The 55,525-nt window shown below is 66.3% G+C and carries 60 protein-coding genes (2 of these 60 only partly in view); 34 read left to right on the top strand and 26 right to left on the bottom strand.

Annotation, left to right across the window (positions count from 1 at the left end):
- Positions 1-1,044: the 5' portion of an ABC transporter permease subunit gene (locus ACOOF5_RS10980; RefSeq protein WP_420439061.1), read on the bottom strand. Its footprint begins 501 nt before the window's first position; the window shows 1,044 of its 1,545 coding nt (coding positions 1-1,044); it begins with the start codon at positions 1,042-1,044; its stop codon lies off the left edge, out of view.
- Between the two features lie 197 nt (positions 1,045-1,241).
- Positions 1,242-2,399: an amino acid ABC transporter substrate-binding protein gene (locus tag ACOOF5_RS10975; RefSeq protein ID WP_420439059.1), complete on the bottom strand. Its 1,158-nt coding sequence runs from the start codon at positions 2,397-2,399 to the stop codon at positions 1,242-1,244.
- Positions 2,400-2,640: 241 nt separating this feature from the next.
- Between ACOOF5_RS10975 and ACOOF5_RS10970 the strand changes: the two genes are divergently transcribed.
- Positions 2,641-3,408, top strand: a complete 768-nt coding sequence (locus ACOOF5_RS10970) for a 3'(2'),5'-bisphosphate nucleotidase CysQ (protein ID WP_420439057.1) — start codon at positions 2,641-2,643, stop codon at positions 3,406-3,408.
- Between the two features lie 72 nt (positions 3,409-3,480).
- Positions 3,481-4,302, top strand: a complete 822-nt coding sequence (locus ACOOF5_RS10965) for an enoyl-CoA hydratase-related protein (RefSeq protein WP_420439055.1) — start codon at positions 3,481-3,483, stop codon at positions 4,300-4,302.
- A 104-nt stretch (positions 4,303-4,406) separates the two neighbouring features.
- Here the strand turns inward: ACOOF5_RS10965 and ACOOF5_RS10960 are convergent, their stop codons facing one another.
- A complete protein-coding gene (locus tag ACOOF5_RS10960; RefSeq protein ID WP_420439053.1) occupies positions 4,407-6,206 on the bottom strand; it encodes a PEP-utilizing enzyme in 1,800 nt (599 codons plus the stop codon).
- A 136-nt stretch (positions 6,207-6,342) separates the two neighbouring features.
- On the opposite strand from ACOOF5_RS10960, the gene ACOOF5_RS10955 reads away from it, so the two are divergent.
- A complete protein-coding gene (locus ACOOF5_RS10955; RefSeq protein WP_420439051.1) occupies positions 6,343-7,350 on the top strand; it encodes an MBL fold metallo-hydrolase in 1,008 nt (335 codons plus the stop codon).
- A gap of 133 nt (positions 7,351-7,483) precedes the next feature.
- A complete protein-coding gene (nucS, locus tag ACOOF5_RS10950) occupies positions 7,484-8,143 on the top strand; it encodes an endonuclease NucS (RefSeq protein ID WP_420439049.1) in 660 nt (219 codons plus the stop codon).
- 117 nt (positions 8,144-8,260) lie between these two features.
- Here nucS and ACOOF5_RS10945 read toward each other — a convergent pair whose 3' ends face one another.
- Together ACOOF5_RS10945 and ACOOF5_RS10940 are read right to left on the bottom strand one after the other, a co-directional pair.
- Positions 8,261-9,142, bottom strand: coding sequence for a MaoC/PaaZ C-terminal domain-containing protein (locus tag ACOOF5_RS10945; RefSeq protein ID WP_420439047.1), 882 nt, complete (start codon positions 9,140-9,142; stop codon positions 8,261-8,263).
- Between the two features lie 185 nt (positions 9,143-9,327).
- Positions 9,328-10,245, bottom strand: a complete 918-nt coding sequence (locus ACOOF5_RS10940; protein WP_420439045.1) for an SDR family oxidoreductase — start codon at positions 10,243-10,245, stop codon at positions 9,328-9,330.
- 225 nt (positions 10,246-10,470) lie between these two features.
- Here ACOOF5_RS10940 and ACOOF5_RS10935 point away from each other — a divergent pair, with 225 nt between their 5' ends.
- From ACOOF5_RS10935 to ACOOF5_RS10890, 10 genes are all read left to right on the top strand, one after another.
- A complete protein-coding gene (locus ACOOF5_RS10935; RefSeq protein ID WP_420439043.1) occupies positions 10,471-12,738 on the top strand; it encodes a VanW family protein in 2,268 nt (755 codons plus the stop codon).
- 4 nt (positions 12,739-12,742) lie between these two features.
- Positions 12,743-14,020, top strand: coding sequence for a geranylgeranyl reductase family protein (locus ACOOF5_RS10930; protein WP_420439041.1), 1,278 nt, complete (start codon positions 12,743-12,745; stop codon positions 14,018-14,020).
- Positions 14,021-14,036: 16 nt separating this feature from the next.
- The gene (gene coaA / locus ACOOF5_RS10925; RefSeq protein ID WP_420439039.1) at positions 14,037-14,984 is read left to right on the top strand and encodes a type I pantothenate kinase; all 948 of its coding nucleotides are present in this window, start codon (positions 14,037-14,039) and stop codon (positions 14,982-14,984) included.
- A 144-nt stretch (positions 14,985-15,128) separates the two neighbouring features.
- Entirely contained in the window at positions 15,129-15,614 is a 486-nt protein-coding gene (locus ACOOF5_RS10920; RefSeq protein WP_420439037.1) for an HIT family protein, read from the top strand.
- Between the two features lie 85 nt (positions 15,615-15,699).
- A complete protein-coding gene (locus ACOOF5_RS10915; RefSeq protein ID WP_420439035.1) occupies positions 15,700-16,497 on the top strand; it encodes an enoyl-CoA hydratase/isomerase family protein in 798 nt (265 codons plus the stop codon).
- Positions 16,498-16,526: 29 nt separating this feature from the next.
- A complete protein-coding gene (locus ACOOF5_RS10910) occupies positions 16,527-17,765 on the top strand; it encodes a CaiB/BaiF CoA transferase family protein (protein ID WP_420439033.1) in 1,239 nt (412 codons plus the stop codon).
- A 121-nt stretch (positions 17,766-17,886) separates the two neighbouring features.
- Positions 17,887-18,855: a type I methionyl aminopeptidase gene (map, locus tag ACOOF5_RS10905; RefSeq protein WP_420439031.1), complete on the top strand. Its 969-nt coding sequence runs from the start codon at positions 17,887-17,889 to the stop codon at positions 18,853-18,855.
- A 144-nt stretch (positions 18,856-18,999) separates the two neighbouring features.
- The gene (locus ACOOF5_RS10900) at positions 19,000-19,248 is read left to right on the top strand and encodes a LysM peptidoglycan-binding domain-containing protein (protein WP_420439029.1); all 249 of its coding nucleotides are present in this window, start codon (positions 19,000-19,002) and stop codon (positions 19,246-19,248) included.
- Positions 19,249-19,289: 41 nt separating this feature from the next.
- On the top strand, positions 19,290-19,694 hold the full coding sequence (locus ACOOF5_RS10895; protein WP_420439027.1) for a LysM peptidoglycan-binding domain-containing protein: 405 nt from the start codon (positions 19,290-19,292) through the stop codon (positions 19,692-19,694).
- Positions 19,694-20,278 carry a phosphatase PAP2 family protein gene (locus tag ACOOF5_RS10890; protein WP_420439025.1) on the top strand — a complete coding sequence of 195 codons (585 nt, stop codon included), beginning with the start codon at positions 19,694-19,696 and terminating at the stop codon, positions 20,276-20,278. The genes ACOOF5_RS10895 and ACOOF5_RS10890 overlap by 1 nt, the downstream gene beginning before the upstream one ends.
- Positions 20,279-20,310: 32 nt before the next feature.
- Here the strand turns inward: ACOOF5_RS10890 and ACOOF5_RS10885 are convergent, their stop codons facing one another.
- Positions 20,311-20,595, bottom strand: a complete 285-nt coding sequence (locus tag ACOOF5_RS10885; RefSeq protein WP_420439023.1) for a hypothetical protein — start codon at positions 20,593-20,595, stop codon at positions 20,311-20,313.
- Positions 20,596-20,710: 115 nt separating this feature from the next.
- Here ACOOF5_RS10885 and ACOOF5_RS10880 point away from each other — a divergent pair, with 115 nt between their 5' ends.
- Entirely contained in the window at positions 20,711-21,730 is a 1,020-nt protein-coding gene (locus ACOOF5_RS10880; RefSeq protein ID WP_420439021.1) for an LLM class F420-dependent oxidoreductase, read from the top strand.
- On the opposite strand, the gene msrA is transcribed toward ACOOF5_RS10880, so the two are convergent.
- Positions 21,731-22,384, bottom strand: a complete 654-nt coding sequence (msrA, locus tag ACOOF5_RS10875; RefSeq protein WP_420439019.1) for a peptide-methionine (S)-S-oxide reductase MsrA — start codon at positions 22,382-22,384, stop codon at positions 21,731-21,733. It abuts the gene before it with no gap.
- 92 nt (positions 22,385-22,476) lie between these two features.
- Between msrA and ACOOF5_RS10870 the strand changes: the two genes are divergently transcribed.
- The 5 genes from ACOOF5_RS10870 (at position 22,477) to ACOOF5_RS10850 (ending at position 25,782) form a co-directional block, all read left to right on the top strand.
- Positions 22,477-22,968, top strand: a complete 492-nt coding sequence (locus ACOOF5_RS10870; RefSeq protein WP_420439017.1) for an FAS1-like dehydratase domain-containing protein — start codon at positions 22,477-22,479, stop codon at positions 22,966-22,968.
- Positions 22,965-23,414, top strand: a complete 450-nt coding sequence (locus ACOOF5_RS10865) for a MaoC/PaaZ C-terminal domain-containing protein (RefSeq protein ID WP_420439015.1) — start codon at positions 22,965-22,967, stop codon at positions 23,412-23,414. Before ACOOF5_RS10870 ends, ACOOF5_RS10865 begins: the two co-directional genes overlap by 4 nt.
- A gap of 31 nt (positions 23,415-23,445) precedes the next feature.
- Positions 23,446-24,357 carry an LLM class F420-dependent oxidoreductase gene (locus ACOOF5_RS10860; RefSeq protein WP_420439013.1) on the top strand — a complete coding sequence of 304 codons (912 nt, stop codon included), beginning with the start codon at positions 23,446-23,448 and terminating at the stop codon, positions 24,355-24,357.
- Positions 24,358-24,445: 88 nt separating this feature from the next.
- The gene (locus tag ACOOF5_RS10855; RefSeq protein WP_420439011.1) at positions 24,446-25,234 is read left to right on the top strand and encodes a maleylpyruvate isomerase family mycothiol-dependent enzyme; all 789 of its coding nucleotides are present in this window, start codon (positions 24,446-24,448) and stop codon (positions 25,232-25,234) included.
- A 125-nt stretch (positions 25,235-25,359) separates the two neighbouring features.
- On the top strand, positions 25,360-25,782 hold the full coding sequence (locus tag ACOOF5_RS10850) for a DUF3237 domain-containing protein (protein WP_420439009.1): 423 nt from the start codon (positions 25,360-25,362) through the stop codon (positions 25,780-25,782).
- A gap of 30 nt (positions 25,783-25,812) precedes the next feature.
- Here the strand turns inward: ACOOF5_RS10850 and ACOOF5_RS10845 are convergent, their stop codons facing one another.
- On the bottom strand, positions 25,813-27,159 hold the full coding sequence (locus tag ACOOF5_RS10845; protein WP_420439007.1) for an MFS transporter: 1,347 nt from the start codon (positions 27,157-27,159) through the stop codon (positions 25,813-25,815).
- Between the two features lie 386 nt (positions 27,160-27,545).
- Here ACOOF5_RS10845 and ACOOF5_RS10840 point away from each other — a divergent pair, with 386 nt between their 5' ends.
- The 3 genes from ACOOF5_RS10840 to ACOOF5_RS10830 all read left to right on the top strand — a co-directional run bounded on the left by ACOOF5_RS10840 (position 27,546) and on the right by ACOOF5_RS10830 (position 29,250).
- Complete coding sequence (locus ACOOF5_RS10840; protein ID WP_420439005.1) at positions 27,546-28,469, top strand: TauD/TfdA dioxygenase family protein; 924 nt, start codon at positions 27,546-27,548, stop codon at positions 28,467-28,469.
- Positions 28,469-28,756, top strand: a complete 288-nt coding sequence (locus ACOOF5_RS10835) for a DUF1330 domain-containing protein (RefSeq protein ID WP_420439003.1) — start codon at positions 28,469-28,471, stop codon at positions 28,754-28,756. The genes ACOOF5_RS10840 and ACOOF5_RS10835 overlap by 1 nt, the downstream gene beginning before the upstream one ends.
- 107 nt (positions 28,757-28,863) lie before the next feature.
- A complete protein-coding gene (locus ACOOF5_RS10830; RefSeq protein ID WP_420439001.1) occupies positions 28,864-29,250 on the top strand; it encodes a RidA family protein in 387 nt (128 codons plus the stop codon).
- A 137-nt stretch (positions 29,251-29,387) separates the two neighbouring features.
- Here the strand turns inward: ACOOF5_RS10830 and ACOOF5_RS10825 are convergent, their stop codons facing one another.
- The gene (locus tag ACOOF5_RS10825; RefSeq protein WP_420438999.1) at positions 29,388-30,194 is read right to left on the bottom strand and encodes a 2-keto-4-pentenoate hydratase; all 807 of its coding nucleotides are present in this window, start codon (positions 30,192-30,194) and stop codon (positions 29,388-29,390) included.
- Between the two features lie 272 nt (positions 30,195-30,466).
- Here ACOOF5_RS10825 and ACOOF5_RS10820 point away from each other — a divergent pair, with 272 nt between their 5' ends.
- Positions 30,467-30,901 (top strand): hypothetical protein, encoded by a 435-nt coding sequence (locus tag ACOOF5_RS10820; protein ID WP_420438997.1) that lies wholly within the window; start codon positions 30,467-30,469, stop codon positions 30,899-30,901.
- Here ACOOF5_RS10820 and ACOOF5_RS10815 read toward each other — a convergent pair.
- Both ACOOF5_RS10815 and ACOOF5_RS10810 read right to left on the bottom strand, forming a co-directional pair.
- Entirely contained in the window at positions 30,895-31,536 is a 642-nt protein-coding gene (locus ACOOF5_RS10815) for a nitroreductase family protein (RefSeq protein ID WP_420440957.1), read from the bottom strand. The two genes, ACOOF5_RS10820 and ACOOF5_RS10815, sit on opposite strands and share 7 nt — an antisense overlap.
- A gap of 172 nt (positions 31,537-31,708) precedes the next feature.
- The gene (locus tag ACOOF5_RS10810; protein ID WP_420438995.1) at positions 31,709-32,068 is read right to left on the bottom strand and encodes an aspartyl protease family protein; all 360 of its coding nucleotides are present in this window, start codon (positions 32,066-32,068) and stop codon (positions 31,709-31,711) included.
- 215 nt (positions 32,069-32,283) lie between these two features.
- Here ACOOF5_RS10810 and ACOOF5_RS10805 point away from each other — a divergent pair, with 215 nt between their 5' ends.
- On the top strand, positions 32,284-32,757 hold the full coding sequence (locus ACOOF5_RS10805; protein WP_420438993.1) for an ion transporter: 474 nt from the start codon (positions 32,284-32,286) through the stop codon (positions 32,755-32,757).
- A gap of 17 nt (positions 32,758-32,774) precedes the next feature.
- Entirely contained in the window at positions 32,775-33,935 is a 1,161-nt protein-coding gene (locus ACOOF5_RS10800) for an exonuclease domain-containing protein (protein WP_420438991.1), read from the top strand.
- 152 nt (positions 33,936-34,087) lie between these two features.
- Here the strand turns inward: ACOOF5_RS10800 and ACOOF5_RS10795 are convergent, their stop codons facing one another.
- Complete coding sequence (locus ACOOF5_RS10795) at positions 34,088-35,227, bottom strand: HNH endonuclease domain-containing protein (protein WP_420438989.1); 1,140 nt, start codon at positions 35,225-35,227, stop codon at positions 34,088-34,090.
- A gap of 209 nt (positions 35,228-35,436) precedes the next feature.
- On the opposite strand from ACOOF5_RS10795, the gene ACOOF5_RS10790 reads away from it, so the two are divergent.
- From ACOOF5_RS10790 to ACOOF5_RS10780, 3 genes are all read left to right on the top strand, one after another.
- Entirely contained in the window at positions 35,437-36,015 is a 579-nt protein-coding gene (locus ACOOF5_RS10790; protein ID WP_420438987.1) for a carboxymuconolactone decarboxylase family protein, read from the top strand.
- A 378-nt stretch (positions 36,016-36,393) separates the two neighbouring features.
- Entirely contained in the window at positions 36,394-36,864 is a 471-nt protein-coding gene (locus ACOOF5_RS10785; RefSeq protein WP_420440955.1) for a phosphoribosyltransferase, read from the top strand.
- A gap of 132 nt (positions 36,865-36,996) precedes the next feature.
- Positions 36,997-37,917: an SPFH domain-containing protein gene (locus tag ACOOF5_RS10780; RefSeq protein ID WP_420438985.1), complete on the top strand. Its 921-nt coding sequence runs from the start codon at positions 36,997-36,999 to the stop codon at positions 37,915-37,917.
- 4 nt (positions 37,918-37,921) lie between these two features.
- On the opposite strand, the gene ACOOF5_RS10775 is transcribed toward ACOOF5_RS10780, so the two are convergent.
- From ACOOF5_RS10775 to ACOOF5_RS10765, 3 genes are all read right to left on the bottom strand, one after another.
- On the bottom strand, positions 37,922-38,131 hold the full coding sequence (locus ACOOF5_RS10775) for a hypothetical protein (RefSeq protein ID WP_420438983.1): 210 nt from the start codon (positions 38,129-38,131) through the stop codon (positions 37,922-37,924).
- Between the two features lie 124 nt (positions 38,132-38,255).
- Complete coding sequence (locus ACOOF5_RS10770; RefSeq protein ID WP_420438981.1) at positions 38,256-38,780, bottom strand: Fur family transcriptional regulator; 525 nt, start codon at positions 38,778-38,780, stop codon at positions 38,256-38,258.
- The gene (locus tag ACOOF5_RS10765) at positions 38,777-39,607 is read right to left on the bottom strand and encodes a metal ABC transporter ATP-binding protein (protein WP_420438979.1); all 831 of its coding nucleotides are present in this window, start codon (positions 39,605-39,607) and stop codon (positions 38,777-38,779) included. Before ACOOF5_RS10765 ends, ACOOF5_RS10770 begins: the two co-directional genes overlap by 4 nt.
- A 73-nt stretch (positions 39,608-39,680) precedes the next feature.
- Here ACOOF5_RS10765 and ACOOF5_RS10760 point away from each other — a divergent pair, with 73 nt between their 5' ends.
- Both ACOOF5_RS10760 and ACOOF5_RS10755 read left to right on the top strand, forming a co-directional pair.
- Positions 39,681-40,967 (top strand): metal ABC transporter substrate-binding protein, encoded by a 1,287-nt coding sequence (locus ACOOF5_RS10760; protein WP_420438977.1) that lies wholly within the window; start codon positions 39,681-39,683, stop codon positions 40,965-40,967.
- A 114-nt stretch (positions 40,968-41,081) separates the two neighbouring features.
- Positions 41,082-41,990, top strand: coding sequence for a metal ABC transporter permease (locus ACOOF5_RS10755; RefSeq protein WP_420438975.1), 909 nt, complete (start codon positions 41,082-41,084; stop codon positions 41,988-41,990).
- Positions 41,991-42,009: 19 nt separating this feature from the next.
- On the opposite strand, the gene ACOOF5_RS10750 is transcribed toward ACOOF5_RS10755, so the two are convergent.
- From ACOOF5_RS10750 to ACOOF5_RS10735, 4 genes are all read right to left on the bottom strand, one after another.
- A complete protein-coding gene (locus ACOOF5_RS10750; protein WP_420438973.1) occupies positions 42,010-42,894 on the bottom strand; it encodes an SDR family NAD(P)-dependent oxidoreductase in 885 nt (294 codons plus the stop codon).
- Between the two features lie 153 nt (positions 42,895-43,047).
- On the bottom strand, positions 43,048-44,184 hold the full coding sequence (locus ACOOF5_RS10745; protein ID WP_420438971.1) for a nitronate monooxygenase: 1,137 nt from the start codon (positions 44,182-44,184) through the stop codon (positions 43,048-43,050).
- 251 nt (positions 44,185-44,435) lie between these two features.
- The gene (locus ACOOF5_RS10740; protein ID WP_420438969.1) at positions 44,436-44,648 is read right to left on the bottom strand and encodes a type II toxin-antitoxin system HicB family antitoxin; all 213 of its coding nucleotides are present in this window, start codon (positions 44,646-44,648) and stop codon (positions 44,436-44,438) included.
- 110 nt (positions 44,649-44,758) lie between these two features.
- Positions 44,759-44,899, bottom strand: a complete 141-nt coding sequence (locus ACOOF5_RS10735) for a hypothetical protein (RefSeq protein WP_420438967.1) — start codon at positions 44,897-44,899, stop codon at positions 44,759-44,761.
- Positions 44,900-44,982: 83 nt separating this feature from the next.
- Here ACOOF5_RS10735 and ACOOF5_RS10730 point away from each other — a divergent pair, with 83 nt between their 5' ends.
- From ACOOF5_RS10730 to ACOOF5_RS10720, 3 genes are all read left to right on the top strand, one after another.
- Positions 44,983-45,888, top strand: a complete 906-nt coding sequence (locus ACOOF5_RS10730; protein ID WP_420438965.1) for a DapH/DapD/GlmU-related protein — start codon at positions 44,983-44,985, stop codon at positions 45,886-45,888.
- 137 nt (positions 45,889-46,025) lie between these two features.
- Positions 46,026-47,204: an amidohydrolase family protein gene (locus ACOOF5_RS10725; RefSeq protein WP_420438963.1), complete on the top strand. Its 1,179-nt coding sequence runs from the start codon at positions 46,026-46,028 to the stop codon at positions 47,202-47,204.
- A gap of 36 nt (positions 47,205-47,240) precedes the next feature.
- On the top strand, positions 47,241-47,576 hold the full coding sequence (locus ACOOF5_RS10720; protein WP_420438961.1) for a DUF7508 domain-containing protein: 336 nt from the start codon (positions 47,241-47,243) through the stop codon (positions 47,574-47,576).
- A gap of 16 nt (positions 47,577-47,592) precedes the next feature.
- Here the strand turns inward: ACOOF5_RS10720 and ACOOF5_RS10715 are convergent, their stop codons facing one another.
- The 7 genes from ACOOF5_RS10715 to ACOOF5_RS10685 all read right to left on the bottom strand — a co-directional run.
- Positions 47,593-48,801, bottom strand: coding sequence for a CaiB/BaiF CoA transferase family protein (locus tag ACOOF5_RS10715; RefSeq protein ID WP_420438959.1), 1,209 nt, complete (start codon positions 48,799-48,801; stop codon positions 47,593-47,595).
- Positions 48,798-49,952 carry an acyl-CoA dehydrogenase family protein gene (locus ACOOF5_RS10710; protein ID WP_420438957.1) on the bottom strand — a complete coding sequence of 385 codons (1,155 nt, stop codon included), beginning with the start codon at positions 49,950-49,952 and terminating at the stop codon, positions 48,798-48,800. Before ACOOF5_RS10710 ends, ACOOF5_RS10715 begins: the two co-directional genes overlap by 4 nt.
- A 119-nt stretch (positions 49,953-50,071) precedes the next feature.
- Positions 50,072-51,814, bottom strand: coding sequence for an RNA-binding domain-containing protein (locus tag ACOOF5_RS10705; RefSeq protein ID WP_420438954.1), 1,743 nt, complete (start codon positions 51,812-51,814; stop codon positions 50,072-50,074).
- An 83-nt stretch (positions 51,815-51,897) separates the two neighbouring features.
- Positions 51,898-52,905, bottom strand: coding sequence for a MaoC/PaaZ C-terminal domain-containing protein (locus tag ACOOF5_RS10700; RefSeq protein ID WP_420438952.1), 1,008 nt, complete (start codon positions 52,903-52,905; stop codon positions 51,898-51,900).
- Positions 52,906-52,925: 20 nt separating this feature from the next.
- Positions 52,926-54,050, bottom strand: coding sequence for a Rid family hydrolase (locus tag ACOOF5_RS10695; protein WP_420438950.1), 1,125 nt, complete (start codon positions 54,048-54,050; stop codon positions 52,926-52,928).
- A 159-nt stretch (positions 54,051-54,209) separates the two neighbouring features.
- A complete protein-coding gene (locus tag ACOOF5_RS10690) occupies positions 54,210-54,998 on the bottom strand; it encodes an enoyl-CoA hydratase/isomerase family protein (RefSeq protein ID WP_420438948.1) in 789 nt (262 codons plus the stop codon).
- A 176-nt stretch (positions 54,999-55,174) separates the two neighbouring features.
- A protein-coding gene (locus ACOOF5_RS10685) for an LLM class F420-dependent oxidoreductase (protein WP_420438946.1) crosses the window boundary here: on the bottom strand, positions 55,175-55,525 show its end. Its footprint extends 639 nt past the window's final position; 351 of the gene's 990 nt are visible here — the last part of the coding sequence; its start codon lies off the right edge, out of view; the stop codon is at positions 55,175-55,177.

Genomic DNA, 55,525 nt, shown 5'->3' with positions numbered 1-55,525 from the left:
GCCGTACTTGTCGGCGATCACCCCGAACAGGTCGCGACCTGAGTTGATGACCCAGCTCGCCAACCCGGGCCACACGATCGTCACGAACACGATGACGAGCACTGCGCCTACGCCGGCGAAGATGATGCGGAACCAGTCGTCGTCGGTGAGCCTGGTCAGCCCCGCCGGCGTGCGACGGCCCGCCAGGAATCGCCTGATCCACTGCACTGCCGCGGCAACGGCCAGCAGCGAGATGGCCGCTTGCACGATGCCTGGGGTCAACGCGTCGATGCCCGAGGCAATCGCGTCGAAGATGGCGCCCACCCACCCCAATGCCGGATGCGCGAACCAGCCAACCGCAGCGAACGCTGCCACCACGGCGGTGAAGCTCAGCCACGGGTAGGTCTGCTGGCCCGTCAGGTCGTGGCGGCGTTCTTGGCGGCGCAGCACCGACCAGCCCAGCGCCGCGCCGACGATCACGAAGATGATCCACTGGTAGAAGCCGTCGCCGATCGTCACCCGCGGAATCGACACGCCCTTGTTGGAGACGTGGAGCCAGCCGTGAATCGGTCCTTGGTCGATCGTGACCCGAGGCAAGCTCGCTATCACGACGAAGATCAGGATGATCTGCACGAGCAGCGGGATGTTGCGCAGCGTCTCCACGAAGATGCTGCTGGTGCGGTTCACGATCCAGTTGCGAGACAGCCGCCCGACGCCGACGAGCACCCCCAGGATCGTCGCCAGCACGATGCCGGCGATCGCCAGGCGGATGGTGTTGACCATGCCTGCCCACAGCGCTCGGCCGCTGGTGGCCGGGTTGGTGTCGATGCCCGAGCCGAGGTCGCTGCCGAGCGCAGTGCCCAAGAAGTCGTAGCCGGTGGCGATGTCCCGCTCGGCGAGGTTGTTCTGCGCCTGGGAGGACAGGAAGAACAGGCCCAGCAGCACCAGGACGAGACCCACCACCTGCGAGAGCCACTTGACCACCGTGGCGTCGCGGTAGAAGGGCGGGCGCGCGCCCAGATTGCTCAGCGGCGCGTTGTCCCCCGTCGCTAGCTCATCGCTCACTGCTCGCCACCGTATGCCATGCGCACCACTGCGTCGCGGCTCACTGACTGCTGTGACCCCTCGCAGTCTCGCCGCGGCACGTCACGCAGCCCGGCGTCTGAGGCGGGCCAGGCGCGCAACGGCCCCCGATCCGGCTGGATCGGGGGCCGTGCGTTCAGCTGTGGCTGCGGGGGCGATACCCCCTCAGGTGTTCTGGCTCAGCGAGCCGGCGGCGCGTAGATCAGACCTCCGTCGAGCCAGCCCGCGTTGGCGGACCCAGCGCGGGTCAGGCCGACCGGGTTCAGGTGACGGGAGTAGATCTCGTCGTAATTCCCGACCTGGCTGATGACGCTGTAGAAGGCGTCGGCCGACAGTCCCATGGCCGTCTGCAGCTCGCCTTCGCCGCCCAGCAGGCGGACCGCCTCAGCATCGAGCGAGCCGTCACCCATCCTCGAGTCGACGTTCTGGGAGGTGATGCCCTTCTCGTCAGCGATGATCGTGGCGTAGACGGCCCAGTTGACCACGTCCGCGAAGCGCGACTGGTTCTGACCGTAGGTCGGGCCGAGCGGCTCCTTGGAGATCGGCGTGGGCGGGAAGATCACCCATTCCTGGTCGTCAGGCTGCTGGTTGGCTTTGCGGCCGACGAGGGCCGATCCGTCGGTCGTCACGATGTCGCATGCTTCTTGGACGAAGTTGGTGGTGACGATGTCGAAGTCCTCGAAGGTGTCCAGCCGGATCTCCACACCCGCAGCGTCGGCTGCGTCGGCGATGTTCTGCTCGGTCGTGGTGCCGGCGTTCGTGCACACCACCGCGCCGCCGATGTCGGCGACCGTCGAACTGCCGCTGAAGCCGTCGCTCGCGCGAGCCATCAGCTGCTGTCCGTCGTAGTAGGTGGTGGGCCCGAAGTCCATGCCGACCTCGGTGTCACGGCCCTGGGTCCAGGTGGTGTTGCGCATCAGCACGTCGATAGCCCCGGTCTGCACGGCAGTGAACCGCTCTGCAGCGGTCAGCGGCGTGAATTCCACAGCGTTGGCATCGCCGAAGATGGCGGCTGCGACGACACGGCAGAAGTCGGCGTCGAAGCCGGTCTGCGATCCGTCGGGCTGCGTCTCGGAGAACGCCACCGCTGCGCCGGACACGCCGCACTTCAGCTCGCCGCGGGCGATGACTGTGTCGAGCAGATCGTCCTCGCTCTGCACCAGTTCGACTTTTGTGGCATCGGTGGCTGTTGCCGCTTCGGTCGTGGCAGCGGGTTCGTCTGTGGCCTCGTCGTCAGAGTCGCTGCCGCAGGCGGCGCCCAGCAGCGCCAAAGCCGCCAGCACGCCCCCGAGGCGCAGCGCAGATCGTCGCGACAACAGCGCAGTTGGTTTCTTCATGGAGAACGTTCCTCCGATCGAATGTTTGATACATCGACGCGAGAGGCGAATTGAATCCCACGCCCCATCACGTCTGACACTTCGAAGATTAGCTGTCCCCTCCTGCCCCGTTGACCTCATGCGGGTTGGAACCAGAGATCGTCACACGGTTGTCACCCAGGCATCGGGCGGGCGCACCGCGGGGATCGATGCGGCCAGTGCCCGCTGTGGCGACGGTGCATCGACGCGGCACACTTGACCGATGGCCCAGCCCGACGACCACGCGCTCGCCGCGAGCGTCGCCACCGAGACCGGGGCTCTGCTGGTGGAAGTCCGTGACCGGCTCTTCAGTTCAGGGGCCGGGACCTGGGAGGTCCGAGACACCGGCGACTCCGAAGCCCACCAGCACATCGTGAAGCGGTTGGCCAAGGCGCGGCCCGACGACGCCATTCTTTCCGAGGAAGGGCGGGACGATCTCGCCCGACTGTCGGCGGACCGGGTCTGGATCGTGGACCCCTTGGACGGAACACGCGAGTATTCCGAACCTGGCCGCTCGGACTGGGCGGTGCATATCGCCCTCGTCGAGGACGGCGTGCCGACCGCGGGTGCTGTGGCGCTGCCAGCGGTCGGCCAAACGCTGTGCACCGACCCCGAACCCACGCTGCCCGAGCCGCACAGCGGCCAGCCCCGCCTCGTCGTGAGCAGATCGCGCCCGCCTGCGGCAGCGATCATCATCGCGCAGGCCCTCGATGCAGAGCTGATGTCGCTCGGCTCTGCTGGCGCCAAGGCCATGGCCGTGGTGATGGGCATGGCTGATATCTACGCCCACTCGGGAGGCCAATTCGAATGGGACAACTGTGCGCCTGTCGCCGTGGCTCGGGCAGCGGGTCTGCACGCCAGTCGATGCGACGGCTCAGAGCTGGAATACAACTTTGCCGACCCGTGGCTTCCCGACGTGCTGATCTGCCGGCCCGAATTCGCCGAAGATGCCCTGGAAGCACTGCGAAAGGTGATCGAGGGCGAAGCCTGAGATCACGCAAGAGACACAGCGGCGAAGGCGAAGCCTGAGAGCGTCGGCCGGCACCCGAACGGGGAGCATCCCATGGAACTGAAGGCAACAAAGTACTCCGTCGAGGGCCCGGTGGCGACGTTGACGCTGTCACGCCCGCATCGCCGTAACGCTTGGACGGGTCGGATGCACACCGAGATGCGCTGGGTGCTCGACCAGGCGGAACGAGACCCGCAGGTCCGGGTGGTCGTGATCACCGGCGAGGGGCGGGACTTCTGCGTCGGTGCCGACACCCAGGCGCTGGAAGGCCACGAGGTCAAAGGCGGTTACGACCCCGGCACGGCCCATGATCTCGCAATGCCGGGCTATGGCGTCGCCCCTGAGTTCGATCAGAACTTCGCGTTCATGATGGCCATGGAGACCGTGACCGTCGCCGCTGTCAATGGTGCTGCGGCAGGTGCGGGACTGGTGCTCGCCTGCTACTGCGACCTGCGTTTCGCTGCGGCTGACGCCAAGCTCACGACCGCGCACGGGCCACTGGGTCTGCCCGCCGAGTTCGGCCTGTCGTGGGTGCTGCCCCGCCTCGTCGGCATTACACGATCGAATGATCTGCTGCTGTCGAGCCGCAAGATCCTGGCTTCGGAAACCGAGGGCTGGGGCTTGTTCAACGAGATCGTTGAAGCGTCCGAGCTCATGGACCACGTATATGAGTACGCGTACGACATGGCGGCGCGGGTCGCGCCCAGTTCTCTCACCACGACGAAACGGCAGATCTACTTGGACCAGCATCGAGACGTGGGAACTGCCGTGGCAGAGTCGGACCGACTGCTCGACGAGATGATCCCCAGCCCAGACTATCGCGAGGGAGTCCGGGCACTGACCGAGCGGCGGCTGCCCGACTGGCCCGACCGCTGAGCAAGCATCGCTGCGGCACCGTGACGCCGGGCGTCACACCCTGAGCACCGCGACGCCCTGCGTCATGCACTGAGCGTCATCCACTGAGCACGGTGACGCCCGCGTCACACCTCCAGCACAGTGATCATGCCGGTGTCGCCGTTCACTTCGACGAGCGCACCATCGGGGATGCGTCCTGTGGCACCGGTTGCCGAGATGACGCAGGGCAGACCGAGTTCGCGGCTCACGATCACCGAATGACTGAGCGCCGCGCCGACGTCCACGACGACGGCGCTCGCGCTGACGAACAGCGGCGTCCATGAAGGATCGGTGAGCGGCGCCACGAGCACGTCACCGGGCGCGAGAGCGGTCGGATCGCTGCTGTCGAGCACCACGCGGGCGCGCCCGCGTGCAATGCCGGGGCAGCCCGGAAGCCCGGCCAGCACCTCCCCCACCCCGAGGCTCGGCAGCTCGATGGCGCCACGACGCGCCCATTGCGCCATCGGCGGCGGATCGCCGACGATGACGAACGGTTCCTGACGCGAGTTGGCGTCGTCCCAGATCGCTTGACGCTCGGCGATGATCTCTGCCCAGCCGCTTGGGTCGTCGAGCATCTCGTGGAGCTCAGACAGCCGCAGCATGCCGAATTCGGTCTCTGCGTTGAACAGCCCTCGCTCCACCAGCCGTCGTCCCAACACCCGCGACGCGATGCGGCACTCGTTCACGTAGCGCACGCAATTGGTCTTGGTGCGCTCGCGCCCGGGCAGGTACACCGCAGCAGCACCGAGCGCCAAGTTGAATTGCATCTGCGTGTCGGGGTCGGCCTCGAGCGCGGCGGCGATCTCTGCGGTCAGCGATTCGCGTTGCGCGGCCAATTCCGCTCGCCGCAACGCGGGCTCGGCTTCGGCGGGCGCCAAGCGCATGCGGTCGACAGCAGCCAGCGCAATGTCGGGGTCGGTCTCCCACGTCGGGCAAGTCATCTCCCATTCGTTCGGCCCCCGCGAGCCGAATTCATAGAGGAACGAACCGAAAGCCTCGTTGAACGCTGCGATGGCGCCCGACGAGTCCTCAGCGCCCGCCGCAGCCAAGCGGTCGGCCAAGCCCGCCGGTCCGGCGTCGAAGAGCGCCCCCAGCGCCGTCGATGCAGCAACTTGACGGCCGAGCTGCCACATCGCGTCCGACGGTGCGGCCGATGCCACGTCTCCGAAGCCGGCGACCAGCTTCAGCGTGTCCTGCGGACGACCCAGCGCCGTACACACTTGCTCCAGCACGCCCAGCGGCACGGCCGCCAAGAACGACACCTTCAGGTGACGGGCGAACAGCAGCCGAAAGCCAGTGCCGTCTGTGTAGCCCGAATCCAAGAAGTCGCTGATCCACTGGACGATCTCGTGATCGCCAATCTGGGTGAAGTCGGGCCGCTGCGCACGCAGTGCGGCGATGTTGGCCTCATCGTCGTGGACCTCGGGCAGTTCCGGCGCTGCGAACAGCATCAGCAGGGTCTCGCCGATGCGCTGTTCGGCCTCGGGGCAGGCGTCGTCTGGATGGGGCTCATATGGCGGGATGCCCGGCTGCTCGCCGAAGAAGGACCGATCGACGGTGTCGACATCTATTCCGGGGGCGCGTGCGCCGAACACGCGCCCGATCGCGGCGTTCAGGTAGGTGTAGCCGCCGAAGACACCGAGAAAGACGCAGTCGTCCGGATCGAACTCGTCGTAGCTGAACGCACCCATCTCCACGTAGGCGTCGCGGAACGCCAGCTCCGACATGCGGATGCCGTCCGCGTCCTGGAAGGCGAAGTCGAAGGTGCCCATCCTCACCGGATCGGGGAAGACTTCGCCCACGTTCGCGCGCGTCCAGATGGGGTAACGCTCTGAGGGCTTTGTGCCCACGAAGTAGCCGCCGCTTCGATCTGTCAGATCCGCCATGTTCCCTCCTGACGGTGCCGAACCCCTAAGCACAGCGGGTCGGGCAGCCGCCTCCCCCTCATGGCGGCTGCCCGACCAGGCCGTGATGTGATGCTAGACCGTCACGCACGCGTTGCGACCGACGGGGAGGCGGCTGATGCCGGTGACCATTGAGCACTACCGAGATCTGGGTGAGTTCGACTATGGCGTCGCTGACCAGGTGTCACCGATGATCCGCCGGGTCATCTGCAAGAACCCGACTCCGTTCACCTATCGAGGCACCGGTACCTACATCGTCGGGCGAGGCGAGGTAGCGGTGATCGACGCCGGCCCGCCGCTCGCGAGCCACCTTGACGACGTCCTCGCAGCGCTCGAACCGGGCGAAACGGTGAGCGCCGCTCTGGTGACCCACACCCACAGCGATCACTCGCCCCTGACGGGCGATCTTGTCGCAGCCACTGGCGCACTGAGCTACGGCTACGGGCCCCATGCCAGCGTCTGGAAGCTCGATCCCGACGATCGCGTCGACTTCTCCGACTACATCAGCATCGAAGAACAAGAGAAGTATCAGGCCGAATTCGACGAGCTGCCCGAGGAGCTGAAACGGGAAGGCGCCGACACCGAATTCGTCCCCGATGTCGCGCTGGTCGACGGCGACATCGTCGCCGGTGACGGCTGGACGCTGCGCGCGGTGCACACGCCCGGCCACTGCTCGAACCACCTCTGCTACGAACTGGCAGAGGAGAATGCGCTGTTCTCGGGCGACCACGTGATGGGCTGGGCAACGAGCGTCGTCGGGCCGCCCGACGGCTCGATGCAGGACTATCTCGATTCGCTGGCGAAGCTGCTGGAGTTCGACCACGAGCGCTACTGGCCAACTCATGGCCCGCCCATCACTGAGCCGACGGCATACGTGCGCTCGTTCATCGCCCACCGCAGCGAACGCGAGCGCCAGATCATCGAGCACCTCCGGGCGGGGCCGTGCCGCATCGCGGACTTCGTGCCGAAGATGTACGAGGCCTACGACAAGCGGTTGTGGTATCCCGCTGCAAGCTCGGTCTACGCGCACATGCTCCATCTCACCGAGAGCGGTCGGGCGCGCGTGCTCGACGACGGCGGCGAGCCCAAGCTCACGTCGGTCTACGAGCTGACCGCGGCCGCATAGAAAGTGCGCCGGCTGCGGAACCTCCTCGTTGTGACGCTTCTCGCTGCCCGCTCTTGTTCCCAGCCTCTATTGGATACGGGCTCACGGACCGCTCGGGCCACGGCTTCGCCTGCCGGCTCAGCCTCCTAGTTCATTGCGGCTGGTCATCGCTCGCTGCACGGTCGACTACTCGGGTCGGCTCGACGCGCACCTGCCTGAAGCAGTTCGGTTGATCATGGTGAAAGCCGACGGTTGCGTGGCGATCCATGCCGACGGCGGCGCGTACAAGCCGCTGAACTGGATGAACGCGCCCAACCGCCTCGTGTGCGAGCCGGACCTGTGGCGCGTCACCAACGACAAGGGCGAGCGTCTCGAGATTCGCCTTGCCGAGGTGCTCAGCGACACTTCCCATGACATGGGCATCGATCCCGGCCTCGAGCGCGACGGGGTGGAAGCCCACCTGCAGGAGCTGGTGGCTGCCCATCCCGAGACGCTGGCCGAGGGCGCGATACTGGTGCGGCGCGAGTACCCGACCGACATCGGTCCGGTAGACCTGCTGTGCCGGGGCAGAGACGGTGCGACGCTGGCAGTGGAGATCAAGCGGCGGGGCGAGATCGACGGGGTCGAGCAGCTGTGCCGCTATCTCGAATACCTGAACCGGGACGCTCGCTTGGCGCCTGTCAACGGCGTCTTCGCCGCGCAGGAGATCAAACCCCAAGCGCGGGTGCTTGCGGCCGATCGGGGCATCCGCTGCGTCGTGCTCGACTACGACGAGCTACGCGGCATCACCAGCGACGCTCTGAAGCTGTTCTGAGCGGTCACGCCGATGCGGGCGCCCGCTGTGGAGGCGGCGAAACCCTTTGCTCCCGCGATCCGGTCGGTCGCAACGTCGCAGAGTCTCCCGCCGCCTCGACAGCTTGGGCATCTGTTCTCAGGCGTAGGTGCACAGACCGTTGTCAATGACGACGCGCTGTTCGTCGGTGCCTTTCTGTGCAACCGTGCGGTAGATCGCGCGACCCTCGCCGTCGTCCCACACCTGGATCGTCAGCTCGTCGCCAGGGAACACCGGAGCGGAAAACCGCGAATCCATCGACCGGAAACGGGCTGGATCGCCCTCGCACAGGGTGTGCAGCAGCGCCCGGCCGGTGAAGCCATAGGTGCACAGACCGTGCAGGATCGGCTTGGGAAAGCCTGCGAGCTCGGTGGCGAACCACGGATCGCTGTGCAGCGGGTTGTAGTCGCCACTGAGCCGGTACGTGAGTGCCTGATCGGGACGGGTCTGGTACGAGATCTCGTAGTCAGGGTCGCGGTCGGGCGCGCTCACCAGCGGGGTCGTGCTGCCCGCCTCGCCGCCGAATCCGCCTGAACCGCGGATCACCACTGAGCTGCGCAGCTCAAAGATGACGTCGCCGCTGTCTGCATCAACCGCGGAGGCTTCGGTGTCGATGATGGCGTTGCGGCCTTCGCCCTTGTCCCACATTCCGGCGATGCGGTCGGTGATTTCGACGGAACCCTCGGTGGGAATCGGCTGATGCACGGTGATCCCTTGACTGCCGTGGAGCAGCTTGCCCCAGTCCAGATCGCCGGCGTTGGCCATGGCGCCGCCCGCGCCGAATCCAATGACGACGCCCTGGGTCGGGAACGCCTGGTGGGTGATGTCCTTGGAGTTATGGGTGGTGAACTCCAGCTCGGATCCGAAGGGATCCTCCGCGCCTGCACCGATGCCGACTGCATATAGCAGCGAGTCGCGGAATGTCCACGTCCGCGTGGTCGGCGTTCCCGTGGCACCTACGGCCTGTGGATTGAGTCCCATGTTCGTTGTCCTTTCCTGCAGATATTGATGTCAGTTTCTCAGAGGCAGCGCTGACAGGCGAAGCCGTGGCCCGAGCGGCTCGTGAGCGACAGCGAACAAGAGCGGAGAACAGACTGGTGCGACAACCGGAAGATTCACCTTTCTGCGCGTCCTCTCAGGCCGTTGCACCAGCCGCAGCAGGTGGCTCAGTCCGCCACGCCGCCGTCGGCGGGTGCACCGTTCATGCCGCTGTTGAGCCGAGCGTCGCGCACCAGCTGCCGGGCCGCGTCGCCGATCTTGGTCGGGTCGTCGATGGCGTCGATGGTCGGTCCCCGCTCCCATCCTTCGGCGATCGCCAGCATCCGGCCGGAGGCCTCGAAGACTCGACCCGAGACGCCAGCCGCCTCCGCTGAGCACAGCCACGTCACGATCGGTGCGATGTACCGCGGGTGCATCATGGCTTGGTCTTCCTCGGAGGCTTCGCCCATGCCCAAGTCTTCGGTCATGCGCGTGAGTGCACCAGGTGCAACTGCGTTCACCCGAACGCCATAGCGCGCCAATTCACGCGCCGCGATGATCGTGAAGGCCGCAATGCCCATCTTGGCGGCGCCGTAATTTGTCTGTCCTGGATTGCCGTAGATGCCCGAGACCGAGGTCGTGTTCACGATCGACGCGTTGACCTGCTCGCCCGCCTTCGCCTTCTCCCGCCAGTAGGAACCTGCCCATCGAGCGGGCGCGAAGGTGCCCTTGAGGTGAACCTTGATCACCGCATCCCACTCGGCCTCGGTCATGTTCACGAGCATCCGGTCGCGCAGGATGCCGGCGTTGTTCACAACACCGTGCAGGTCTCCGAAGGTCTCGATGGCCTGATTCACGAGCCGCTGGGCGCCCTCCCAGTCCGAGACGTCGTCGCCGTTGGCAACCGCTTCGCCGCCCAGCGCCTGGATCTCGCTGACGACCTCATCGGCGGGGCCCAGGTCGGCACCGGTGCCGTCGCGGGCGCCGCCCAAGTCGTTGCAGACCACCTTCGCCCCGTGCTCGGCGAGCATCAGGCAGTGCTCACGCCCGATGCCCCGGGCACCTCCGGTCACGATGACAATCCGACCTTCGCACAGCTTGCTCATGGTGTCGTGAGTCCCTTCTGTCACAGGAGGCGGAGAGATGCGCCTCCGCCTGACGAACCTATTGCTTCCCGCTCTTGTTCGCTCCGCTCCAGGGCCGCTCCGGCCACGGCTTCGCCGAGCGGCTCAGCCTCCGAGCGCGGCCTGCAGGGCGGTGCCGACGGCCCGGAGTATCGCACGCATGCCGCGCCGTCCGCAGGCCGCGAGCGACCCGTACGATCAACCCTCGTGCACTGGCCGACGTGGGCCCCTCGCTGGTCGATCATCGCTGCGGCCGCAGTCTTGGTTGCGTCGATCCTCGGAACGGCCGTGCTGGCCCTGCGGGACCCCGCAGATGCTCCTCCAGAGGCGGCGCCCCCTACATCTGCCGCACCCGCAACGACGAGCGCCGCTGCCGTCATTCCCACGGCGCCTCCCGGAACGCCAACCGAGGTCAGCCCCGACACGGTCCATCTGCGAATTGCCGCACTCGCAACCGAACTGGCGAGCACGCCTGTGGTGGTGCGCACCGATACCGGCGAGGTGCAGATCACCGTTGCCGACCTTGGCATTGCGCTGGAAAGCGACGCCACTTACAACGCAGTACGGGAATTGCGGACAGGCGGCACCGAGGTTGCTGATAGAGCAGAGGAGTCGTGGGTCGCGTGGTCCACTGACCCTCAATTCACCGAACGCCGCTACCGCGTCGACCGGTCGAGGGCCCACGCCATATTGGCCAACGCCACCGACCTCGGCGTGACTGCGACTCCCCCATCCGTTGTCGTCGTCAATGGCACGCTCGCCGTCGATCTCGGCCGTCCCGGTCAAGTCGTCGACGCAGATGCCATCGTGGACCAGGTGCTTGCTGGCATCGCGCGCTCGTTCACGCGTATCGAGATCGCCGCGGAGCTGACCGAGAGCGAGCCGCTGGCCTACACGCCGGAAATGCAGGAGGCCGTCAATACGGCGCACCAGAACTATGGGCGCAGCCTCATCGTCGCGTACGGGGATGCGACCCACGAACTCACCATCGAGACAATCGCCGGCTGGCTCCGACTCGACCCGAATGCGACACCTCCGGAGATCACGTTCGACGACTCGCAGGTCGGGCCGTACCTCGAAGAGGTGTTTGCCGCGGACTCGGCGCCGCTCACCACCGCCGCCATGGCCGTCTTCAACGGTGTGCCGACGGTGGTGGCGAGCGACCGCAGCGTCGCATGCTGCTCCGACGATGTGGGCTCGTTGGTCTCCGAAGCGTTACTGGCGCGCGTCGAGGGCCCGCTCGCGCTGCCATCGCGCCCAGCAGTGAGCCGGGAGGAGCAGGCGCATCTGGAGTCTCTGGGCATCGTCGAGCTCGTCGCCACGTTCACCACGAAGCACGCGTGCTGCCAAGGACGAGTCGAGAACATCCAGCGCTTCGCCGACCTCATGCGCGGCGCAATCGTCGAATCCGGCCAGACCCTCTCGCTGAACGCTCACGTCGGCAGGAGAACCGAGGAAAAGGGTTTCGTCGAAGGCGGTTTCATCGAAAAAGGCGTGCTCGTCGACGACATCGGCGGCGGGGTGTCGCAATTCGCCACCACGATCTTCAACTCCCTGATCAGGGCAGGAATGACCATCGACGAGTACCAGACACACTCGCTGTATCTCAGCCGGTACCCGTTCGGGCTCGACCCCACCATCTCGTATCCCGCGCCCGATCTCAGGTTCACCAATCCCACGCCGTACGGCGTGCTGATCTGGCCGACGTACACCGACACTTCCATCACCGTCGAGCTGTACTCCACCCGCAACGTCGGGGTCACCATCGGTGAGCCCGAAGAGGAGCTGCGGGAGTTCTGTCGACGGGTCCGCACGAATCGAACGCGAGTGTTCTCCGACGGCACCGTGGACACAGACACCTTCCATGCTCGGTACCGCCCCGAGGAGGGACGTGACTGCGACGGCACGCGTTCGGTGCCCAGACAGTGCGTCGATCCGCTGGGCGTGACCCCGGATCCGTCGGCCGCCGGGGGCGAGGCCGCAGATGCCGAACCCGAATTGGTCGACGACGGCAGCGAGCGCGCCGACGGATCGATCGTGAAATGCCCGCCGCTCGAATGTGTAGAACGGCCCGGCGAACGCGACTCCGAACTGCCGCGCTATCCCGATGATCCCTGCATCGGCGTGGACCTGAGCACCGTGGTCGTCGACGACGAGACCGACGACGACGGCGACGACGGCGACGGCGGCGACGAGGGCAGCGAAGGCGAAAACGGCGAGGGCGACGAGGGCGACGAGGGCGACGAGGGCGACGAGGGCGACGAGGGCAGCGAAGGCGAAAACGGCGACGACGAAAACGGCGACGAGGGCAGCGAAGGCGAAAACGGCGACGAGGGCAGCGAAGGCGAAAACGGCGACGACGGCGAAAACAGCGACGACGAAAACGGCGATCCGTCAGAATCCGAGAGCGAGCAGCCCCGACGGCCCGACGATGGCAACGAAGTCACCGAGTCCGTCGAGCCTGCCGCGTCCTGAATCGATGGCCGACGTTGATGTCCTGATCGTGGGCGCCGGACCCGCAGGCGCATCCACCGCCATGTGGGCCCGGCGTGCAGGGCTCGAGGTGATGCTCGTGGACCGCGCTGCGTCGGGGCGTGACAAGTGCTGCGGCGACGGCCTCACTGCGCTCGCGTTGCGCGAGCTGGAGTCGCTGGGCGTGCAGCCCGAACGGATGAGCTCATGGACCGACGTGACCGCTGCGTCCGTCCAGACGCCTCGCGGGCGTGTCATGCGCCTGCCGCTGCCGGTGGGGTGCGGGCAGTTCGCAAGCGTCTGCCGGCGAGCCGAACTCGATGCCGCGCTCGTCGACCTCGCAGCGGCAGCGCAGGCCGACGTTCGCCTCGGCGTCGCCTTCGAAGGCTTCGATGATCCGGGAGCGACAGCGAGCACGGCCGGGGTCCGGCTCAGCGACGGCAGCGTGGTGCGGGCCAGATTCGTCGTGGCCGCCGACGGGGTCTATTCCGCTGTTCGCAAGGCGCTCGGCATCGGTCCCCATCGCTACCGAGGCGACTGGCATGCATTCCGCGGCTACCTCCGCGCAGACGGCGCTGCAGCTCGCGACTTGTGGGTGTGGTTCGAGCCTGACCTGCTGCCGGGATACGCCTGGTCGTTCCCGCTGGGCGACGGGCGCGTGAATCTCGGCTTCGGCGTGCCCCGACGCTCCAGCGACGGCGGTTCTGACGACACGGGCACGCTGTCGGGCAGCGAGATCGCAGCTGTCTGGGCGAGCCTGACCGAGCGGCCGCACATCGCCAGCGTGCTCGGGCGCCACGAACCCGACGGTTCAACTCGCGCGTGGCCGATACCGGCTCGGTTGGAGGAATTGGAGCTCGCGCGCGGGCGCACGCTGCTGTGCGGCGATGCTGCGGCGGCCGCCGACCCGCTGACCGGCGAGGGAATCGGCCAGGCCCTGCAGATGGGACGGATGGCAGCGACCGCGATCGCGCGTGGCGGCCCGCCTCACAGTGTGACTGCTCGCTATGTACGCGAGGCCCGAGCCGAGTTCACTCTGGACCACCGGCTGGCGCGAGGCCTCAGCCGCGTCCTGGCCCACGAACGCTTGGCCGAGCTCTCGCTCGCAGCGGTCGACTGGTCCGGTTGGACACGCCGGCAGTTTGCACGCTGGATGTTCGAGGACTACCCGCGAGCGGCCCTCGCGACGCCCCGTCGTTGGCACCGGGGCATCGCCACAGCACGGGGTGCATACGACCCAAGGTCCGGACCAGTTGCGGTCGAGGCCTTGAGTTCGCCAAGCTAGGCGGGTGACGGACCCCATGACGCTCGACCGAACGCTCGAGCCGGGCATCGATGACCGGCATTGCAGGTTCAACCGCGAGCAGTGGGCGAAGCTGCGAGACGCCACGCCGCTGTCATTGACAGAGGCCGAGCTGGAGGCGTTGGCGGGCCTCGTCGAACCGGTCACGCTCGACATGGTGCGGGACATCTACCTGCCGCTCTCGCGCCTGCTGAACCTGCGGGTTGCTGCCAAACGCCAGTTGCGCGCAACCACCGAGGGCTTCTTCGGCAGGGTGCTGCCGCCGCGGCCCTATTTGATCGGCATCGGTGGGAGCGTCTCCGCGGGCAAGAGCACCACGGCGCGCATCCTGCAGGCCGTGTTGGCCTCATGGCCCGATCATCCCGAAGTGGACCTGGTGACGACAGACGGGTTCCTGTTGCCCAATGCCGAGCTCACCGTACGCGGGATCCTCGGGCGCAAGGGCTTTCCCGAGTCGTACCGGCGCGGCGACCTGCGCGATTTCCTCCAGCGGATCTCGAGCGGTGAGCCCGACGTCGCAGCGCCGATCTACTCGCACAGCCTGTACGACGTGACCGACGAGGTGCAGCTCATCAACCAGCCGGACATTCTCATCGTCGAGGGTCTGAACGTGCTGCAGACCGGGCCTCCGTCGAGCACACCGTTTGTGTCAGATTTCTTCGACTTCACCATCTATGTCGACGCCGAGTCCACCGACCTCGAGGAGTGGTACGTCGAGCGCTTCCAGCAGCTGCGCAAGACGGTGTTCCGCGAGCAGTCCGCCTATTTCGCGCAGTTCGCCGATCTTCCCGCGTCCGCTGCGGACGCCGTCGCGCGCACGATCTGGCGCTCGATCAACCTCGTGAACCTGCAGGAGAACATCCTTCCGACGCGAGCTCGGGCCGACCTAGTGCTCGCGAAAGGCCACGATCACGTCGTCGACCACGTTGAGCTCCGGTACCACTAGGCCGTGGCAATGATCGAACCCTCGATAGACCAACCGCTTGTCTCCCGCGCTTGTTCCCAATTTCCGTTGACTCGGCGCTCACGGGCCGCTCGGGCCACGGCTTCGCCTATCGGCTCAGCCTCCTAGATCGCGGTTTGTGGACTCGTGCTGAACCCCTCTGACGATGACGCGCCGGCTGCAGACCGGATGCCGGGCTGCACGTTCTGTTCGATCGTCGCCGGCGATATTCCGGCGTTGCGCTTTTACTCCGACGAGCACGCTGTGGCGTTCATGGACCGCTTGCCGATGACTGTTGGTCACAGCCTCGTCATTCCTCGCCGGCATGTGACCGACGTCTGGGATCTCACCGATGACGATGCGGCACACGTGATGCAAGCGGCGCGGCGGGTGGCTGGCTTGGTGCGCGATCGGCTGCAGCCCGCAGGAGTGAACCTGCTCAACAACAATGGTGCGGCAGCGGACCAGACGCAGTTTCACTTCCATATCCACGTGATTCCGCGCTACGGACGGGACCGGCTGCTGCACCCGTGGGAACGGATCTTTGCGCCCGCCGGCGAGATCGAATCGGCGTACCGGCTGCTCAGTGCAGCGGACCCGCAGGCCCGAGCGGCTGACGCCCCATGCAACTAACGCAGCGCATCACTGCTGCGGGGCCGCCTCACAACTGGCCGCAGGCCCGGGCGGCTGACGCCCCAAAGAACTAGCTTCAAGCGCCATGAACGATCGCTACGCCCCATTCTCCGCGCTTCAGATCACGGGTCCTGACGACGACGGCGTGCTCGAGATCGTGATCGACACGCCGGGCCGGCTGAACTCGGTCGACGCGCCGAAGCACTTAGCGCTCGCTGATGTGTGGCGGGCGGTCGACGATGATCCTGACACCCGGGTAGCAGTGATCCGGGGGGCCAATGGCACGTTTTCCGCCGGCGGCGACCTGGACATGATTCAGGAGATCATGGACGACTTCGAGACGCGCCAGCGGGCCCTTCGCGAGGCCCGCGACATCGTCTACAACATGATCAACTGCTCCAAGATCATCGTGTCGGCTATCGAAGGTGTGGCGGTCGGGGCCGGATTGGCGGCCGCACTCATGGCGGACATCTCCATCGCTGGACGAAACGCACGCATCGTGGACGGGCACACCAAGCTCGGCGTCGCCGCCGGCGACCATGCCGCGATCGTGTGGCCGATCCTCTGCGGCATGGCGAAATCGAAGTACTACCTGCTCACCTGCGACACGATCACCGGTACCGAGGCCGACGACATGGGTCTGGTCAGCAAGGTGGTCGATGATGACGCCGTGATCGATGAGGCGTTCACCGTCGCTCGCAAGCTCGCAAAGGGCAGCCAGAGTGCCATCCGCTGGACGAAGTACAGCCTCAACAACTGGATGCGGATGGCAGGGCCCATCTTCGACACCTCTGCCGCCTTGGAGATGCTGGGCTTCACCGGCGCTGATGTGCGGGAGGGACACGCCGCCATCGTCAACAAGCGCCGTCCGAACTTCGCCTGAGCTCAGCACCGAATCAGAGAGACGACGACATGGCAATGCTGGATCCGCCCGATGAGGCGCACCTGACCGCACACGAGCGTGTAGCCCCGATGGCCGCCCAGAACTCGGGGCCGCTTCGAGGCGTTCGCATCATCGACTGCACCCATGCGTTGGCTGGGCCGTGGTCGACGATGATGCTGGCCGACTTGGGCGCTGATGTCATCAAGGTTGAGCCGCCGCGGGGCGAGCTGGCCCGCAAGATGGCCCCGTTCACCCGGGAGGACACCGAGCGCAATTTCGGCGCCGGGTTCGCCAACTACAACCGCAACAAGCGGGGCATAGCGCTTGATCTCACCGACGACGACCAGCGGGAGCAATTCCTGCAACTCGTCGAGACTGCGGACGCACTCGTCGAGAACATGCGCGCAGGGGTCATGGACGCGCTCGGAGTGGGCTGGGAGGTGCTCCATGAGCGCAACCCGAGGCTCGTCTATGGCGCCATCCGCGGCTTCGGAGACCCGCGTTCGGGTGAGAGCCCGTACGTGGACTGGCCCGCCTACGACGTGGTCGCCCAGGCCATGTCGGGCATGGTCTCGGCCACCGGGAGCGGCCCCGCCGACCGTCACGTCGTCGGCCCCTATATCGGGGACACCTATCCGGGCACGATCGGCGCCATGGGTGTGCTAGCGGCACTCTTTCATGCGCAGCGGACGGGCGAGGGCCAGTTCGTCGACGTGTCGATGGTCGACGCCGTGATGGCCTTGAGCGAAGTCGGGGTCACCCGCTACAGCGTGATGGGCCAGCCCGACACCCCGCCCAGCGGCAACAAGAACCAGTACATCGTGCCGTTCGACATCTTTGATACCTCCGATGGGGCGGTTGCCATCGGCGCGCCCACCGACAACCACTGGCGAGAGCTGGCGGTTGCCATCGGTCGGCCGGAGTGGGCCACCGCAGACGAGACCCGCACGCTTCGCGCGAGGTTCCATCACCGTGACATGATCATCAGCGCCATCACCGAATGGGCTGCATCGCACACCAACGCCGAGGTGCTCAAGGCGGTCGGCGGCAAGGTGCCCTGCGGACCTGTGAATCACCCCGTAGACCTGTTCGCCGACCCCCATGTCGCGGCCCGCGACATGCTGGTGGCGGTGGAGCAGCCGGTGGGCCGGCCGATTGTGCAGATCGCTCCGCCCCTCCGCATGAGTGCCACACCGCCGGGCATCTACCGCCGTGCTCCCAAGCTCGGCGAGCACAATGACGAGGTGCTCGGCGAACTCGGCGACTGATCGCGCCCGCCGGACTGATGCCAGCATCCGCGGCTCTCAACGCTCGACGACGGAGCGCCTGTGACCCACGGGTAGCGTGACCACAATGGGCAGGCGCAAGCGTCGGGTGCCAGCAGCGCGCATGAGGCCTTCTGGTGGCTTCGAGCCGGTGGTCGCTGGCATGATCTCGCCCCGCCGAGCTGTGCCGCCCCATATTGAGTTGCCGCCATACGCCATCAGCGGCAAGTCCGGCACAGCCCCGAGCGGCGTGGCGCCGTCGGACGGCACCACCATCGAGGCGATGCGGTTGGCGGGTTCAGCCGCGCGACGCGTGCTCAGTGCCGTGGCAGCGGAAATCGCCCCTGGGGTGACCAGCGATCATCTCGACGAGGTCTGCCATGAGACATGCATCGCCGAAGGCGGCTACCCGAGCCCGCTCAACTACAACGGATTCCCGAAATCGCTGTGCACCTCGGCCAACGAGATCATCTGCCACGGCATCCCCGACGACCGGGCGCTGCGCGACGGCGACATCGTGAACTGCGATGTGACGATCTACGTCGGCGGCGTGCACGGTGACCACTCCGAGACGTTCCTGGTGGGCGATGTGGACGAGGCCTCTCGGCGGCTCGTCGCAGTCACCCGCGAGTCGATGTATCACGGCATCGCGGCGGTCCGACCGGGAGCTCAGGTGTGCGACATCGGCCGTGCCATCCAGGTTCGGGCAGAAGCGGAGGGTTACGGCGTCGTGCGCGAGTTCGTCGGCCATGGCATCGGGCAGATCTTCCACCGGCTGCCCAACATCCCGCATTACTTCGATCCCTCCGCGCGTACCGAGCTGGTGAAGGGCATGACCTTCACGGTGGAGCCGATGATCACCGCAGGCACACCTCGTGCTCAGCTCTGGCCTGACGGCTGGACCGCAATGACCGCCGACCGCGGTCGAACCGCGCAGTTCGAGCACACCGTGGTGGTCACCGACGACGGCGCCGAACTGCTCACCGTGACCCCCGACGAGCCGCAGCCGTTCCTCCTGGCCGATGCCGCAAGCAGGCTCAGTCCCGACAATTGGCCTCAGCAGCTGAACACTGCGGCCGTTCAGGCCAGTTGAGCCATGCTTCGCGCGCGTACGGCGACACGCGCTGCGTGCGCCCCCAAGCCGTACGCCGCCACGTTTGCCTGCAGGATCGCAGCGTTGCTGATGGCAGCAGCCGCGCTCGCGGGGGCCTGCGGCTCAGAGCCAGAGGTTGAACCAGTGCCGACGACGCTCCCCGTACTGACAACGCTGCGCCCCCAGCTCACGACGACGACTCTTGCTGCGCCGCCCCCTCAGCGTCGGATCTACGTGGTTCAACCGGGCGACACGCTCAGCAGGATCGCCAATGGGTTCGGCGTTTCCGTGCAGGCGCTCATGGAAGAGAACGGCAAAGAAGACACGCTGCTCCGCATTGGCGAGCAGCTCGTCATCCCGCCGACTGTGGTCGGCGCCAACAGCTCACAGTGAAGACGGGCAGTGATTTCTCCTGTACACAGCGCTGGGGTGTCATGACAGCGGCGATCGCGCTTGCCGCGGCCGGCGTGGCACAAGGATGTTCCCTGCTGCCGGGCGAGTCCCGCACCGAGGGCGCAGCCACGACCGTTCCCGCACCGACGGTGCCACCAGCCACCACCACCACCGAGCCACCAGTATTGACGCCGTACACCGTGGTGCGAGGCGACACGCTGATCCAGATCGCCGACCGGTACGGCATTCACCTGAACGATCTCGTGCGGGTGAACAACATCGCCGACCCCACCAAGATCTTCGTCGGCCAGATCCTGATGATCCCGCCACCACCGGATCCCGATGCGGGGCCTGCGCTCACGATCGCGCCTGCCACCGACCCCGTTCTCCCGCCGCTCCTGCCGACCACCACCGCTGCGCCTGTCACCATTCCAGGAGCGCGATGATGGCTGCTTCGACGCCGCCACGGCCTGAATCCGAAGAAGTGCGTGATCCGCTGTCGGCGGCTGCGCGGCAGATCGCTCGTTTCGACAATGCAGTGGACCAGTGGTGGGAAGCCCTTCGGGGTCGCAAGCTGGTGGACCGGGTCATGTACGGGGCCTCAGACGTCGGTGAGTTCAGCCAGTTGTGGCATGTGCTCGGTGCATTGCGTGCGCTGAGCCCGCGGCGGGAAGTCTCCGATGCATTTCGGTTCAGCGCCCTCATGGCACTCGAGTCGCTGATCGTGAATCAGGGCATCAAGCGGCTGTTCGCACGGCGCAGGCCCGGCACCGCGGCGGAGAACCCCACCCAGCACCGGCTTCGCCAGCCGATCTCGTCCAGCTTCCCTTCAGGCCATGCGTCGGCGGCATTCTGCGCCGCAGCCGTTCTGTCGCGTGGGTCTCGTCTCGGGCCGCTCTACCGGCTGGCCGCCGCCATCGTGGCCACCTCACGCATTCATGTGCGCTTGCATCACGCGAGTGATGTCATCGCCGGCGCCGCGGTCGGCGAGATCATCGGCCGCGTCGCTGCCCGGCTCATGCGGCGCTGAACCGGCTCAGCCGGCGACGCCTGAAAGCGCGGTCAGGCCCGGGCCACGTCCTGATCGGCCTTGGCGACCGCAGACAGCTCGGCAGCTTCGTCGCCTCGACGCAGCAGCGTGCGCACGTCGAGAAGCACATCGGTGACCTCGCCCGACGAGACCAATTCGCGGCTGAAAAAGTCGCCGAGCGCGCTGTCGATGACTTCAAGAGCGTCGGAGATGATCCGGGGCTCAGCTGTCCGAGTCGGTTCCGTTGTCTCGGTCATCTCTGTGCCCTCCCCGCTCCCGACGTCTGCGTAGACGGCGTCGCTGGTTGTGAACCTCACCCTATCTCGCACCTAGCGCCCGTCACCGTCAGTTTCCCAAGACGTCATCCGGTCGCCCACATTCAGCTGTCGGGGCTTTGGCGGACCGCGCGAACGGCGGGTACGGTGCGCCGCCATGAGCACGACTGGTTCGACCAAGACCAAGGGGGCCGGAGCCCAGCCGTACGGTGTGACCGTCGGCAGCCTGGGAGTGCTGGGCCCCGCTGCTGTCACCGACATCGCCCGCTCCGCTGAGGCGCAGGGATACTCGTCGATCTGGACGGTCGAGGCGACGGGCACGGACGCGTTTTCGCTGCTGGGCGCCGTCGCCCACGCTGCTCCTGGCATCGATCTGGCGACCGGCATCATTCCGATCCAGCTGCGTGCACCCACGCTGGTCGCCATGACGGCATCCACGTTGCAATCGCTCAGCGACGACCGTGATGTGCTGGTGGGGCTCGGTGTGTCGGCGCCCGGCATCCTGCGCCAGCACGGCGAGCCGCCTCCGGATCGCCCCATCGCGATGATGCGCGAGTACGTGGCGCTGCTGCGTGAGTGCCTGAGCGGCGAATCGGTGACGTTCGAGGGCGACTTCTGGCAGGTTCGCCGGTTCCGCTTGGGCATGCGGCTGGGCGAGCGGCGCCCGAAGATCGTGCTGGCGGCACTCAATCCGCAGATGCTGCGGCTGGCGGGCGAGGTGGCCGATGGCGTGCTGCTCAACTACCTGCCCGCCTCCCACGTGCCGAGCGTCGTGGCCGAAGTCCGCAAGGGCGGCGAGGCGCAGATCATCTGCTACGTCCATGCCGCTGCGGGCGAGCTGGAGCGCTCGGCACGGTCGGCCCAGCGCGACTTGCTGAACTATGCGCTGGCCGACGGCTACGCCAACGCCTTCCGCGCGGCGGGCTTCGGCGACGAGGTGGACGAAGCCCGCGCTCGGCAATCCGAGCGCGATCGCGAGGGTGCGATCGCGGCGATCTCGAACGAGATGATCCAGGCCATTGACTTCATCGGTACCTCAGACGAAATCGGTGCGTTCACGCAGGCCTACGTGGACGCTGGCGTGGAGTACCCGGTGCTGATGCCGCTGCCGTGGGGTGAGGACCGGCGCGCCGTGACTGACGAGACAATGACGGCGTTCGCCAGCTCGTTCAGCTAGTCAGTCGGCGGTGGCGACACCCACCGGGCAGGTCTGGCCGGTGCTGCCGAGGCCGCAGTAACCCCACGGGATCTTGTGCAGGTACTGCTGGTGGTAGTCCTCGGCGTAGAAGAACGGGCCGGCCAGACAGATCTCGGTGGTGATGCCCCCGAGCCCGGCGTCGTCGAGCACCGCTTGGAACATGTCCCGAGACGAGATGACGAACTCCAGCTCGGCCTCGTCGGCTGCGTAGATGGCCGATCGGTATTGCGTGCCGATGTCGTTGCCCTGCCGCATGCCTTGGGTGGGGTCGTGGCCCTCCCAGAACGCCCTCAGCAGTGCCTCGAGGCTGGTCTGCGCCGGGTCGAACACGGCGAGCACGGCCTCGGTGTGACCGGTCATGCCGGAGCACACTTCCTCATAGCTGGGATTGGGGGTGGTGCCGCCGGCGTAGCCCACGGCGGTGGTGTACACGCCGGGCAACTGCCAGAAGATGCGCTCAGCACCCCAAAAGCAGCCCATCCCGACCACGATGTGCCCGAAGCCGTTGGGGAACGGCGGTGTCATCGGCGTTCCGAGAACGGCGTGCGCCTGGGGCACGGGCATCATCTGGCTTCGTCCGGGCAGCGCACTCTCGGCGTCGGGCACCTCCAGCTTCCTCGACCACAACGCCACGGCTCTTCCTCCTGCTTCGGAGGAAACGCTACTGGCGACGGGGCGACCGGGTCACGACTTCGCCTACCGGCTCAGCCTCTAATGTCACGCAGATGAGTGAGTCGCTGATCCCAGCCGAGACGTTGGAACGCGTCGGCGAGGTGCTGTCGGGGCCGGTCACGGTGGTCGTCGACCGGCGCGAAGCACAGCGCTACGCCTATGCAGTCGGCGACGAGAATCCGATTTACTTCGACGAGGTCGCTGCTCAGGCAGCCGGGTACCGGACGCTGGTGGCGCCGCCCACCTACGTCACCCACGCTGTGGTGCAGCCAAGAACGGCGTCCGAACTGCGCACCGACGGTCTGTACCGCGAAGGCACCCGGATATCGCTGTTGGTCGACCGAGTGATGTTCGGCGGCGAGGAATGGGACTTCCTCGAACCGGTCTGCGTCGGCGACGAGATCACCGCTACCGTCCGGCTAGCCGCGGTCGACCAGAAGGAGGGCCGCAAAGGGCCCTTTGTCCGGCAGGTGCGCGAGACGACGTTCGTCAATCAATTCGGCGACGAGGTCGCCCGTTCCCGCATGATCGGCATTGCACGATGAGCACAACGACCGAAATGGCCACCGCAACTCCAAACCTGGCGACACTCGAGGCCGGCCAGGAGCTGCCGACGATGCACAAGTTCCCCGACGAGGCGCAGCTCTTCTTGTACAGCGCGGCCAGCCATAACCCCCATCGCATTCACTACGACCGTGAGTACGCCCGCTTCGAGGGGCACGAAGACATCATCGTGCACGGTCCGCTGCAGGGCGCATGGCTGACGCAATTCGTCACCGACTGGGCGGGCCCTGCCGCACGCTTGCTGGGCGTCACCTGGCAGAACCGCGCCAGCGGCCTGACCGGCGAAGAGCTCGTGTTCTCAGGCACCGTGACGTCAGTGGATGCCGAGACGGGAATTGTCGAACTCGAGATCGCTGAGCACACCTCCGACGGAAGGCTGCTCATGCCGGCGACAGCTAGGGTCCGCCTGCCCATGAGTCCCGAGTAGTCACCGGGACCGAGATGGAGGAGAGCAGCGCATGAAGATCGCCGTCGACTTCCCGTCCATTGCCTTCCGGGAAGGACCCCAGCGGGTGCTCGACCTGGCGAAGGCCATCGAGGACTTGGGCTACGACGAGATTGCCGCATTCGACCATGTCGTGATGGGCCACCCCGGCGAGGGCCGCTTCACCATCTACCCCGCCAACATGCCGATCCTCGAAGCGCTGATGCTGCTGGCAAACGTGGCAGCGGTGACCGAGCGAGTGTCGCTGTCGACGGAGGTGCTGGTGCTGCCGCAGCGCCAACCGGTGCTGGTGGCCAAGCAGATCTCGACGCTGGACACACTGTCGAACGGCCGTGTGCGCTTCGGCATCGGCGTGGGCTGGCAGGACTCGGAGTACGACGCGCTCGAAGAGGACTTTCACACCCGCGGCAAGCGCATGGACGAGGCCATCGACCTCATGCGGGCCTACTGGGCAGGCGGCCGGATCTCCTACGCCGGCGAGCACTACAACAGCCACGACATGGGCATGGAGCCCGTGTCGCCGCAGGGTGCCGCGATTCCCTTGTGGATCGGCGGCGACAGCCCCGCGGCACTGCGCCGCACCGCCCAGAAAGGCGACGGGTGGATGGCGTCAGGCGTCAGCGATGAGCGGGCGCTCGAGTGCATGACGGAGATCCGCCGACGAGCCGAGGAGGACTTCGGCCGAGATCCGGCGTTGATCGGCATGCAGCTGATGCTGGCCCCGCCGCCGCGAACCGACGCCGACAAAGGCTTCTACAAGGACCTGGACGCGATCGGCGAGCGAGCCGCCGTCGTCAACGCGCTGGGCTTCGACTGGACCTCGGTGAACGTCACAGCCATGTTCCAGGCTGGCGCCCGCTCGGTCGAGGCCATGATTGACCGGCTCGGCGAGATCATCGAACGCATTCGAGCCGAAACCGATTGAGTCGCCCGGCGGCGCCTTCGACGGCGGCCCCGTTATTTTCGCCAACACACCGAGCACGAAACCGACGACATCGAACAGGACCATCACCATGAGTCAGCCGCAACTCATCATCGACAACCTCAAGGCCTGCTGGGCAAGCTGCAAGGAGTTCTACGGTTCGCTGGAAGGCGATCAGTGGCAGGTGCAGTCGCACTGCCCAGACTGGACCGTCCACGGCGTGCTCGCCCACCAGGTGTCGGTAGAGCAGGCCCTGTCGGGCTGGCTGCCTGAATCGGTGGAGACGCCGCCGCCCTTCGGCGACATCGCCGGCTACGTCTCTGCCGCAACGGCCATGAGCGGACCGGAGCTGACGGCGTTGGCCGCCGAGGTGTGGGACGGGCGTGCCGCGCAGCTTGAGGCGCTCGACGACGAAGTCTTCGACCGCGGGTCGATCACGCCAGTCGGGCCCGGAACCTACGGCCGCTTCATGGCGATCCGGGAATTCGACCATTGGATGCACGAGCGTGACTGCCGCACGCCGTTGGGAATGCCGACCGACAACGGCGGTCCCGCCGCCGAGATGGCCCTGAACGAAGTGCACCTGTCGGTCGGCTACATCGCCGGCAAGAAGGTGGGGCTGCCCGATGGCGCCTCCATGCACTTCGACATCACCGGCGCTGTGGAGCGCGATATCTACGTGCAGGTGGAGGGCCGGGCCCGCGAGGTCGACTATGTGGAGAACCCGACCGTCACGCTGCATTGCGACTCGATGGCGTTCATGGATCTCACCTGCGGGCGGATCGACCCTGAGGTGCCTATTGCGGCGGGCCTGGTCACGTGGTCGGGCGATACCGAGCTCGGCGCCCACGCTGCCCGCAACCTGCGCTTCACGATGTAACCGAAATCGAGCAGCGACAATTCGCGCCGCCGCCGCACCGACCCGCGGACCTCAATCCCGTCTCACAACTCTCCGCACCCGACAAGCACCCGTCTCAACAGACTCAACACACAAGGAGCACCCAGATGTCCGAGACTTCATTGCCAGTACGGCACCTGTTCAGAATGGATATCGAGGCCGACCTGTCGAATGCGACCCGCATCCGCGGCGGGCCCGCCGGCACCCGGATGGTCGCCTCAGTCGACAGCGGCACGGTCACCGGCGAGCGCATCAACGGCACCATCTTGGGCCCGTCGGGCGACTGGCTGTACCGCTCGGCCGACGGCACGATGAGCCTCGACGTGCGCATCTCGATCCGCACCGACGACGAGGTCGACATCCTGATGGAGTACCAGGGCAAGATCCTCGACGACGGCACTCCCCGGTCGGCGCCCACGTTCCAGACGTCGATGGAGGGTCCTTACGCCTGGCTCAACAAGGTGCAGGCAGTCGGCATCGGCTCACTCGACGACGGCAAGCTCGCCTACGAGGTCTACGAGCTGCTGTAGCGGGCACCGCCACAGGCGCGACCATGTCGCTCAGGCAGCGGTTGGGCGCTTGCGGGGATAGGCAAGTCCCATGAGCGGGATGCACAGTGCTTGCAGGCCGCCGAGCAGCAGCCACAGCCAGTTGTAGAGATGCACCTCGTGGGCGCCGCCGAGCACCGCGATGGCTACGGCGACGCCGACGCCACCAACGCTGTAGCGCAGCGATTGATGCACGCCGTTCGCAGTCGCGATCGCGTCCGGCTTGATGTCCACGAGTGCCGCTGAGTTCAGGTGGCTGGCGAGCAAGCCCATGCCCAGGCCGAAGAACACGGTCGCGGGAAAGAAGGCAAACCAGAAGCGCACGTTCTCGTCCAAGAAGAACAGCAGCCACAGATGGCCGACCGTTGCGACAGCCGATGCGAGGGCCATCATCCCCCGAAACCCGTGTTTGTCGGCCCAGCGGCCGCCGAGCACCGCCATGACCGCCGAGATGATCGGGGCCGGCGTGAACGCCAGTCCGACGGCCCACAGGCTGTAGCCCCAGACCCCCACCAGGTATTGCGGCCACAGGAACCAGCTCGTGAAAGCGCCGATCATGGCCAACGAGACCGCCATGTTGGCCACGGCGAAGCTGCGAACCCGAAAGAGCCGCGGATCGAAGAGCGGTTCGTCGTGGCCGGCGGATCGCCACAGGAACAGCGGCAGCAGCACCGCGGCACCGATGAAGCACGAGAGCGTGCCGATCGTTCCCCATCCCCAGAAACGCCCCTGCAGGGTTGCCAGCACCACGAAGAACACCGCCGCGGTCCCCATGGCGACGCCGAGCAAGTCCAGCGGTCGGCTGCGATCCGGCTTGGCTGTCTCGTGCAAGAACCAGATCGAACCGAGGAATGCGAGCGCCGCTATAGGAGCAATCGTCAGGTACACCCAGCGCCAGCTGGCGATCTCGAGGATGCCGGCGGCCATGCCGGGCGCGATGCCCGACGCCGCCATCCCCGCGGAGGCCCAAACGCCGATGACGCTGGCCTGGCGCGCCGCGGGGAACTGCGGCAGTACGAGCGCGAGCGAGGACGGCACGGTCAGCGCCCCGCACAGTCCCTGCACCACCCGGGCAACCAGAAGCAGCTCGATGCCAGGTGCCAGCCCTGCGGCGATCGATGACACGAAGAGGCCGAGCACGCCGAGGCGGAACACCACCAGTCGGCCATAGCGATCCGCAAGCCGACCGCCGATGATGATCGTGGAGGAGAACGCAAGCGCGTAGCCGCTCACGATCCAGCCCGTCACCGCCCCTGACACGCCGGGGAATGCCCGCACGATGTCGGGGAACGCAACGTTCGTCACCGTGACGTTGACCGTGCCGAGCACGAATGCCAGCGACCCGGTGGCGAGCGCCAAGCGGGCTCGACTCGAGACGCGTTCATCAGCAGGCAGCTCGGGTGATGAGCTCGGCGCGGGCGTCGGGCGCGCCGGTGCCTCGGGTGGTGAACCCCGTGATGACGATGGACGCGCCGGCGCGAGGGGTGTGATGCGCTGCCCGATGGCTCGGCCCGCGGGCGCCGAGCCTGACCCCGATGTCAGGCGCGCCTCACCCTCAGCGAACCGGAGTCGGAAGACCTGGGGCGCGTCGGGAGTCGTAGAAGGCGGGTCGTCAGTCATTGCCCGCCGGGGCTGATGAGCCGCTGTGGCCTGCTGCGTCATTCATCACTGCTTCCCCGGTCGAGGCTCGCGGCGCCGATCACCGGCCCCTGAAGCTAATTCGGGCGCGGTGATACGATCCGGCCATGACGGCTGTCACGCTGAATATCGAACCGCTCGATCGCACGTTCGGTGCGTGGGTGCACGACATCGAGCTCCGTTCCATCGACGACGCCACATTCGAAGCACTGCACGAAGTGTGGCTGGAGTACGCGCTGCTGATCTTCTCGGGTCAGTTCTTGACCAACGACGAGCAGGACGCATTCGCCTTGCGCTTCGGCAACTTGGAGTTCAACGCCGCGGCCATCTCGAATGTCGGCAAAGACGGCAGGGTCCACTACGAACCCGCCGACGATCTGGTGAAGTCGCTGAAGGGCAACTGGGGCTGGCATCACGACAGCACCTACATGCCGCTGCAGGCCAAAGGCGCCGTGTTCACCGCCGAGCTGGTGCCCAAAGACGGTGCCGACACCGGGTGGGCCGACATGCGGGCTGCGTACGAGGTGCTTTCCGACGAAGACCGCGAGCTGGTGCACACGCTCGAGGCGCACCACTCGCTCTACTACAGCCAAGGTCGAGCGGGCCTGCTTCCGAAGAAGAAGGACGACGGCAGCTACGGCATGTACGGCTACCACGACATGGACATCTCGGTCCGGCCGCTGGTGAAGTACCACCCTGACACCGGCCGCCCCAACCTGCTGATCGGCCGGCACGCACATGACATCGTCGGCATGGACCCCGACGAGTCGGTGGCGCTGCTGGATCGGCTCAATCGCGAGGCTTGCCAGCCGCCGCGGATCTACCAGCACGCGTGGACTGCGGGCGAGGCGGTGATCTGGGACAACCGCCGGCTCATGCACCAGGGCGTGCCGTTCGACATGTCCCAGCCGCGCAAGATGTGGCATTCCCGCATCGCCGGCGAAGTCGAGTCTGAGCTGGCGCTCAACCACACCCCTGAGTCGGCGGGCTTCAAGCACGGACGCGAAGCCATCCTGAACTCGGTCTCCTAGTGGCTGCGTACGTCATCACGCGGGTCAACGTCACCGACCCGGACCAGTACGAGAAGTACAAGGCGCTGTCGCCGGCCGCCGTTGCCGAGAGCGGCGGGAAGTTCATCGTGCGAGGCGGCGAGTCCGAGACCCTCGAAGGTCCCGAGGAGAACCGGCGCCTCGTGGTGCTGGAATTCCCCGACATGGACTCAGCAAAGGCGTTCTACGACTCCGAGAAATACCGCCACGCTCGTGACGTTCGAGCCGGTGCCGCCGAATTCCAAATGGTTGCGGTCGAGGGCGCCTAGCCCACTCGCTGATGGGTGAACTCGACCGTGCCGTGCGCGTCCTCGCGTAGGTTTGCGGGCACGACCCGAGCAGCGGGCTGAGCATCAGCCGCGGAGGAGAACTCGTCATGGCACGCAAGTCGATTGAGATCGAGAGCTTCCAGCACGCCAACCCGATTCCCGCTGCGACGCGGATCGGTCCACTCGTCGTGAGCAGCATCACGCCGCCGACGAATCCGGGAAGCCGCGACATTCCCGACTCGCTGGAGGACCAGATCGAGAACCTGTTCACCCATGTCGGCCAGATGCTCGAGGGCGCCGGCGCTACCTGGGATGACATGGCCAAGATGACGTTCTATGTCACCGACCCTGCAGCGTCACGCCCGGCGCTGAACGGACCGTGGCTGGAGCGTTTCCCCGACCCCGAGTCGCGGCCGTCTCGCCACAACATGAAGGTGGAAGGCGGCGGGCCGGTACAGATCTCCTGCACATTCGAGGCCTACGTCGAAGACTGAGCTGCTGAGCGTCAGTCGCCCTCTTCGGGCAGCCCTACGCCGCTGTATCAACCTTCGGGGCCTCCGACGCCGCTGTATCAACCTTCGGGGCCTCCGACGCCGCTGTGTCAACCTTCGGCGTCTCCGACGCCGCTGTATCAACCTTCGGCGTCTCCGACGCCGAAGCTGATCTGGCCGAGGGGGCCGAAGTCGGCGACGATGGCGTCGCCGGGGCGGATCGTGCGGGCGCGTATGAATGAGCCCGACAGGATCGCGTGGCCCGCTGACATCGTGACGCCGAACTCGTCGAGCTTGCGGGCCAGCCATGCCACCGAGTTGAGCGGGTTGCCCATGACGGCTGCGGCGGTGCCGGACTCTTCGAGGTCGCCGTTGAGGTACAGGGCACCGCCGATGTGGCGGATGTCGATGTCGGTGAGCTTGGTGGGGCGGCCGCCCACGATGATGAACCCGCACGACGCTGCGTCGGCGATGCTGTCGGCCACCCCGGCCTGGGTGCTGCGCCGGTTGTAGCGCCGGTCCACCACTTCGATGCCGGGCAGGATGAAGTCGGTGGCCCGCATCACGTCGATGGCGTTGGTGTCGGGGCCGCCGAGGTCCGATTTCAGCACGAAGACGATCTCGATCTCTACCAGCGGGACGTTCAGGATCGACGCCGGCACGATGGAGCCCTCGTCGAGGAACCAGTTGTCGAACAGCGTCCCGTAGTCGGGCTCGGTGGCGCCCGACGTCGAGCGCATGGCCTTGGAAGTGAGGCCGACCTTGTAGCCCTTGACGACCCGGCCGGCTGCCACCTTGGCGTCGGTGACGTACTGGCCGATGGCGTAAGCGTCCTCGTTGTCGGCACCCGGGTAGGTGTCGGTGATCGGGTCGATCCACTCGCGGGTGTTCTCGGCATGCAGCAGCGCCGCAGCCGCTTGCTGCCGCTGCTCGTCGGTCATTGCCATGTCGTGCTCCCTGTGCCCGGTGCTCCGGCGGCCCTCATCGCCAGCCAGCCGAGAACGCTAGAGCTTGCGCCGCCCCGCCGTCGGTCGTCTCCGGTCACCAGAGCGCAGCTGACGACGAGTCCACAGCAGCCACCGATCTGTCGTCGAGGAAGTTGCTCTGATCGCCGCGCACATCCGCGCGCCGGCCCGCTCGAAAATCATTGAAGACAACTGAAATCTTCGCATTCGACAGGATGCTACGACGCGTAATCGAAGGAGCCGCCGTAGCTACGATGACCGGGATGGACCCCGAGACCGCGGGCGGTGAGACCGAACGGCCGAAGGAACCTGTACCGCAGGCTGCCGACGTACTCGATTCTGACCTGTTGGCGAAGCTTGTGGCGCAGGCGGTGGCGGCCCATAACCGGCCGCGGCGGTCTGCGCTGCTGACCGCGCTGGCAACCACCATCGTTGCTGGTCTTGTTGCGGTGGCCGCAGCCGGGTACACGGCGCTGCGTGCCGACGTCACCGCGCTGCACGCCGAGATCAGCGGTGTCGAGGCACGGCTCCGTGTCGAAATGCATGACTTCCGTGCAGAAATGCAGGATTTTCGCGCTGAAGTGAACTCAACCCTGCTGGATCACACCGACCGCCTCGCCCGCCTCGAAACAGCGTCCCAGCATCACACCGACCGCCTCGCCCGCCTCGAGCTGGCCGCGCCTCAATAGGTCGAGTTGCCCCAGGCTTCGTCGAAGACGATCTCCGACAGCGGCAGCCGGTCGAGCTTGCGCGGGAACGGCGTGGACCTGTAGCCGACGGCGATGTGGGCCGCAGTGGCTACGCCTTCGGGGATGTCCAGCATCTCGGCAACCTGCGGCTCGTACATGCACAGCAGCGTGGTGAGCGCTGTGCCGAGGCCGGCTTCGCGGCAGCCGAGCAGGAAGTTCTGCACAGCGGGGTAAATCGAGCCGCCGCCCACGACGCTGAGGCGTCCCAGCTCGGTGTCGGTGGGATGGACGCCGTCGATGTAGCCGCACGCGACCACGATCACCGGCACCTCGGCGAAATGCTCGGCGAAGTAGTCAGCGCTGTCGAGCAGGCGCTTGGCCTTCTCTCCGACGATCTCGATGTCGCCGCTGCGAGCCATGCCCAGATAGGCCTTCCACGGCTCCAGGTACCACTCCTGCAGCTGCCGCTTCTTCTCGTCGTCACGCACGACGATGAAACGCACCGGCTGGCGGTTGCCCCCCTGGGGTGCGTGACGCGCATAGTCGAACGCCTGCTCCAGTGTCTCGTCAGAGACGGGGTCTTTCGTGAAGTACCGCGTCGTCATCGACGTCAGTGCTGCCTCGCCAAGTTCCATGGTTTCCTCGCTCGCTTCGGGTGCGCCGTTTACCGGCCCGCCGGCGGCAGTCGCCGACGACGGAGCCACAGTAGCCACCGCCCGCCCGCAGCCATGAGACCAGCCCTGCCGCCGACGGCACCCGGGGCGGTGAGGTGCAGTCTTCAAATGTGGCGGCGAAGTACCGGCCTGCTCAGAGGCGAAGCCGCTTGGCGCGCCGGATCTCTTGACTGACGGGATCTACCTCGAAACGGGCCGACTCAAGCGCCAGCACGCCCAGCAGCGGCTCGCAGCCCGGTGGTCCGTACACCACCCGCACGAAAGCCTCCGAATCCATGAACTCGAGCCGCGCCCCGGTGAACTCGGCGATCTGGCGACTGCCGTCGGCTAACTCGTAGGAATCGCTCCCGTAGGGCCGTAAGCCCAGGTCCTCCAGACGGTCTCGTGGCACCAGCGTGTCAGTCGACCCAGTGTCCACCAGGAAGCGCCCCTCCCAAGCGCGCTCAGGCTCGGCGGGGCTGCAGACCGTGACGTCGGTGTAGGTGAATCCCATGATGTCTCCTCAGTTGCGGCTGCCTACGGCGGCAGACGCGGCGAACCTACTTCGCCCTCCCTGCATCCCTGCCTCCATTATCGCGACCCGCCCGCGCTCGACGGCTGGCCATGTGGTGATGACGTCGGCAAATCCAACGCTCCCATCTGCTCGCTGCGGGCGTGTGGCGGAGTCGGCAGACTCGCCCCCCACCAGGTCAGCGAGAGGAGCGATGCGTGCGTCAGATCTTCGATTTGGATACCCGGCTCGGTCGCCGGGTCAACGTGTTCATCACGGCGGTCATCGTGCTGTCCATGGCCACCTTGGTGACCGACACGCATTACGCCGCGGCCGACGGCGGTCTGCCGGGGTGGCTGTGGACGCTGGAACTCGTCATCTGGGTGCTGTTCGGCGTCGAGTACGTGATGCGCATCGTGCTCGCTCCCTCGGCGTGGCGGTATGTCTTCTCCTTCTACGGCATCGTGGATCTATTGGCCGTGCTCGGCGGTTTCGCGAACGTCCCCGCAGGCACGTCGTTGCGCCTGTTGCGCCTGCTGCGTGTGTTCCGCGTCCCAAAGCTGGTGCAACGCTCGGGCACTCAAACAGCCGTCACCCTCCGCCGGTCCGGGCAGCGACGGGCTTTGCCGGCGCAAGACGGCGCTGTCAGACTTGACTGGCCAAGACCACCAACATCGCTCAACCTGAGTTGAAGCGGGCGAGGTCAACCATGACACTTCAGCAACGGATCGTCGCGATCGACTGCGAGACGACCGGTTTCGGCCGGTACGACCGCATCGTTGAGTTCGCCGCTGTCGAAGTTGACGTCGACACCGGGCATGTAGTGGACGAGATCGACACCCTCATCAACCCCGAACGTGATGTGGGCCCGGTCGATGTGCATGGGGTCACTGCATCAATGGTCTCAGCAGCGCCGACCTTCGAGGAGGTGGCAGGGGCGCTGGGCCGGCGTCTGCAAGGAGCCGTCCTTGTCGCGCACAATCTGGCGTTCGATGCGCGGTTGCTGGGTCAGGAGTTCCAACGCCTCGGAACAGCGTTTGACCCCGGTGCGGGCTATTGCACGTTGCGTGCCACGTCGCAAAAGCTCGGGTTGGCTTGTGAGAGCTTCGGCATTGAGCATCCCGACCAGCATCGTGCGCTCGCGGACGCACGAGCTACAGCACAGCTGGCGTCGCTGCTGCTCGAGAATGAGCCGCTGCCGGCCAACGGCACCGAGAAGTGTCGTATCGGCTACCTCGAACAAAGCTCTCGACCGAGAACGCTCCGACGCCCCAGCGCCGCGGCAAGCAACAACGACATGGTGCGGATCGTGTCGCGTGCCCACTATCCCTTCTCGGACGAGGCGCTGTTGAGCTATCTCGATCTGCTCGACTGGGTGCTCGACGATCACATTGTCACCGAAGCCGAACGGCTCGAGTTGCTCGAGACTGCACGTGATATCGGCATCAACCAGCGGCAGATCGACAAAGCGCATCGTGCGTATTTCGACTCGATCGTTGCCGCGGCGCAGCGCGACCACGTCATCACCCGCGGCGAACACGAGCTCATGGAGCGCATCGCGCAAGCGCTGGACATCACCGACGCAACGATCCCGGAGGTGACCGAGACTCAGCGCCCCATCGACTTGGCGGAAGGCACCCGCGTCTGTTTCACAGGCACAGCAACCATCGGAGGCGAAGCCGTCGGGCGAGATGTGCTGGAGCGATTGGCAGCACTGACCGGGCTTGTGCCCGTCAACTCGGTGACCAAGAAGAACTGTGACCTGCTCGTCGCGGCCGATGCAGCCAGCAGCTCAGGCAAGGCTCGCAAGGCCCGCGGTTACGGCATTCCCGTGTTATCCGTTGCAGAATTCGTCGAACAGCTCGGGTGATCTGCCGACGAGGCGTGCCAAGGTCTGAAGCTGACGGCGCCGGTTGATAATCGGGGTTTCCCGTGTGACGAAGTCCTGATGGACGCTCAAGAGCGTTAGCGCAAGTCCCGGCGTCGGCTCCGCTGCAACAAATCGGGTCTACGACTGCCGAACTACTGAAGCAACGCGAGTACCTCATGTTTGCCATCGTCGCCGAGGGGCTCGACCCGGTGTTCCCCGTTCTCGAAGCTCCATACACCGGTGTTGGCGTCGGCAGCTTTGTAGATGTGAAATGCCACGCGGCGAACACTGTCGAGATCTGCCATCCAACCGTGTTCACGTGCGCAATCCTGCAGGTCCTCAGAACCGCGGTCGACATGGTCAAGCCATTGCTCCATCGCAGTGGGAGCAAGCAACGAGTCAGACTTCTTGCTGTTGACACTCCGTGAAGTCATGACGAAGTTCTCGATCTGCGAGAGGCGTGCTCGCGACCACGGCACAACGTGGTCCAGCGATCCGCCGGCATCCTGCAACTTGTCGCCCGTATAGATGCAGTGCCCCCCTTGAATGCCTACGAGACGCTCACGCATCTTTGGCGGCGGCATGACCCTGTCCCGCCCGAAGAGATGGGAGTAGACATCGTCGACAGGGAGTTGAAGCGTCTCGCGATTGATTCTCATGACGGCTTGGGCGAATCTGAACTCGACGAGCGGTCGCAGCACTCCCCCGAACTTCGTCAGGCTCTGCACGACGCCGGGGAGCAGCGTCAGGCCCGACTTGTCCGAGTGCAAGTCGTACAGAAAGGGCTCAGGACTGCCTGGCAGTTCCTGAAGCAGGCGCACCGGATTCTTCAACAGAGCGGCGCGAACCTTCGCGAGTGCAGTTTCCAGCGCCTCCGCCCATTCGAGGTGCCACGTCGTGCCTTCAGCGCTCCGCTCGACGACGCCCAGCGGCTTGTCACGCAGATCCCCGCGCTTGCAGTCCTGCAGCAAGTCACGGAGTCGATGGATCTCCTGCATGACCGTTGTGTCATCGGCGACCGTGCCGTCGTCGCGCCTTTTGCGTGCTGAACTCTGGCGCAGTGTGATGCCTTGGTAGGGGCGCGCGTGTTCCCAGTGAATCTCGAGATAGCGCTCCGCCACTTCTTGCCGGGCAATGCATGGGGACTCGCCGTCGAGCGTCGGCGCCAAATCGAGCAGCGTGAGCAACAGTCCAAGCTTGTTGGTGCCGGTCATCGCGGCGCGGTCGAGCACCTCCAGCACGCCTTGAACTGGGTCCAAGCGGGCTGTCTGTCCGCTGCCGTCCGAACTCACCCATGCGACCGTAGCGCCGGCTGTTGACCGGTCCTTCGGCGTGCAGGCAAAGTCGCGCCGCTCGAACCGGCGGAGGCAATCTGGCGAAGCCGAAGACGGGGACCGGCCGATGACGGCGACTGTCACCCTCGTACCGCGCTCAGCCAACTCGGCCGTGAGAAACGCGAGAGAATCAGCGCTTGACGAAATAGGACCGAGAGGACACAGCCATGCGGTTGGATGAGATCACGCCCGAGGACCTGACGCCGGCCCAGGCAGCGGTGCTCGACGCCATTCGGGGCGGGCCTCGAGCGGCCTCGATGCGAGGGCCGAAGTTGACCGGCCTCGTCGGGCCCTACGGCGTGTGGGTGCGGGCGCCAAGTGTGGGCATCGAAGCCCAAGCGTTGGGGGCAGCGGTGCGGTTCGCGTCGTCGCTGCCCGAGAGCGTCAAGGAGGCGGCCATATGCACCGTGGGCGCCTACTACGGGGCCAAGTTCGAATTCGCTGCGCATCGCATCCTCGGCCTCGAAGCGGGACTCGACCCAGCCGACCTCGAAGCCCTGCGCGTCGGCGACACACCAAGCTTCACCGGCGACGAGGCCACTGCCCACACCGTCGCCGCCGAACTTCTCCGCGACCACCGTCTCAGCGACGCCACCTACGCCGCTGCCACAGGTGCCTTCGGTGAAGCAGGCCTCGTCGAGCTCGTCACCACGGTGGGCTACTACTGCCTGATCTCCCACACGCTCAACGCATTCGAGATCCCGCTGCCCGCCGACTGGGACGACCCCTTCCCCGACCAAGCCTGACCCCCCGAATGGGACGCGCCGCGAAACTCCATGAGCCGCTCATGGGACCCGGTACACCCCCCCCGAATAGTGCGGAAATAGTGCGAGCAACGACGCGCCATGACACGAAACCTCAGGTCAGGGGCATGATACGAACACTTGTAGGTACCCCCTAAAGGAACCGGAATAGTGCGGGAATAGTGCGGCGTGCGGCTGCCGAGATGCAAAACCGCAGGTCAGGGCGCTGAAGCGAACATTTGTAGGTACCCCCTAAAGGAACTGGAATAGTGCGGGAATAGTGCGGGCGTTCGATTGCGCGCATAGGTTCGGGGTGAGTCGGGACGCAGGGACCGGGGAGGACACGTGAGCGAGGCGACTGACGCGCAGGAACGCGAGGTGATGGACTGGCGGCGCTACGGCGTGGCCGTACGCGAGCTGGCGCAGATGGTCGCCGATGACGGCTACCGGCCCCAGATGATCCTGGCCATCGCCCGGGGCGGACTGTTCTGCGCGGGCTCGCTGGGCTACGCCCTGTCGGTCAAAAACATCTACGTCATGAACTGCGAGTACTACACCGGCGTCGACGAACGACTCCAGGTGCCGATCATGCTGCCGCCCACACCCGACCTGGTCGACCACCGCGACTCCGACATCCTCATCGCCGACGACGTGGCCGACACCGGCCACACGCTCAAGCTGGTACACGACTTCTGCCTGCCCCGTGTGCGCAGCGTCCGCACCGCTGTGCTGTATGAGAAGCCGTGGTCAACCGTCACCTGCGACTGGGTGTGGCAGCGCACCGACCTGTGGATCAACTTCCCCTGGTCGACCGAGCCGCCCATCGTCACCGACGAGCAAGCCCGCTCTTGAAATGGTGCTGCTGACCTTGGAGCCGCGTTCGCACACGGGCCGTGAGGATCCCATGGGTGACCATGCCGCCGGTGTCTGCGATACGCACGATCGTGGAGGACCCCACCTGGCCGCCGTGGCAGGATGGCACCCATGACCGATGCCACCGATTCCGACGCTGCTGCGAGCACGACTGGCTCGCACGCCGTGACGGCCCGCTCTGCGCGCACCAAGCCGGGCGTGCTCGGCGTGCTGATAGCGCTGGCAGGGCTGGTGCTGGTGGCAGCAGGCATCGTGGGCGTGGCCGCGGTGGCGTGGCCGTTCGTGTTCCTGGTGCCTGTCGGAGCGATTCCCTTCATCCTCGCTCTACCGGGCCAATACCTCGTGCAGCCCAACGAGGCGCTCGTGCTCATTCTCTTCGGCCGGTACCGGGGCACGGTCGAGCGGCCCGGCTGGCACCTCGTCAATCCCTTCACCCGCATGGAGTCGCGCAAGATCTCGCTGCGGGTACACAATTTCACGACCAGCGTGTCCAAGGTCAACGACGCCGAGGGCAACCCGATCGAGATCTCAGCCGTGGTCGTCTGGCGAGTAGTGGACACCGCCGCAGCCGTCTTCGAGGTCGACGACTTCGAAGACTTCGTCTACGTCCAGAGCGAGACCGCCATCCGACATTTGGGCACGAAGTACCCCTACGACGACTTCGAAGGCGACCGGGTGTCGCTGCGTTCGGACCCCGACATCGTCGGCGCCACGCTCCACGAAGAGGTGCAGGAACGCCTCGAACGGGCCGGGGTCCAAGTCATCGAGACCAGGCTCAACCACTTGGCCTACGCCACCGAGATCGCCGAGGCCATGCTGCGCCGCCAGCAGGCAGCAGCGGTAGTCGCCGCGCGGCGCACCATCGTGGAGGGCGCCGTGGGCATGGTGGAGGACGCGCTCGAACTTCTGACGCAGCGCTCGGTGGTCGAGCTCGACGAGCAGGCCAAAGCAGCCATGGTGGCCAACCTGCTGGTCGTGCTCACCAGCGAGCAGCAGACCACCCCGGTCGTCAACACCGGCGCCTCGGCCTAGCCGGCTAGGCGGTCTCGCGGAGGCTGGCGCGGTTGAGGTGGTGAACCTCGGTGCAGTCGGCTTCTGAGGTCTCGAGCTGCAGCGTGACATGCGAGATGCCGTGCCGATCCTTCGCGATCTGTCGCAAGTCGGCGAGGACGTGCCGGAACGCCGCCTCCACATTCAGGTTGCCGGGTGAGGAACCGTGCAGCAGGTACGCCGCTGCGATGTTCACCGCCAGGCCTTGAGCCGCCGACGGGACAATTCCCGCAAGTCGTGGTGATGCTCGTGTGCGATGCGATTCAGCCTAAGACAGGCACTCTGAGTCTCTTGGCACGCTCCGAGTCAGCCCGCCGACCTCAGCGAGCAGCTTCGCAGTCGGCGCATCTACCGAAAAGGTCCAGGTTGTGGTGCAGCGGCACGAATCCTGCCTCGCTTGCGGCAGCAGCGAGCGAGGCGTCGATGCGCGCCTCAGTCTCGCTGTCAAGTTCGACGTCGGTGATCGCACCGCACGCCACACATATCAAGTGATGGTGATGGCCGAGCAGCGATTCAGCCAGCTCGAAGTAGGCGCGCTCGCCTCCTGTCTCGAGGCGTTGTACCACCCCGCATCGTTCCAGCGCCTCCAGATTCCGATAGGCCGTGCTGCGGGCGAGATCGGGGGCCATCGACTCGATGTCGGGCAGCCTGACCGGCCTGGCCGCACGGGCGAGCGCCTCGACGAGTCGGCGACGGCCGCTCGTGTAGCGCTGCTCGACCTCGCTCAGGCGTCCTGCGACGGCTTCGTGAAGTTCGCCCAGATTCCTCGACCAGGTGCGCGGGGTGCTGCTGAGGTGCGCTTCGCCGTCAGAGTCGGGCGTCGCACGCGATGCCACACCCGTCATGGCCGTGCTCGCGGCCCGAAGGTCCACACCGACTCTCCGGCGATGTGACTGGAGCGGCCGAATTCGGCGTCGTGAGTGTGCCCTGGCTCTTCCAGAACCAACAGTGATGACGTCTTGTCGCCCTCGCCGACTTCCAGGCGCGTGAGTGCGTTGGCCCCGAACGCTGCGGCCATGTTCTCTTCGTTGAGCACCTCCGCAGGCGTGCCGTCCGCCAGTACAGCGCCCTTCAGCAACACGATCCGCTCGCACAGGCGCGCTTCGCTGAGATGGTGCGTCGACAGCACGACCAGCTTGTTGCGCATCCGCTCGGCATCGACCACATCGAGCACGATGTCCTGGCTCGGGATGTCGAGGCCCGTGATGGGCTCATCGAGCAGCAAGCAGTCGGCCTGAGAGGCGAGCGCAGACGCGATGAGGACCCGTTGGCGCTGCCCGCCGGACAGGTGGCCGAACGAGCGACGCCGAAGATCGGCCACCTTCAATCGATCGGCTGCGGCGTCCATCGCGTCCCGGTCGGCCTTGCGCATGCGGCCCAGCAGGCCTCGCTCTCTGAAGCGGCCAATCATCAGCACTTCGCTCACCGTCATCGGCATGAATGCGTGTGGGTGATGGTGCTGGCTGACGTAGCCGACGGTGATCTCGTAGTCCTTGCGAACACTCCCCGACGTCGGCGTGAGCAATCCGGCGAGCACTCGTAGCAGCGTCGTCTTGCCCGATCCGTTCGAGCCCATGAGCGCCACCGCGGCACCCGAATCGAATCTCATCTTCTCGACGGTGAGGGCTTGTCGATTGCCGAAGGACACCTTGACGTCATCGAGGGTGAACACGTCAGCGCAGTCTTTCTCGGCTCAGGAGGCCCTTGGATTGTTAGTGGGAATGAGTCTCACTATAGTTCTCGCTGTGCGCGTACCCGAACACGACTCCATCAGTGTGCCCCCCCTCGACCCCCGTTGCTGCCGTCCGCTCGCGACCCGAGGATCCGGCCGAATCCTGGCGGCAGCGGCCGCATGTGCGTTGATCGCAGCTGCGTGTACGGGCGGCGACGACTCATCGGATGCGGCCGCAGATTCGGACGCTCCCACCATCGTCGCAACGACGAACATCTGGGCCGATGTCGTCGAGAACGTCACGTGCAACGGCTTGGTGCATGTCGAGTCCCTCATGCCGCCGGGCGCCGATCCTCACACGTTCGAGCCCTCGCTGCGCGACAGAGCAGACATGGCGGACGCAAGTCTCGTCGTCGCCAATGGCCTGGGTCTTGAGGAGTCGCTCGAGGACACGCTCGATGCTGTGGCCGCGGACGGGACGCCGGTGTTCTCTATCGGCGACCATCTCGAGCCGATCACAATCGGCGAGGCCAGTTCGGGCGACGGACACGACGAAGACGGACACGACGAGTCAGACCATGATGACGACGGCCACGACGAAGACGAGCACGACGAACACGGCCACGACGAGTCAGACCATGATGACGACGGCCACGACGAAGACGAGCACGACGAACACGGCCACGACGAGTCAGACCATGATGACGACGGCCACGACGAAGACGAGCACGACGAACACGGCCACGACGAGTCAGACCATGATGACGACGGTCATGACGAAGACGGGCACAGCGATGAACACGGCCACGATCACGCGGGCGGTGCCGATCCGCACATCTGGTTCGACCCGGTTCGAATCTCAGACACCCTCGATGAACTCGCCCATGAGATCGCCGAGGCGACCGGTCTTAGCGAGACGGAAATCGAAGCCTGCGCCTCGGAATATCGCGAGGCACTCCATGACGCTCACCACGTGACAGAGGACATCGTGGCCGAACTCGAGCCCAGCCACCGGGTGCTCGTCACCAACCACGATGCGCTCGGCTACTTCGCAGACCGCTACGGCTTCCGCGTCGTCGGCTCGGTGATCCCTGCCACGACGACGGCTGCGGAAGCCAGCATCGCTCATCTCGAAGCGCTCGCCGAGATCATCGAGCACGAGGACGTCGCCGCGATCTTCAGCGAGACAACCCACTCCACCGAGACGGCAGAGCAGTTGGCCGCCGAGATCGGCGATGTCCAGGTTGTCAGCCTGGATACTGGAAGCCTCGGGCCGGCCGGCAGCCCCAGCGACACCTACATCGGGCTGCTGACCAGCAATGCCGCAGCCATCGTCGCAGCCCTTCAATCGGACGGCTGAACGCTTCACGATTGTTGACACACACCCGGTATCTCAGCGTCCAGGTGGCGCAGGAACGAATACGGTTCCGGGCGGGTGCGCACCGCGCCACGAGGCGCGGCTTCAAGGAGCGATGTGGAATTCCTGACCGATCCTTCCGGTTGGTGGGTCGAGCCGTTTGTTGACAACGCCTTCATGCGCCGGGCGCTGTGGGCGGCGCTGCTCGCCGTGCTCACGACATCGGTGGTCGGGACGTGGGTGGTGCTGCGAGGGCTGACATTTCTCGGTGACGCCTTCGCCCACGGCGTGCTTCCAGGCATCGCGTTCGCGTACATCATCGGTTTCAGCACGACGCTCGGGGCGGTGGCCGCAGCACTGCTGATGGTGGCCGGCGTCCATCTGATCCGCAACTTCTCGCCGCTGTCGGAGGAAACCTCGATCGGCGTGCTGTTTGTGGGGTTCCTCGCGCTGGCGGTCGTGATCATGTCGAGCGGAGCAGGGGCCTACTCGGGCGACCTCACCCGCTTCCTGTTCGGCTCGATCACCGGCATCGACGGCGGCGACCTCCGGCGCCAGGCCATCGCCGCCGCTGTCTCGGTGGGCTGCACCGTGCTCTTGCATCGAGCCCTGTTTGTCGCCACATTTGATGAGGCCCAGGCACAGCTTGCTGGGATGCGGCCGAAGCTGGCCCATGCGGCGCTGCTGACGCTGCTGGCGCTCGCCATCGTGTCGTCATTCGAAGCTGTGGGCAGCCTGCTCGTGTTCGCCTTCCTCGTGGCCCCGGCAGCCACGGCAAGTCTGCTGGTACGGCGGGTGCCGCGCATCATGATGACCGCAGTCGTGCTCGGTGCGATCGCCGCGCTGGTGGGGCTGCTCGTCAGCTACCACCACGACACCGCCGCCGGCGCCACGATGGCACTCGCGACGGTGATCATGCTGTTTGTGGCGTTGGCAGTGACCGGGGTGGTCAGGGCATTGCGTCGCCCTCTGCCCGATCAGCAAGACGCTGCGGCGGACAAGCCCGTGCACCACCACTCGCACTGAGGCGCGGGCCAGCGCGGCGCTAGTCCTCGCCGTCGGTGAAGCTCGTGAAGATCGTCGGGTTCTCGAGGTCGGCGAGCTGCTGGTTGCGGTGGTTGACCTCGGCGAGCAGCTCGGGATGAGACAGCACCCAGAAGCGCCGCTCGTACATTGCCTCGATCACCTTCGCGGCGACCCGCGATGGATCCATGCCGCGCTCCAGCGCCGCAGCGATGTTGGCGTTGCGACGGCGCGCGTCGGCGGTCTCCGACGGTGCCTTGCCCTCGGGGCGCGGCCGGCGCTGGCGGCGCAGCTCTTCGGGCCGGTTCCGCTGGGCGGTTGCGATGTTGGTGCGCACCACCCCTGGGCACAGTACCGACACGCCCACATTCGCGTTGCGGTCGCGCTGCATCTCGAGGTGCAGCGTCTCCATGATCGCCACCACGCCGTACTTGGCGGCGTTGTAGGGGCCGAGGCCCGGCACCGACATGAGCCCCGCCACCGAGGCAGTGCTCATGATGTGTGATTCCTCCGCCTCGATGAGATGGGGCAGGAAGTGATGGACGCCGTGGATCACGCCCCACAGGCAGACATCCACGACCCACTTCCAGTCGACGAGCTGCTGGTTGCGGATCAGCCCACCCCCGCCAACGCCGGCGTTGTTGCACACCATGTGCACTACGCCGAAGCGATCGATGGTCGCCTGCGCCAGTGCGCCCACCGAGTCGGCATCGGTCACATCGGTGATGACGCCCAGCGCTTCGACGCCCCCGTCGGCAACCTCGGCCTCGGCGGCACGCAGAGGCGCCTCCTCGATATCGGCCAGCACCACGTTGGCGCCCTCGCCGGCAAACCCCAGTGCCAAGGCTTTGCCGATTCCCGAAGCCGCCCCGGTCACCACCGCGACGCGTCCCTTCATGGTCTCCATGGCCGTTCCCCCTCATGAGATGTCGCCGTCGGCGCACAGACCGACCGCGCATTGAACGTCCGAACAGTACGGGCCGCGGCGCTTGCGATGCCGGACGAGGATTCGTTACCGACAGCGGCGCCACGGGCCGCAACGTGCTCGGGTCGGGAACGCCTATGCGTTGAGCTGCTCGAAGCGCTCCATGACGTCGAGATACTCGCTGATCATCTCCTCGACGACCCGCGTGGCCGAGATCGACTCGTTGAGCTGGCCGACCACCTGGCCCACGAAGTAGTTGGCCAGCTCGACCGCACCCGTGTTGGACGGATTCATGGCGGCCCGGTCGATGCGGCGGCTGGCCGCACCGATCAGCATCGGCTGCAGCGGCATCGGCAGCGTCCCCGGCGAGTTCTCACCCTCCCACTCGTCGGTCCATGCCGAGCGGAGCTGGCGGGCCGGCTTGCCGGTGCGAGACCGTGACCTCAGCGTGTCCGACGAACCCGCAGCGAGGAATTTCTCCTTCACGACCGGGTGCGTTTCGGCTTCTTGGGTGGTGAGCCAGACCGAACCGCACCACACGCCTTGCGCGCCCAGCGCCAGTGCAGCGGCAACCTGGCGGCCGTTGCCGATGCCGCCTGCGGCGAGCACGGGCACCGGTGCGATGGCATCCACCACTTCGGGCACCAGCACCATCGAGGCGATGTCGCCGGTATGGCCGCCTGCCTCGTGGCCCTGTGCGATCACGATGTCAACGCCGGCGGCAACATGGCGCTCGGCGTGCACCTTCTTGCCTGCCAGCGCGCCCACCAGCACGTCGTTGTCGTGCGCCCGTTCGATCATGTCGGGAGGCGGCGGGCCGAGCGCGTTCACGGCCAGGCGGATCGGGTACGAAAAGGCCACGTCCATGAGCGGCACTGCCTGCGCGTAGGTCATCGGCGGCTCGGAGTCGCCGGCGATCGCGCCTGGCTTGTCCTCGGCTGGCAACGGCGGCACGTCGTAGCGTTCCATCATGTCGTCGAGGAACTCGCGGTGCGCCGGCGGGATCATGGCGCGGAGATCCTTCGCCGACAGCTCGCCTTCGGTCTTGCCCTCGTACTTGGCGGGCACGATGATGTCCACGCCGAAGGGCCGGCCGCCCACCTCGTCGGTGATCCAGCCCATGTCGATGTCGAGCTGTTCAGGCGTGTGGCCCGCTGCGCCGAGCACGCCGAAGCCGCCAGCCTTGCTCACCGCCGCCACAACGTCTCGACAATGGGTGAATGCAACGATCGGAACGTCGCAGCCGAGCATCTCGCACACAGGTGTCTTCATGCCCCGAAACTACCGGCGCACAGCCACCCTCCGCAGCACCACCGGCTGGGCGACGAACAGGCGAGGTCAAGAAGCAGAACACCCATGCGCCGCCGAGCAGTACCCGGAGGCGTCACGGAATCTGGGCGATGAACCAGCGAGGTCGGGGGCACATCTCTGAATCGGCCGCAGACCCTGTTCGCGCATTCTCCTGCCATTCCTTCAAACCGAGGCCGTTAGCCCAGCGGATGCGGCCCTGGAGGGCGGCGACTCTAGGCGAGCATCAGCCGCTCGCCCTTGGGCTCAGGCACTGGGTCTCCGAACTCTCGGGCCGTGTCGATCCACAGGCCTAATGCCGACTCGGCATTATTCAAGGCATCAATCTTTGTGTCGCCGTGCGCAACGCAGCCCGCAAGCTCCGGGACCTCGGCAATGAACGCCTCGTCGGAATTGCTCCAGTAGATAATGACCTCGTACTTATGCACGCCAACTCTCACAATCGGTGCCTGAGGACTGTCTGTCGAACCTGTCGGACCTGGTACGGCTTCGCATGGGCACCAGACCGCTGAAGGTTGATCAACTCCGGCACCCCCTCTTACCTGAACACATGGTGGCTGCCCCGAACGCGTTCGGCAAATCCCAGCTGCAACAAGTACGAGCGCAGATCGTCAAATCGGATGCCCGCATCGGATCGTCCGCTCAAGATCCTCTGGCGCATCTTGCGACTCGTCGTCACCGGTGGACTGTAGGCCAAGTGCAGATCGCACACGAAGCCGAATTCAGCGACGGGTTGGCGGTTGGCGGTGGCAGGATGCGCCCATGAGCATCACCGCAGTTGGGCACAGCTATGTGGACGCGGCGACAGGGACACCGCTCGACGCCTGGTTCCCGGCGAGCGCTACCGCCGAGAAGCCGCCGGCTCGGTCGTGCCTGGCGGTCGAACTCGGCGTGAACGTGGGCGAGACGGTCACCGTGTCCATCGATGATCTTGCCGCACCGCCAGCCGATTTGGCCGATGCGTACCTGCGGCTGCATCTTCTGAGCCGGAGGGAGATCAAGCCTCACGACGCCAACCTCGACGGCATCTTCGGCCTGCTGACCAACTGTGCGTGGACAAGCGCCGGGCCTGTGCTGCCTGAGCGGGTCGACGACCTGCGTTCCGCCGCAGCTGCGACCGGCCAAGCGGTGACCGTCACTGCGGTCGACAAGATTCCCCGCATGGTCGACTACGTCATCCCATCGGGCGTGCGCATCGGCGACGCCGACCGGGTGCGGCTGGGCGCTCACGTGGCAGACGGCACCACGGTGATGCACGAAGGGTTCATCAACTTCAACGCCGGAACGCTCGGGCCTGCAATGGTCGAGGGTCGCATCTCCGCCGGCGTCGTCGTCGGAGCGCACTCGGACCTTGGCGGCAGCGCCTCCACCATGGGCACACTGTCGGGCGGTGGCAAGGAGCGTGTGTCGATCGGCGAGCACTGCCTGCTGGGCGCGAACTCAGGCATCGGCATCGCGCTCGGCGACAACTGCACGGTCGAGGCAGGCCTCTACGTCACCGCCGGAAGCCGAGTCACTCTGCCTGATGGCTCCATCGTGAAGGGCCGGGACATCTCGGGTCGCTCAGGGATGCTGCTCATTCGCAACAGCACCACCGGCGCCATCGAGATGCGGGTCGCCGACCCAGGTCGCTGGGAAGGCATCAACCCCGAACTCCACAAGAACTGATCTCGCGCCGCTGTTTGAGGCGGACGCACTGGCCAGACCCTCTGCGATCGCCTGTCACAGCCGATCCGAGCCCGGAAGCGGCGGCGATGGGAGCGGTATCGTCGAATACGCCGCCGGGAATGCAGGGAGGCACTGCCATGGCCTACGTCGAGGACCGAATCATCCACGACGCGGATGCGCACACCATGGAACCGCCGGAGTGGTTGGAGCCGTTCGCCTCTGCCGAGGTGGCGCGGTACGCGCTCGACCACTTCTCCATCGGTAACAACGAGAAGGCGTTCGCCGACATCGAGCAGGCCCGGGCTCGCCAGGTCGACCCCGAATTCCGTGCCGGCGCCGCTGCTGAAGTGATGCTGCGCAAGAACTACCTCGCGCCCGGCGCCTGGGATCCCGCTGACCGCTCCCAGGCCCTCGACGACCTGGGCTTCTCCAGCCAGCTCATTTTCCCCTCCATGCCCAACACGCTGATCGAGGAGATGGAGCACACCGCCGAACCCGATCTCACCTACGCCACCGCAACGGCGGCGAACCGGGCCCAGATCGCCTTCTGCTCGGTCGATCCGCGGCTGCTGCCGGTGTGCTCGGTGCCGCTGCAGTCGATTGAGCACGCCGGCCCGCACGCCCGCCAAGCCATCGACGACGGCGCGGCGGCCCTGCTCATTCCCAACCGCATGCCGAAGCTCCACGCCCACAGTCACGTCGGCTTCGACCCGGTCTGGGCAGCCGCCCAGGAGGCTGGCATCCCCGTCGTGATGCACGTGGCCACGCCCGATCTGGTGATGCCGCCTCAGCATCGCAACAACGGCCTGCCGCCCGAGCCCGACTTCCACGGCGGCGGCGAGAATTTCCGTTCCGTGTCGTACATGGCCATCTCCGCCGCACCGCTGCAGGCGCTCTCGATGCTGATCTTCGACGGCGTGCTCGAGCGATTTCCCGAGCTGAAGATCGGCGTGATCGAACTGGGAGCGGTGTGGCTGCCGGGCTTCATGCGCCAGCTCGAAGCCGCATTCGATGCATTCGAGCGTCACGAGCAGCGGCTCGGCAAGCTCAGCCTGCGCCCCTCGGAGTACGTGCACCGTCAGGTCCGGGTCACCCCGTATCCCACCGAGCCAACCGGCTGGATCATCGAGAACACCGCACCGGAGATCTGCATGTTCAGTTCCGACTTTCCCCACGTGGAGGGCGGCCGGAACCCGCTGCGGCGCTTCGACCGCGAGGTGGAGCACCTGCCCGCCGACGTGCAGGAGCGCTTCTTCCGGCTGAACTTCGAAGACCTGATGGGCACCGCGGCATACGTGCCCGCGGCTGCGGCCTAGCGGCCCGCGAACCGGCATATCTCGCAAGGCTCAGGCATGGGAATCCGGCTCGGCAAGCCCTGGCAGCGACTCGACAACGCTGCAATCGAAGCGTTGCCGTCGCAGCTCGGCGTGTACCACGTCGCCGATTCGGGTGGCACCGTGCTGTCGGTCGGCTATGCGGGCGCGCGTGAACCGTTCGGGATGCAGTCTGCGCTGCGGCGGGAGATCGAACAGCTCGGCCCTGCTGCCGCCCAGTTCCGCTGCGAGTTCACCTCGAACTACCGCAGCCGCTGGGACGAGTTGCTGATGCTGCACCTCGCCGACCACGGCGAACTACCAGCACCGCAGCGCGACCAAGCCCAGCGCGTCGGTCGCCTCTCCCCCGCCTAGACCGCGGCAACTCAGCTCAGACCACGCCCTCAGCGGCGAGCGCCGCCAGATCGTCGGCGTCGAGGCCGCAGAACTCGCTGTACACCGTCTCGTTGTCGGCGCCCACCGACCGGCTTTCGGTGAGTGGCCGCATCTGCGAATCGTGCCAGCGCATCGGGCTGTGCGGCAGCGGGATCTCACCGAGCCCATCCAGCTCAGCCCATTGCAGGAAGCCGCGTTCGTTCAGATGCTCGTCATGCACGATCTCGGGCAGATCCCGGACTTCGGCGACGGGCACCCCAGCGCTGGACAGTGCCGCAGCGACTTCGGACCTGGGCCGCCCCGACGTCCAACTCGACACCAGCTCGTCCACTTCGTCCATTCGAGCTGCTCGGTCCCCATTGCGGCAGTACCGCTCATCGTCGATGAGATCCGCTCGTCCGACCACTTCGAGCACCGAGCGCCAGTGACGGTCGGCTGCGGCGATCAGGGCAATGTGGCCGTCAATGCACGGGTACACGTTGGAGGGCGCCACGCTCATCGCGGCATTGCGATTGCCGGACCGCTCAGAGGTGCCGTGCAAGTGCCAGGACTGCAGCGAGGTCGTGAGCGTGAAGTAGGCCGCCTCGGCCATCGAGGTCGACACCATGCGGCCCACGCCGGTGCGCTGCGCCTCGAACAGCGCAGTCACCACTGCTCCGTACAGGTGCGATCCGCCCATGAAGTCCACGAACGCAGCACCGGCTTTCGTCGGAGGCTGATCGGGAAATCCGGTGATGCTCATGGAGCCCATATGTGCCTGCACCGTCAGGTCCATGGCCGTTCGCTGCGCGTCGGGCCCGTCGAGTCCGTATCCGCTGGCCTGCGCAAACACGAGCCGCGGGTTGGTCTCCCACAGCGTGGGCGCGTCTATGCCCAGTCGTTCGGGTACGCCCGGAGCGAAGTTGCACAAGACCGCGTCGGCAGCCGACGCGAGCTGCAGAAACAACTCGCGGCCACGAGGCGACTTGAGATTGAGCGACACCGCTTCCTTGGCGGAGTTGAGCATGGCGTAGGGCAGCGAATGCAGGCGCGACCGCAAAGCCTCGCCCAGCACGGGCTCCACCTTGATGACCCGAGCGCCAGACATCGCCAACAGGAATCCGGCGTAAGGGCCTTGATAGATCTGCCCGAGGTCCAGCACCGTGATGCCGTCGAGGGGCAGGGGACGGGATGCCCGCTCCCTCGCGGGAGAGGTGTCGCTCACTTGAAGCTGCCGCCGAGGATGTCGCGGGCCATGATCAGCCGCTGCACCTCGCTGGGGCCTTCGCCGATACGGCGGATCCGCAACTCGCGGTACCAGCGCTCGAGCGGCAGATCCTTGGTGACGCCGATGCCGCCGTGGATCTGGATGCAGCGGTCCACGACGCGTCCGGCGGCCTCGGAGGCGACGAGCTTGGCCATGGCCGCCTCGGTGCGGAACCGCTCGCCTTGGTCGGCCTTCTGGGCGGCCTCGAGCACGCACCAGCGCCCGTGGCGGATGTCGATCTCGTTGTCGACGATCATCCACTGGACGGCCTGCTTCTCAGCCAGCACCGAGCCGAAGGTCTCACGGCTGCGGGCCCAGTCGATCGCCATCTCCTGCGCCAAGATCGCCGGGCCCAGGCAACCCGCCGCGTACGGGATCCGCTGGCGGCTCAGCCGGTCGTTGGCGATGCCGAACCCGCCGTTCACCTCGCCCAGCACGTGGCTCTCAGGCACCCGCATGTCGGTGAACTCCAGCTCGGTGGCGTAGCGCGTCGCCCGCAGCGTGTGCACCACGCGGCGCACGTTGAATCCGGGCGTGTCGGTATCGACGATGAACGCCGTGACGCCGTTGCGCCCCGGATCGTCGGAGGTGCGAGCGAACAGCAGCGCATAGTCGGCTTTATCGGCACCGGAGATGAACAGCTTCGAGCCGTTCAGCACCCACTCGTCGCCGTCCTTGAAGCCCCGTGTGCGAATGGCCCGGCCGGGGTCGGAGCCGCCCGAGGGTTCGGTCAGGGCGAAGCAGCCCATCTTCTCGCCGCGCAGCGTGGGGTACAGCCACCGTTCCTTCTGCTCGTCGGTGGCCTCGTACAGCTGCGCCAGCCCGGCCCCGCCGAAGACCCCATAGCACGGGTTGTAGAGCCCGGCCCGGTGCTTGGACATCTCGATGGCCATGAGCGCCCGGGTGGTCGTGTCGAGGCCGGGTCCGCCGTACTCGGCGGGAATGTCGAGCCCGTAGAAGCCCATGTCACGGGTCATCTGGGTGAGACGGGCGGCATCATCGGGCTTCAGCTCGCCGGCGTCGGGATCGAGGTCAGCTTCCAGCGGGATGATCTCGCTCTCCACAAAGCGCTGCACCGTCTCAACGATCAGCGCCTGCTCGTCGCTCATGGAGAAGTCCACGTTGTGCCCCCTTGATTCGGCCCCGTGTCGGCGCCCGATGCTAGGTCTCGGCGCCAAGTCGAGCCGGTACATGCCGGCTGCCGCAGCGGAGGCTGCGTCAGTCTCGCCTATGCCCGCGGCAGGCGGCGGTACTGCAGCAGCGCCGAACGTCCGACGATGTCCACGACAACGGTCTCGAACCGATTCCCATCGGCATCAACCATGTCGAGCGGCTCCCCGAGCGAGAAGTTCACGGGCTGCTGTCGGCCTTGATTGACAGAAATATTGTTCGCATAGATGTAGGTACGGCCGTGTGTGTCGAGAATCGGATTCAGGCGTCCTTTGAGCCCCGGTATTTGACCCGTCGCTTCTGCAAAGATTGCCGACCCGCCGTCGGCCACTGCTTCGAGATCGAGAGCCAAGGCTCCATCGGCGGGCACCCAACCTTCGATTCGTACCGCAGCTCGACCCGGCGCCGCTGCGTACACGGTCATGGGCAGATGCGTTGCATAGAGGTCCAATTCGACCTCGCCGTCGCCGTTGGTGGTCGCCCGCTTCCAAGTCTTGTTCGGGAACAGCGCCAACACGTCGACGCCCGCAATGGGTTGAGCATCGGCGTACACCGTCACGACAACGACCGCTTCCGTTCTGTCCAATGACGCAGCGGGGAGGGTCAACACGAGATCCGTCTCGTCGATGAGCCGGTACTCGGCCTCCTTGCCGCTCGTGGCACGAGTCTCGCTCAAGATGATCGGTACGCCGTCGCCGCGTCGTTCCATGAGAAACTGCCGATCCCCGGCACCTTCGATGGCCGTGGCCTCGACGCGCTGCACGACAGACGCCAAGGCCTGGTTGCGGGTGACCTGGCGTGACGCCAAGCTCTCCGGCGTCAACCCGTTAGGCAAGCTGCCGGGCGAGACCACTTCGAGACGGTCATCGAAGATCAACAAGCGGATCGCGCTGCCCGCCAGGGAGTAGTCGCGATGCACCACGGCATTCACGACGGCTTCGAACACTGCTCTGGTGCTGTATTCGGGCATGTCCACTCGGGCTGGCGTCTTGCGGGCTGCGACCCGGTTGTGGCGCCGCACGAAGGCCATGGCTTCGGTTATCTGAGCTCGCAGCGGACCGTTGATTTCGCGAGTGTCAGATTGACCAGATGCCTGCGATTTGCCTGGGTAACGGGTAGCCGTGATGCGGGCTTGGGGCAACCATTCGTGAGGCGTTTGACAGCACAGCAGCACCCCTGCCACCGTCGCTCGAAGCGCCCCGTCGGAGTCTTCAGTCAGAATCCCCATCTGCATTAGCGACTGCTCAGGTTGCGACGCTCCTCTCGTGCTGAGAAGCGGTCGCCAGAGTGCTGGATCGAGGCTCGCGATGCCGGTATTGGGAACGGGTTGCTCGTCAAACCAGCGATAACGCGCCTGGGCGCGTCGCTCGGCCAGACGCAGCCGTTCGTCGCTGGTCATGATCCGTCTTGAACTCCCGACGCGCACCGAACTCCGACCCTTGACTTCATGAGCGCTTGTTCCGGGGGGGATCTCTACGACAAGCAGGGCGCGTGAATCGAGCTGGTGACGGTGAACATCGGGGAGGAGCGGCGGTTCGATGGAATCACGGCAGAGCTCAACAACCAGCATCTCGACCTGGTCCAGCTGCGCTCGGCTCATGACTTGAACGTCGCCGCTGTCGGTGACGCCGCACAGCAGCGTTCCCCCTTGGGCGTTCGCAAACGCAGCGATTTCCTCCGCGAGGTCGTCACGTTGAGGCGATATCGGCCGGGATTCGCGAAAATCGAATTGCTTGAACTCCCAGCGCGAATCCTCTCCGAGTTGCAGGCGTGCCCGCAGTTCGTCGTCGCTGAGTGGCACCTGAGTGTCCTCCGAGATGGCTCAGAGCAAGGTTATGGCCGCTTGCCTGGGACGGAACGAAAGCGGCAGCGGACGGGGCGGTGTCAGCCGGAGGTCCATTCCAGCTGGGCGAAGGCGGGCGCCACGACAATCCGGTCGCCGACCGAGACCGACAGGTCGACGCTGAAGCCTGCATCGTCCGACGTCGCAATCGTGCCGGAGCAGACCACCGTCTCCCCGGCGTACACCGGCGCACGATTGCGATACGCGAGCCGGACGAGCCGGGCGCCAGGACCGGCATATCGCAGGACGCACTCGGCCAGCAGTGCGCCGAGCATCTGACCGTCGACGAGCGGTGCCGGCGCTCCCAGCCGGCGGGCGTGAGCCTCGTCGTAATGGAGGCGGTGCCAGTCCCAGGTGGCGGCGCCGTAGGCGACCATGTCGGCCAGCGCGATGCGCCGGCGCAGCGGCCGAAGCGGCCGACCGGGCCTCACAGCGGCTCTGGGCACGGCTTGATGAGCATCAAGGGCGCCAACGGCGTCGGGAACACCGTCGTCGAGCTGCGGCGTCGCAGGCACAGCGTTCGCTGCCAGGTCGTGGGCGGCTTCCGCCTCTGCTGCATCGTCGGGAGCCTCGCGGCCGGGTCGGGCGGTAGCGAGCGGGCGGAAGATCATCGTCTCGGCGTTGGTCGCCAACCGATCACCGCCGTCGGAATAGACCGCCTCGGCGGTGACGACCAGCAGAGGGTCACCATGCCCGTCGCGCCGCTCGGTCGCATCGCTCAAAGTCCACGTCGTGTCGATGACGTCATCGAACCGCGCAGGCCGATCGAACCGGTAGTCGTTGCCACCCCGGAACATGGCGCAGCGCACCGGCAGCGGCAGCTCCCATACATGCCCGAGATACGAATTCCGGTCGGGGACAGCGCGACCGGTCAGCTGAGCCGTCTCGCAGATCAGCGTCGGCGGCGCCTCGTCGCGCCAACGCGCAGCGTCGGCCCCGATGGCCAGGGCGAAGTAACGGATCGAGGCCCGGCTCAGCGGTTCCGCCGCCGTGTAGGTCACCGTCGAACCGAGCGCTGCACGCACTTCTTCGGTCAACAACTGGCTCATGAGACTGCTCGGGCCAGGTCTCAGGGCATCGAGACGATGGCTTCCACCTCGATCAGCCAACGGCGGCTCAGCAAGCCGCCGACCACCACACCGGTCGAAGCCGGAAACGGCCTGCCGAGCACCCGCTGACGCACATCGCCCACAGCGCGGTAGCCCTCGACTCCGTCGGGCGTCACGTACTCGACGGTCTTGACGAGGTTGTCGATGGAGGTTCCGGCCATCTCGCAGATCGCGGCGATCTCGCCGTACACGAACTCGGCCTGGCCGCCGATGTCACCCTCGGCCACCGTCTCGCCCGATGACATGTCGAATGCCGTCGTACCGGAGACGAACAGCAGCCCGCCCGCTTCCACTGCGGGGCTGAACGTCAGCGACGAGTACGCCTCGGGCCGGAAGGGCACCACCGTCTTGGGATGCGCAGACGCCCACATGTCAAGCACGACGAGTGCATCGGGATGAGGCAGTTGCCCCATCAGCAACCCGGTTGAGGACGGGAATTGCGGGCTGAGCAGCCGCCGACGTGCTTCTGCGGTTTCGTTGTACTGGCGGCGGGTGGCTGCGGTGGTCTGCTGCACCACCCGCACCACGTTGGACAGATCCATGCCGTGGGGCTCGAGCCGACGGCCGGCCTCTTCGAGAGCCCACTCGCACTGTCCGACGAAGTCGCCCCGCAGCACAACGTTGCCGTCGTCGTCGACTGGCATCACCTGCGGAACGCGAATCAAGCCGTCAACCTGACCGGCCACTACCTCCACCTCGACCAGCGCCTCGGGCCGCACCAGCGAATCCACGATGAATGTCGAGGGGCGGACCCCGCCCACCGTCGAGCCGAGGCTGTGCGGCCGCTGCGCCGCTATCGCATCGCGCTCGGGCGCCCCTGCGACGGTGATGTACTCGGTCACCTCCGAGCAGTCGCTGACATCCCGACCGGCCGCGTCGAGTACGGCTTCCACCTTGGCCCAGCACACGCTGGCCTGCTCGGCACCGTCGCCGCGCACCGTGACGCGGCTCGACTCGGCGTCATAGGCGCCCGCGGTCTGCCCCGCCAGCCACGCGGCGCCTGCGGCGTCGATGCCCGGGGAGAACGAATAGCGGCTGGTGTCCAGCCAAGGGAACAGCTCGGGGGTGATTTCCCGGAGGGGCATGGTGCGTGCTCCTCGTACACGAACGACGGCAACGTCGATGCCGCTCGCACGTGTCTAGTGCGCGCATGCGTCCGAATCGAGGATATTTGTCGACCAGGACGCATCTCGGCCGGCCACCAGGCCACGGCTGGGCGGCAGCCGCGGCGTGGCAGGCGTTCGCTAGTTGCCGGTGAAGTTCGGCGCGCGACGCTCCACGAACGCTGCGATGCCTTCGCGGCCGTCGTGGGTCTGCATGGCGTTGGTGATCATCTTGCCTTCGAACTCGCCTGCCTGCTCCAGCGGCGAGTCGATGCCGGCGTAGACCACCCGCTTGGCATGACCCAGTGCCCACGCCGGGCCGTCGGCCAGCGCCTGGGCGAGCTCGGCTGCGGCCGAGTCGACCTCATCGTCGGGAACAACACGGTTGACCAACCCCCATTGCTCGGCCTCCTGCGCGGAGAGCACCCGGTTGGTGAGGGTCAGGTCGAGCATCCGGCGCAGCCCGATGTGGCGCGCCAAGAAGTACGACGACGTGCCGTCGGGCGTCACGCCGGCCCGCGTGTAGGCCATGGTGAACTTCGCAGATTCGCCTGCGACCACCAGATCGAATGAGGCGGCCAGCGACATGCCGGCCCCGCCGACGCTGCCGCCCACACCGGCAACGAACGGCTTCGGCGTGCGGTTCATCTTGTTGATCGCTGCGTGGAGGTCGATGACCATGTCCGATGCGAGCTGCGGCAGGCCGTCGCCTGCCGCGTGGAACTCCTTGAGGTCGCCGCCTGCGGAGAACACCCGTCCTTCCGCCGTGACCGACGCTGCCTTGACCATGTCGTCGAACTCGATTGCGAGCATGACAGCCCGCAGCTCGCGCGAGAACTGCGGATTCACTGCGTTGGCGCCTTCGGGGCGGTTGAACCGCACATGGGCAACGCCGTCGCGAACGTCGTAGGTGATCGTCTCCAAATCCATGACTGCTCCTGTGGTGCGTCCGACTGGGGGCTCATCGGGAGGTTACGCGCCTTGCACCGCGCCGGGTCGTCTCAGCAGGCGAGCCGGAGCGGCCGCCGAGTGCACGCACCTCCGGATGGTGAACAAGAGCCCGAAGCAACGGGCGCTGCCACGAGAAGGATTGCCTATCCGAGCGATTACTGGCGTCGGGCGGCTGGCGCAAGGTCTCGGGCAGCCTGGACCGGGTCGATGCCGCCAAAGGGCATGATCGAGATGGCCGAGACGTCAACGCCGTTGGCGTGATAGCGGTCGATGTGCTCGCGGCACGCTTCGGGGGGCCCGTGCACCAGCAATTCGTCGACGAGGCCGTCGTCGATGACTTCAAGCGCACCGCGGCGGTCGCCTTCGGACCACCGGTCCCACATGGCAGCGAGCAGTTCGCCTCGGCCGAGCCAGCGATGGAATTCGGCATAGACCGGGACGTTCAGGTACGCAGCCATCGCCCGCTTGAAGCCAGTCCGGACCGTGTCCGCGTCGGGATTGGGGCA

It is taken from the genome of Candidatus Poriferisodalis sp. (assembly GCF_965214215.1).
Classification (GTDB): domain Bacteria; phylum Actinomycetota; class Acidimicrobiia; order Acidimicrobiales; family Poriferisodalaceae; genus Poriferisodalis.
This window is presented reverse-complemented; position numbering and strand designations above follow the sequence as displayed.

Bases quoted from the DNA above. Each gene is read 5' to 3' on its own strand.
- ACOOF5_RS10975 (WP_420439059.1), bottom strand. From the start codon at position 2,399: ATGAAGAAACCAACTGCGCTGTTGTCGCGACGATCTGCGCTGCGCCTC.
- ACOOF5_RS10970 (WP_420439057.1), top strand. From the start codon at position 2,641: ATGGCCCAGCCCGACGACCACGCGCTCGCCGCGAGCGTCGCCACCGAG.
- ACOOF5_RS10965 (WP_420439055.1), top strand. From the start codon at position 3,481: ATGGAACTGAAGGCAACAAAGTACTCCGTCGAGGGCCCGGTGGCGACG.
- ACOOF5_RS10960 (WP_420439053.1), bottom strand. From the start codon at position 6,206: ATGGCGGATCTGACAGATCGAAGCGGCGGCTACTTCGTGGGCACAAAG.
- ACOOF5_RS10955 (WP_420439051.1), top strand. From the start codon at position 6,343: ATGCCGGTGACCATTGAGCACTACCGAGATCTGGGTGAGTTCGACTAT.
- ACOOF5_RS10945 (WP_420439047.1), bottom strand. From the start codon at position 9,142: ATGGGACTCAATCCACAGGCCGTAGGTGCCACGGGAACGCCGACCACG.
- ACOOF5_RS10940 (WP_420439045.1), bottom strand. From the start codon at position 10,245: ATGAGCAAGCTGTGCGAAGGTCGGATTGTCATCGTGACCGGAGGTGCC.
- ACOOF5_RS10930 (WP_420439041.1), top strand. From the start codon at position 12,743: ATGGCCGACGTTGATGTCCTGATCGTGGGCGCCGGACCCGCAGGCGCA.
- coaA (WP_420439039.1), top strand. From the start codon at position 14,037: ATGACGCTCGACCGAACGCTCGAGCCGGGCATCGATGACCGGCATTGC.
- ACOOF5_RS10915 (WP_420439035.1), top strand. From the start codon at position 15,700: ATGAACGATCGCTACGCCCCATTCTCCGCGCTTCAGATCACGGGTCCT.
- ACOOF5_RS10910 (WP_420439033.1), top strand. From the start codon at position 16,527: ATGGCAATGCTGGATCCGCCCGATGAGGCGCACCTGACCGCACACGAG.
- map (WP_420439031.1), top strand. From the start codon at position 17,887: ATGAGGCCTTCTGGTGGCTTCGAGCCGGTGGTCGCTGGCATGATCTCG.
- ACOOF5_RS10895 (WP_420439027.1), top strand. From the start codon at position 19,290: ATGACAGCGGCGATCGCGCTTGCCGCGGCCGGCGTGGCACAAGGATGT.
- ACOOF5_RS10890 (WP_420439025.1), top strand. From the start codon at position 19,694: ATGGCTGCTTCGACGCCGCCACGGCCTGAATCCGAAGAAGTGCGTGAT.
- ACOOF5_RS10880 (WP_420439021.1), top strand. From the start codon at position 20,711: ATGAGCACGACTGGTTCGACCAAGACCAAGGGGGCCGGAGCCCAGCCG.
- ACOOF5_RS10870 (WP_420439017.1), top strand. From the start codon at position 22,477: ATGAGTGAGTCGCTGATCCCAGCCGAGACGTTGGAACGCGTCGGCGAG.
- ACOOF5_RS10865 (WP_420439015.1), top strand. From the start codon at position 22,965: ATGAGCACAACGACCGAAATGGCCACCGCAACTCCAAACCTGGCGACA.
- ACOOF5_RS10860 (WP_420439013.1), top strand. From the start codon at position 23,446: ATGAAGATCGCCGTCGACTTCCCGTCCATTGCCTTCCGGGAAGGACCC.
- ACOOF5_RS10855 (WP_420439011.1), top strand. From the start codon at position 24,446: ATGAGTCAGCCGCAACTCATCATCGACAACCTCAAGGCCTGCTGGGCA.
- ACOOF5_RS10850 (WP_420439009.1), top strand. From the start codon at position 25,360: ATGTCCGAGACTTCATTGCCAGTACGGCACCTGTTCAGAATGGATATC.
- ACOOF5_RS10840 (WP_420439005.1), top strand. From the start codon at position 27,546: ATGACGGCTGTCACGCTGAATATCGAACCGCTCGATCGCACGTTCGGT.
- ACOOF5_RS10830 (WP_420439001.1), top strand. From the start codon at position 28,864: ATGGCACGCAAGTCGATTGAGATCGAGAGCTTCCAGCACGCCAACCCG.
- ACOOF5_RS10825 (WP_420438999.1), bottom strand. From the start codon at position 30,194: ATGGCAATGACCGACGAGCAGCGGCAGCAAGCGGCTGCGGCGCTGCTG.
- ACOOF5_RS10820 (WP_420438997.1), top strand. From the start codon at position 30,467: ATGACCGGGATGGACCCCGAGACCGCGGGCGGTGAGACCGAACGGCCG.
- ACOOF5_RS10815 (WP_420440957.1), bottom strand. From the start codon at position 31,536: ATGGAACTTGGCGAGGCAGCACTGACGTCGATGACGACGCGGTACTTC.
- ACOOF5_RS10810 (WP_420438995.1), bottom strand. From the start codon at position 32,068: ATGGGATTCACCTACACCGACGTCACGGTCTGCAGCCCCGCCGAGCCT.
- ACOOF5_RS10800 (WP_420438991.1), top strand. From the start codon at position 32,775: ATGACACTTCAGCAACGGATCGTCGCGATCGACTGCGAGACGACCGGT.
- ACOOF5_RS10790 (WP_420438987.1), top strand. From the start codon at position 35,437: ATGCGGTTGGATGAGATCACGCCCGAGGACCTGACGCCGGCCCAGGCA.
- ACOOF5_RS10785 (WP_420440955.1), top strand. From the start codon at position 36,394: ATGGACTGGCGGCGCTACGGCGTGGCCGTACGCGAGCTGGCGCAGATG.
- ACOOF5_RS10780 (WP_420438985.1), top strand. From the start codon at position 36,997: ATGACCGATGCCACCGATTCCGACGCTGCTGCGAGCACGACTGGCTCG.
- ACOOF5_RS10770 (WP_420438981.1), bottom strand. From the start codon at position 38,780: ATGACGGGTGTGGCATCGCGTGCGACGCCCGACTCTGACGGCGAAGCG.
- ACOOF5_RS10750 (WP_420438973.1), bottom strand. From the start codon at position 42,894: ATGGAGACCATGAAGGGACGCGTCGCGGTGGTGACCGGGGCGGCTTCG.
- ACOOF5_RS10745 (WP_420438971.1), bottom strand. From the start codon at position 44,184: ATGAAGACACCTGTGTGCGAGATGCTCGGCTGCGACGTTCCGATCGTT.
- ACOOF5_RS10730 (WP_420438965.1), top strand. From the start codon at position 44,983: ATGAGCATCACCGCAGTTGGGCACAGCTATGTGGACGCGGCGACAGGG.
- ACOOF5_RS10725 (WP_420438963.1), top strand. From the start codon at position 46,026: ATGGCCTACGTCGAGGACCGAATCATCCACGACGCGGATGCGCACACC.
- ACOOF5_RS10720 (WP_420438961.1), top strand. From the start codon at position 47,241: ATGGGAATCCGGCTCGGCAAGCCCTGGCAGCGACTCGACAACGCTGCA.
- ACOOF5_RS10710 (WP_420438957.1), bottom strand. From the start codon at position 49,952: ATGAGCGACGAGCAGGCGCTGATCGTTGAGACGGTGCAGCGCTTTGTG.
- ACOOF5_RS10700 (WP_420438952.1), bottom strand. From the start codon at position 52,905: ATGAGCCAGTTGTTGACCGAAGAAGTGCGTGCAGCGCTCGGTTCGACG.
- ACOOF5_RS10695 (WP_420438950.1), bottom strand. From the start codon at position 54,050: ATGCCCCTCCGGGAAATCACCCCCGAGCTGTTCCCTTGGCTGGACACC.
- ACOOF5_RS10690 (WP_420438948.1), bottom strand. From the start codon at position 54,998: ATGGATTTGGAGACGATCACCTACGACGTTCGCGACGGCGTTGCCCAT.